This is a genomic window from Ligilactobacillus pabuli (genome assembly GCF_022836475.1).
Lineage (GTDB): Bacteria > Bacillota > Bacilli > Lactobacillales > Lactobacillaceae > Ligilactobacillus > Ligilactobacillus pabuli.
In genome coordinates, this window is sequence record NZ_BQXH01000007.1 from 1 (window position 1) to 57,671 (window position 57,671).

Consider the following 57,671-nt stretch of genomic DNA (forward strand, 5'->3'; position numbering starts at 1 on the left):
AGTTCGCCATTCTTTTAGCCACTCTCGGCGCAACTGGTTATAAGTTCGCCATTCTTTTAGCCACTCTCGGCGCAACTGGTTATAAGTCCGCCATTCTTTTAGCCAGTTACAAGTTTTCTGTTCCTTACCTGACCTTTGCTCCAGAGAGCGGTGCTCTGGCTCTTTCTTCGCCCGACTTTGCTCCAGAGGTCAGTGCTCTGGCTCATTCTTCGCCTGACTTTGCTCCAGAGGTCAGTGCTCTGGCTCATTCTTCGCCTGACTTTGCTCCAGAGGTCAGTGCTCTGGCTCATTCTTCGCCTGACTTTGCTCCAGAGGTCAGTGCTCTGGCTCATTCTTTGCCTGACTTTGCTCCAGAGTGGCTTGCTCTGGTTCATTCTTTACCCGACTTTGCTCCAGAGGTCAGTGCTCTGGCTCATTCTTCGCCCGACTTTGCTCCAGACTGTTTCTGTTTGACCCCTCTTTCCCCAGTTTTAGGGCCAGAATGTTTCTGTTTGGCCCCTCTCTCCCCAGTTTTAGGGCCAGAATGTTTCTGTTTGGCCCCTCTCTCCCCAGTTTTAGGGCCAGACTGTTTCTGTTTGGCCCCTCCTTTCCCAGTTTTAGGGCCAGAATGTTTCTGTTTGGCCCCTCTTTCCCCAGTTTTAGGGCCAGACCTTTTCTATCCGCTGACCGTTTTCTAGTGTTCCAATTCCTGTGCGATGGCCTTCGTCAACAACGCTGAAAAATTGATTTGTTTGTCCTGAGCTAGTTGGTTCGCCCACGCTGGGATCGCCAAATTCTTTTTGACCAGTGGACCATCTTGCAAATATTTGGCGACATCCATTTTCACCAAAATCACAAAGGCTACATCGGCATGCTCCACCTGATTAACAGCACTTGGAGCCCGTAGTTTGTCGCCATTTTCCAAATAGTCCGCACAGACCATTCCCCAAACTTCTTCTGCCATTTTACTAGATCATTCGTGTTAATCCCTGTGAACGCTCCCTGAATATCAGGAAACTCAATCAAATATCCACCATTGGTTTCTGGCGTAAAGACTGCTGGATAAGCTACTTCTAGTTGTTGCTTGTTTTTCATTTTTCTCTCACTCCTCAGATTGTGTACTCACACCCACTTCTTTACCAATTCCGCAACTTATATCGTGCCACTACTTTCTCCGTTTGATCATATTACGTATTACACGTATTGCAAACTTACAGCACAAAAAATCCCCAGCCACTAGACACATGGTCTAATCACTGGGAATATTAACATAATCACTTATTCTATGGTGCTTGCTTGATTTCAATTTTCGCTACCGCATCGTAGCCGCCATTTTGATTAATGTACCGCAAGACTTGTTCCCGACTAGCGTGGCCTAAGACATTAGTTTGCCCTTCTGCCAATAATCCGACTTTCAAAAATGTGTAGCTCGATGGGTCGCCGACATTAATTTCCACCCCAGAAGCAACTTCATTCGAGTGAACGCTGATCACATCATCGTTAGACTCAAAATATGAAACCAAATACTGGTCATTGTTCCAAGCACTGTCAATTTTCCACTTAAAGAATTTAAAATGTGCCATGCCATAAAAAACGACGGCCTTGGTTTTAAACTCCCTACTATCTTCAATGTCAGCTATTGTGACCTTGGAGCCGTGCGCTTTGTCGGTCTTGACAGCACTTGACTCACCGTTCGTCCGGTCAAAAATCTGGGTTTTCTGCGCTAATTGATTGACAGCTTGTGTCTGTTCAGGATTCAAACTAGTGACGATCTTAGTTAATGGCAAACTAGCAATTGGTGCCCCACGCAAAGCTTTGCCACTGTAATAATGAATTGTCTGGTCTTGGTCTACTGTGTAAGACGGCGCCGTATACCTAGTATCTGCATTTAAATCATCATCCGTCGAAATCGCATAGCGGACCCCTTGGCCAGGTTCATCCATGTTTTCAATGTCAAATTTGTTCAAATAAACAAACAGTCCGGCTCCTGCTTGTGCGCGATCCGCAACTTCCGTCCACGTCCGCTCATCACTTGCAGCAATCCGACTACCATAATAGGCGATAGCAGCTGCAATTTGTGGTTGACTCATGTGAGCGACTTTTTCTGCCGCAGTATCAACGTGTTTGGTTGCTGGCTGTGCTGCTGGCTTTGTCTGTTTGCGACTCGTTTGTTGTTCATCTTTTTTCGACGTTGACTTTGTTGTTGCTGCTTTTTGCGACGTAGCAGTTTTAGCCCTTGACTGTGCTTTCTGACTGCCATGAAGCGCCCAAAAGCCCCCCGCAACCACTAAAACAACCACAACTACTCCCACAACAATTCCACTAATTTTCCGACTCACGACTTGATCCCCCTATTTAACTCTCAATTAATCAACAAACACTTCTTTTTCAGTTACCTGAATCTGTGGATCAAGCGACTGCATCACTGGGCAATGACGGCTAATCAAGCGCAGGCAACTTGTTGCTTTCTTCTGGTCTTCGGCTGGAACCCGTAAATAAAAAGTAATTTCAATCGTTTTGATTGGATGGGCGGGATTTTCAACTTCATCGCGAGTATAGCTTACTTCAGCTTTTTGCATTTCAAATTGCACCCGCGAGTTAGTCAAGATTTCCTGATAGACATAACCGCCACATGCAGTCGTTGCGGCTGCCACCATTTGGACTGGTGAGTATCCCTGGTCGGCCTTTAAAATCCAGTTATCTTCTGGACGTGGTAGTTCAAAACTACCCTCCTGCGAGTTTAAAACAAGTTGTTTCACTTTAGCTGTGCTCATCTTAATTCCTCCATTGAAAAAGTTTTCATCTATATTATTTCTATTATAGCATTGACTAAGCATTTCTCAGGCAAAGAAGCCTTGCACACAGAAAATCATCTTATTTATGAGCATAGTTGCCCCGACTATGCTCACTTTGCCCACATTTCTGAGCATACTTTACTCGACTATGCTCACTTCACCCTCATTTCTGTGCATACTTCGCCTGACTATGCTCACTTCACCCTCATTTCTGTGCATGCTTCGCCTGACTATGCTCACTTTCACCACTATTAGGGACATACTTTCCCTGACTATGTCCACTTTTACCACTATTAGGGACATACTTTCCCTGACTATGTCCACTTTCACCATTCAGACCAGCGCAACTTCTGGCAAAAAACGAGTTACACCATCGCTTCAACTGTGAAGTAATGATGTAACTCGTTTTTCGTAGTCGAGCTACTCAAACCAGAACTTTCCGCCCATCCAAACTCAGGGCCAATGCCGAAACCACACCGACTCCAGAGTTCCGATAGTGCTCGAGCCTTAACCAGCTTGTTCCACTCTGTGATTGTAGTCGAGCTACTTGAGGCAAGAGATTCCGCTTAACCTACTTTCTGTCACGATGTCAAAAACGCATCATGCCAGAAAGCTTGTTAATGCTCGTCTCCTAACCGCCTCAATCTACTCTGTTTTTTACCAAATGTGCAGCACTTTTTGCATTAACAAACTGACTGACATAATGGCGATCCAGCAACAAAAGCCCAATGTCAAAGGTTTAGCACCTGACTTCACTAATTTAACAACGTTAGTGTTTAAGCCCACCGCAACCATCGCCATGGTGATCATAAACTTGCTCAAAGTCGTCAATGCCGCTACTAAATCACTGTTCAAATGGAAAATCGTGCTAAAGACCGCTGCCAAGAAAAAGTAGACCACAAACCATGGGAAAGTCTTCGCGAAGTTCACGTCAATATTCTTGTTTTTCTTGGAATTGTAAAATGCCAGTCCCAACGTAATCGGGATGATTGCCAAAGTCCGGGTCAACTTCACGATCGTCGCATAATTTAAGGCCACATCATTACCGTGCATCAACGACCAGGATTGGCCTGCCGCGACAACAGAAGACGTATCGTTGACCGCAGTTCCGGCCCACATGCCGAAGCCAATATCAGACATGCCTAACCAGGTTCCAAGCATTGGGAATGTTAGTGCCGCAATCATGTTAAAGAAGAAAATAACGGACATGGCCGTCGCAACTTCATCGTCTTTGGCATCAATAACAGGAGCAGTCGCCGCGATGGCAGAACCACCACAGATCGATGAGCCAGTTCCGACCATCGTGGCCACGTTAACTGGTACCTTAAACCACTTGCCCAAGAAATAAGCCACAACTAAAGCAGTCGTAATCGTGGACAAGATAATCAGCAATGACTCTTTCCCAACCTTAAAAATCTCAAATAAGTTCAAACTAAATCCCAGCAAGACGATGGCCGATTGTAAGACTTTCTTAGAAGTAAAGGTGATTCCTGCTTCAAATGATGACTTGCGCGGCACAAAAGCCACCAGCATTCCTAGCAAGATCCCGAAAACCGGTCCACCGACCACAGTAAATTTCGTCCCTAAATATGTAGCAACTAACCCCAAAACAAAAGCTAATAAAATTCCTTGACAATTCTTTTTGATAAAACTCATCTATTTCCCCCACTAACATTAACTTTCAAACTTACATTTTGCACAATCTATTAACGAGAATATTATACGCGTAATTTACCAGATAAATAAAGCCCTAATTTCTGCCATTAACGAAATTAGGGCTTTTGCTTACAAATTAATTTCCAAATAAATCGGCGTATGATCTTGCCGCACACCCGAGTCAATCATTTCAGAACGAACAATTTGGTCTTTGATCCGGTCGCTGACCAAATAATAATCGATCCTCCAGCCAGAATTATTGGTCTTGCTGGTTTTAACCCGTTGGGCCCACCAAGAATAAACGTCTTTCACATCACCATGTACCGCCCGGAAACTATCCGTAAAGCCTCCCGCTAATAATTCTGTAAAATCAGCGCGTTCTTCATCAGTAAAACCAGCAGAATGATGATTACGGTCAGGATGAGCCAAGTCAATTTCATGATGCGCACAGTTAAAGTCCCCAGAAGTGATCACTGGCTTTTGTTGGTCTAAGGATTGCAAGTAAGCCAAGTATTGTTGGTCCCAAACTTGACGATCAGCCAGTCGATCTAACTTATTGCCAGAGTTTGGCGTGTAGACCTGTGTCACAAAACAATCTTCAAATTCCAACGTCGTGATCCGTCCTTCTTGATCCATCGTTCCTGGCGCACCGATTTCCGGATAAGTCACTGTTGGCTGATAAGACTTCTTATATAAGAACATCGTCCCTGCATAAGATTTCCGCGCAGGTTCCACCGATGAACGCCAGGCCACTTCATAGTCTGGGAAAAACTCATTTAAGATCGTCAGATGCTTTTTAGTCGGTCCCTTCGCTGAAAGCTTAGTTTCTTGAATAGCAATCACATCGGCATCATAGTCGGTCAGTGTCTGCAACACAGCCCGCGACAACTGGGCACGACTTGAATCACTTGTTAAAGCTGCATTTAACGAATCAATATTCCACGAAATTAATTTCACGATTTATCTCCTTTAATCCATCATTATTGTTCCTTCTACTATAACACGAAAGCCGGAAAATGATGAACTAGGGTGCCTAATTGATAGCGCTACCATCAAAACCTATCCATCTACGGAAGAATGGCATATATGCAAACGTATAATCGTATGAGTTTATCTATTAAGAACAAACTAGTCGATGAAGATGGTCGTCCTTATTCCATTTATACAAATCAACAACTTGCTGACATTTTAAATTGTTCCTTGAGAAAGGTTGTTAATATCAAACAAGAACTAGTAAACTTGAAGCTTTTATATCAAGTTAAACGTGGATTTAACCGAAAAAAGTGGAAAAATGAACCCAACATTCTATACTTATGCGAATTAGAAGTTAATGGAAGTGATACTTATACACCTTCAAATGGAAGTGTACAGGAAATAGTTTCAAATCACTTCGGAAGTGCACGAAATGATAAATTAAGTACCCCTATTTCTGAAAAGGAAGCTAACAAGTCAAGCATTAAAAGCCCCTTAACTACGGGAAAGTCTGCTCAAAATGGTGATAACAACATTACTAAAGTCAGCGAAAATGCTGGATACGCACAAGATACTTTAAAGTTAAACTCAAACCTAACTATATTAAAAACATTAATACAGACTATTAATACAGACAACAATCACAGTGTCCAAAATGACCACGATAACTCAATCGTTTTAAATCAAGGACTACTCGACAACATTGCTGACACCTTAAACCACAGCCTTGAATCACAGACTATATTGTCCGACCATGCGTTATCAATGCTTGGTAAAGCATGTGACGATGTCCCGATGTTAAATAAATGTCTAAGTGCCATTACTAGTGCTAAACGTTATGCTGAAAGAAAAATAGCCCTTGACGAGCCAATTCAGACTGAAGACGCAATATTCCCCGATGGTTTTGGAAAAACGGCCAGTGAAAAAATTAGTCGAGATGTGCTAAGTGCCTTACTGCGCTTAAAAACTGGCAAAGTTCGTGGCGATTTTGCTAGTTACCTTTGGGGAACGGTGAAGTCTACCTTCATGCAATTTAGAGAATATCAACGAGGTCAAGAGAACCAACGCAAGAACCCTAATGGCGGTATAATCCCGATGTACCAGTGGTCAGAAGTTACTTGCTAAGGCTTTTAGACATTAAAAAACCATCGCTAGTACGATGGTTACAGGTCGTTACTTGTTTTTAGCTATTTGATAATCTTTAGTTATGTGGTGAGTTTTAGCGTATTTCATAGCTTCTTTATGCCATTTTTTATACTGCGTACTATCCTTGCGAATAAAGTATTTAGCGGTCGTATTTTTGGTATCTGAAAAAACATGAGTAAACGGTGAAGAATTAGGAGTTATTATCATTAAAGTATTTTTATCCGTAGATAGCTTATAAGTCATAGTCTGGTCAAATGGACTAATATACTGGTTGTCCTTTTCATTGACAAAAGTTGCTTCCTGTTCTTTACGATTAAGCTTGAATGTTCCTTTATGGTCAAATCCAACGTCAGAATAACGTATTTTACCGCCCCTACCATGACGATAATCAAATTGAGTTTTCACTTGGTATTTATGTCCTTTAATTGAAAGAACCTGTGGTGCAACCATTTCTGCCGTTGCAAGGTTAGAACCATCATCTTTATCATAAATGCTGACCCACTCACCATTTAGCTCATTTGCTTGTTTGTGATGGTGCCAGCCGAATCCGCCTAAAATAATAACTAGGACGACCACGACAGCGCCGATGATGGTGATATTGTTTTTGTTGCGCATTTGTATTTCCTTCTTCCTTCAAACTTTATTCTTTATAATTACTACTGCAGTACATTAGCAAACTTTGATAGACTATTCCAAGCACACCATTATTAGTGATAAACCAATAAGCATCCCTTGATCAACTTCAAGTAATATCCTAGTATTTCGTGTCTACATACGCTTGAATTTTGCAAACAAATTGTTTCGATTTTCTATTTAACTTTACTACCAATAATTGCCAAATTATTTAGTTTTTCTTGTAAAGTCATACTATCAAAGTCCATTAGATGTGGTGTATTGCTACCATCCACCTTAATTTGTTTTCCCTGGTACTCCAAACCATCAATGGCTACTGTCCAATTAGCAACTTCTGTATCTCCCGTTGGAATGTCTTTTCGAGAAGCATGATAAACAGCTACTACTGAAAACTTTTGATTATCCTCTTCTGGATCTTCATTAACTAAAACTTCTTTTTGACTACCCTGATACTGTTTCTCAGAATAATCATCATGAGTAGAGTACTCATCAATTGGTAAGACATAAATACCTTTTAATTCCATATCAATTTTCAGGTGACCATCATCATTATTCAAGAAATCGTATAATTCTTTATCAGTCAATTTTTGAACCGAGGCAACTGAAACAACCTGATCTAAATTAGTTAATCCAGAAACCTTAAATGTTTTTTCTCGACTGCCGTGAAAACTATAACCTCTTTTTTTAAAGATATCCTTGGAAAACTTAACAGTAACTTTGTCACCATTAGATAACTGACCATTTTTCTTAACCTTGACATCTCTGTCAGATAAATTATTGAGATCTGTCTTAATCTTGATTTGTCCCCTACCGTTAAACCCACTAAACGAGGCATTTATTTTAGATAAAATACCTTTAGTTGATGCAGTCTTGATTTTCTTTAAACCTTTAACTTTGAACGTCATTTTTTGTGGCTTAATTGGATTAGACTTTACATCATGATCTTCAGCACTATCTGAGCTATCTTTATCGCCATTAGGTTCAACAGTAACTTCCACCGTCACTTTGTCCCCATTGCTTAGCTCAGACGTCTTGGCATTATCGTATGCGTCAACATCAACGTCTTTTGCCCGCTGTCCTAGGCGTAATAAATGTTTTCTTTCTGACGGCTTTAATTTCTGTCCTAAGATAGTTTCCATTCCATCTAAGTTTTCAGGATCCTTCAGCTCTTCTAAATCACTTAAACTTTCAAGATTATTTTTGACTTTACTTTCCCAATAGTCGCTTAACTTAGTTTTATCGATTAGTGTCTGAACGATTTTCTTTTCAATGCCACTATTGTTATAATAATAGCTACCTTCGCTGTCATATCCGTCAAATGACATGTTGACATCTTCTTTATCTAAAACACTCACTTTTTTATGACTGGCAAAATACCAAATTCCTCCAAAAACAATAACTACCACCGCAATGATGAGCCATGTTTTTTTAGAAATCTTTTTCAAACTATCCACTAAGAATGCCCCCTATATTAATTTCTACTGTTTATTTTCCATCGCCTGTGTTGTAGCCACAGTATCTGCATTAGCTGTCACGGTTGTCGTTCCAACCGCAACTGCTCCCCCTAAAACCAAAGTACTATACAACAATCGTTTCTTTTGATCCATTTTCGATTTCCCCCTAAACAAATTGTTTTGACCATTACTGACTAACAAATATTTCTAATACCAATAAAAAATAACGAACTGACTTTTACAATTAAAGTCGACTTCGTTACTCCTATACCACTTTTTCATTGTACTACACCAAAAAATCATTTACCATAGTTTGTCAAGTTATTATAGTATTTGTTTTTAATGATTATTATAGTGTGTTATTTTTCTACTCAATTTTCTTTATATTCAAACTAATACGTCTTTCTTACTAAACAGGAGGCATCCAACGCTTGAATATTAACTTAATCATCGGCAACAACATTCGCGAACGTCGCAACCAACTTGGCTTAAGTCAAGAAAAACTAGCTGAGTTTAGTAATTTATCTGTCAACTTTATCTCTAAATTAGAACGAACCAATGGTCAAAATATCAGCATTCAAAACCTCTACCAGATTGCTTTTGCTTTACAAACTGACGTTAATTCTTTATTAGCTCAGACTGGCTCCGAGTATCAAGAGCCAGCATCAGAAGAAACAATCCCAACTCCCAATGTTCAATTACTGACAAGACAGCTTGAGCTCATGGAACCACAACAAGCAGAACGTCTTGCTAAAAACTTCTTACAAATTCTCGCTGAAATCAAATAATAAAAGCTCCGCACCTGTCAATTCAAGTGCGGAGCTTTATTAACGTGCCTCAGTATTTTGATTAGTAGGTTCTAAGGTACACACAAGAAAGCGTTGTAATCAGCCACGTATTAACGACGTTCAAATTTCACATCTGTTACCCTATCAAAAAAATAAATGACCCGATTAGCCTGGGACAAGCTGGTGTCAGCACTTCGTCGTGTTACCAAATAGGCTGAAAAATCAAAAACTTGTCCCGGTTTAAGTTTTTTCAATTCTGGGCTAAGGTTAGCTTCTAGCATCCGATTCAGCATACTTCGATAGTCATATGAATAAATGTGAGCCAAGCGGATTCGTTTTTCCCCATCATGTTTTCTGGGACGACCAAGGATAGCTGCTGAAAATTGGTGTGGTCGTCTATCGTTTAGTTCCTTTAACAATTGCACAGATTTACTGCGCGCCGTTTTTTGTGGCGTAGGTGCCTGGCTCGTTAAATTAGCATACCGTTCAGTCGCTTGACACTGTTGGATTTTCTGCGGATATTGAAGGCCGTAATCCGAAACAAAACCATGCTGTAATTTGTCGTACTTACGGTAGCAACTAACTTCCGCACTAAAACTAATTACACATCTAAATGGTAACTGAACTTCTCGTAGCGGAACTGGAACCTTCAACCAGACATGATCCGTTACAATCTCATCTTGCGAAATAGAATACACATTCTCTAACAGCCAAATTTTTCGATCACCAGAACTTTGTTGGTAAGTCGCCATGAATCCTTCTTGGTGATACAATTTTAAGTCACGTAATTTATTTCGCCGAATCACATCTTCCCCCGCCCGCATTGATTTTAACCTCCTATATGATTCTTTACTTCAAACCTACTCCGTTTTTTACACAAATCACCCTATCTTTTGTGTAAAAAGCGGAGCAACTTTCTTTTGCTTAGCCAAATTCCGAATTTTCGCCTTAAACTGCTGTCCATTTCTCAAACCTAATTTCATAGTAGTACCTCCATATAATTACTAATTTTTTCCTCAACCTTAAACAATCTAGCGTATTCCGTTAAACGCCTCAGATTTTTGGAATTCATGTGAGCGTACATTACCATGGCTTGACGAATTGTTTCTGAATCCGAACTATCTCGCTGCCGTAAAATGTCGCACAAGGTTCGCTCAATATTATAAACACGGACTTTGTGCTGTCCAGGAGTTAAGACTTCCTCGATTCCTAAAGACTGCCACTCTTCTTTTTGCCGATAAACTCGAACTGGATAGCGTTTGATAGTCGATGAATTGTAACCTAGCGGAAAATTTATTTGATAACGATCAGGTGTACGATCAAGCATATGATGCAAAAATAGCGCACTATCCTTGAAGAAAACGCCTTTTTTAAAGCGATATTGCAAAATATACAGATCATCTTCAAATATCGCCGAATCAATATAAACACCACGATCAACCCACTCTAATTGACCGCGATTGGCTAAATCGATTAGCAAGTGCGGTTTCATCCCCAGTTCTCGCATATCTGTAACCATAATTTATCCGTTATTTAGTTGCAAGAATTCTTGAATCAGATTATTCGCTCTGACCACTTCACGTAATATACACAATCATGACATTAAACTGTGTGTATTACGTGATTCTTATTTGTTCAGTACGTCGTCAAAAATCTTTATTAGCAATACAGTTTAAATTACTTAATTATCACATCTTCCCTGTACACATTAGTTTTAACCCCTATAAATAACCTTATTGAAAGGAGGTTATTATAAATTAGCTTGTTGAATCAAATCAAGAGCTGCATCACAGGTACTTACAAACTTAATATTCTTCGCGAAATCATTTTTAGTCTGATAAGCTTGCCACATTTTGTCTAAATTTGAATCAATTTTTAGTAACTTGATTTCACCGCTGTAATTTGAAATATTTTGCTCTGTTCCTCGATTTTTTGCAGTCTCATAAATAGCTTTTCTTAGCAATTTAAAATCAATACTATTGTCTCTTTGCTGATCAAATAAGTACAAGTCATAAAAATCTTTTAATCGCGTATTTAATAATCCTCGACTAACAATCGTTTCTATTTTTTCATCAATAATAGTTTCCACATTATATGCCATAATTTCTATGGTTCTATCTTCTAACAATAACTTATGCCCATATGAAATTGCATGTTCCGTAATCACATCGCCTGTAGAAATATCTACCTTAATATCTACCACAGATGAGTAAACCTTAGCTTTAATATGAATACGATAACCACTATATTCAGCATCTTTTCTAATATCGTCTACTTTAATAATCTTTAGTTCTATCATGTCTTCTGGTAATTTAATTGCACATATATCAGTAAAAATTTTACTAATCTCTTTTCTTGTCACTGGAAATCCTACAACTGATGTATCAAGATCACGTGTTGAACGAGTATCCGTGCCAAGAAGTGAAGCAATTAAGAAACCACCTTTTAATACCAAATTATTTTTATATTCTGAATGGGCGATTTTGTCTAACAATTCATCTAAAATAACCTCTTGCAAAAGAAGAAATGGACTCATTTTTCTTTCCTTTGCTAATTTTCTAATAACTGCTAAAAATTGTTTTTTATCTGAAAAATTTAACTTCATAAAAGAACCTCCATATACTTTTGAACTTCATCTCTCACATGAAATAAGTTTGCATATTCAACAAGCCTTGAAATATTTTTATCGTTCATTGCAATATAACTATTCATTGCTTGTTTAATGGTTTCTGAATCAGACCTATCGCGTTGCCTCAGGATATCACACAAGGTTCGCTCAATATCATAAACTCGTACCATGTTTCCTCCCGGAGTCTTAACTTCAGTAATTCCAATTTGATAAAGTTTCTCTGATTGACGATATATTTTCAGTGGTTCATTTTTCTTTAAACCGTACGAATAAGGTAACGGAAAATTCATTTCATATCTAGCTGGTGTCCGATCAATCATTCCCCATAAAAATAAGGCACTATCTTTAAAAAAGATTCCTTTTGATAGTCGATACTGCAATGAGGCAAAGTCATCCCCCAACTCAAACGGAGAAATATAAACCCCAGGTGCCAGCCTTTCAAGTTCATCATGCGCATACATATTACGTAACGTCCTAGGCGCAACACCGAGCTGTTCAGCCTGTTTCGCATTAATTTGTCCACCATTCCGACTTAAATACTCTAAAACTAAATCTTTTTGAGTCATGATTTTCCACCTCATAAATAATCCGCTTTTTACACAAAGTATACCATCTTTTGTGTAAAAAGCGGATTATTTTGATTTGTATTTTTAAAATTCAAAACCATAGTTTAAGAATGGATCTTAGTGATTTATTCCAACGTCAGTGTTCCGTGATATAGATCATAGTACATCCCATGTTTTTCAATTAATTCATCATGGTTGCCCATCTCAACTACTCGCCCATCATCGATAACCATAATCAAATCAGAGTCAAAAATCGTGGAGAGACGGTGTGCAATCGCAAATGACGTTCTACCCGCCATCAGGTTTTCTAATCCTTGCTGAATCAACTGTTCAGTCTGCGTATCAATATTTGAAGTCGCCTCATCCAAAATTAACACTGGTGCATCCGTTAACGCGGCCCGTGCAATTGCTAATAGTTGTTGCTGGCCCTGTGATAAATCCGAGCTATTGCCACTAATTCTCGTCTGAAATCCTTGTGGTAACTTCTCAATAAAAGCTGTTGCTTGAGCTAAATCGGCTGCCTGTTTGACTTCCTCGTCACTCGCATTTAACCGTCCATACCGAATATTATCCGCAATTGTCCCCGTAAAAAGATGAGTTTCCTGCAAGATCAATCCCAATGACGCACGTAAATCATCTTTTTTGATTTGCCGAATATTGATGCCATCATAGGTAATACTGCCCTGACTAATATCATAAAACCGGTTTAAAACGTTAATAATGGTCGTTTTCCCCGCCCCAGTCGGTCCAACTAGTGCAATTTTTTGTCCGGCTTGAGCCACAAACGAAACCTGATGCAAAACGTCTTCTTGCCCGTAAGCAAAGTCTACGTTATTAAACGTCACGTTACCTGCTAACAAAGTCAAATCGGTGCCAGTCTTCCATGCTAGTTTGCCTGTATATTCGGCAGTCTCGTTCAAACGCCCAGTTTCATCTGCTTCGACATTCACTAGCGTTACTGTCCCATGATCACTTTCTTCTTTCTGGTCTAATAACCTGAAAATTCGCCGCGTACCAGCCATCCCCTGAATAATAAAGTTCAACTGCTGAGAAGCCCCAGCAATTGGCTGACTAAATGACCGACTTAATTGCAAAAAAGCGGCAATTGTCCCTAAGGTTAAAGCTGTTTTTCCGTTGATCGCCAGTGTTCCACCAACGATTGCCACGAGTACATATAAGAAGTTTCCCACATTACCCATGATTGGAAAAACAGAAGTTGAGTAAATATTAGCTTGAGTCGCCGCAATTTGCCAGTCATCATTTTTCTGGTCAAATTCTTGTTGGACTTGTTTTTCGTGTGAAAAAACCTTAACCACTTTTAAACCGCTTAACATTTCTTCGACAAAACCGTCGATTTTTCCAATTTCTCGTTGTTGTTGCTGGTAGTACAACCGACTGCGCACGATCAAAAAGCGGACGATCAAGATTCCTAAAATAAAGACTCCCACTGAAATCATAGATAGCTGCCAGCTCAAAATAAACATCATGACTAATGAAAATGAAAAACTCAAAACGGAGTTCAGCAGCTGTGGAAAAGCCTGCATGATCATCTGCATTAACGTATCAATATCATTCGTATAGGTACTCATTAAAATTCCGGCATTAGTTTGGTCAAAATACCCCTGCGGTAAACCTTCCATGTGAGTGAACATCTCATCACGAAGCGTTTTTTGGACTCGTTGCCCAGTTGCTGCCATAATTTGTGAGTAGAGCAAAGAAGCAATGATTCCGCTGGCAAAAATGACGCCCATTACCCCAATGGCCTGCAATAGTGGGCCAAAATCAGGAGCCTTTTTTCCAATCAACGGTGTGACATAGCTATCAATTAAGAACTGAATAAAATAAGAACCTAACACTGTCGCCAAACAACTGACCACGATCCCGCCAATTGCCAGTACTAGCCGGCCACCGTAATTACTAAACATCATTTTTAGCAAACGTCCGAGTGTTTGCCAGTCTACCGCTTGATTTTGTTTTTTGTCAGTCATCTGCTCACTTCCTTGCGCTACGTTCTTGGGCGTCAGCGATTTGACGATAGTGTTGATTAGTCTGGAGAAGTTGGTCATGCGTACCAGTCCCCACTACCTTGCCGTCTTCCAAGACAACAATTAAATCAGCATCTGCCACCGCCGAGATCCGCTGTGAAATCACAATTTTAGTTGTTACTGGCATCTCTTGACGCAAAGCCTGTTGCAGGCGTTTTTCGGTATTCGTATCCACCGCACTAGTTGAATCGTCCATAATCAAGACTTTGGGCGTTTTCAATAATGAACGTGCGATACTCAAGCGTTGCCTCTGTCCGCCAGAAATACTCGTTCCAGTTTGCCCCAGCATCGTCTCATATTTGTCAGGCAGTTTTTCGATAAAGTCAGCGATTTGTGCTTGTTGGACTGCCCAGTGCAGTTGCTCATCAGTCGCACTGGGATTTCCCCATAGTAAATTTTCTCGGATCGTCCCAGAAAATAACAGACTGTCTTGCAAGACCAACGCTACGCTATCACGCAATGCTTTTAATTGGTATTCCTTCACATCATGTCCCGCCAACACGACCCGACCAGCAGTCACGTCATACAAACGGGGAATCATTTCCACCAACGTTGATTTACCAGCACCAGTATTCCCCAAAATCCCGACTAACTGTCCACTTTGAATGTGTAAATTGACCTGGTATAATTGTTCATTTTCACTTGAATCAGCATAGTTAAAACTGACATTTTCAAAATCAATTTGACCATTTTGAACTTCGGTTAAGGGGTGCTCTTTTTCCACGATCGTTGGCTCTTCAACCAATGTTTCTGACAAACGTTCAGCCGAAGTTTGCGCGATCGTCAACTGATTAAAAATTCCCGATAACATCATTAAACTCATTAAAATTGACATCCCATAGGCAGTCAAACTCACTAATTGTCCCGTTTCCATTGCACCATTGACAATCATTCTGCCGCCAAACCAAAACAATGCCAGTAACGTCAAATTACTGATCAGTTGCATCAATGGCTGGTTTAATGCCATTAGTCGCTGAGCCCACGAATAGTTATGGTAAATTTCTTGGGAAACAGCAGTGAACTTCTGAATTTCACGGGGCTGTCTAACATAGGATTTAACAACTTTGATTCCATGGATGTTTTCACTCAAAATTTCGTTTAAGTGATCATAGGCTCGGAAAACTTTCCGGAACAGCGGATGAACCTTTCTAATAATGAGCCAGAGCCCACTCCCTAAAATTGGCAAAGCAATCACAAAAATTACCGCCATCTGGGCATTGACAGTAAAAGCCAGAATGATAGAAAAAATAATCATCGAAGGTGCCCGGAAAGCCCCGCGAATTAACTGTTGGTAGGCGTTTTGCAAATTAGTAATGTCTGTCGTTAAGCGTGTCACTAAACTAGCGTCAGAAAAACGGTCGATATTCGTAAACGAAAAGCGCTGAATATGTGCATAAAGATCATGGCGGACATTATGAGCAACACCCACAGCTGCGATACTAGATAACCGACTCGCACCGGCACCACATGCCAATGAAATCACTGCGATCACTAGTAAAATCCCACCAATTTGATAAATCACCGCCAAATTTCGTGGCGTAAACCCTTGATCAATAATTTTCGCCATTAAAAACGGAATCATGGTTTCACAAGCTGTTTCGAGCACCACCATTAAAGACGCCAACACCGACGGCAATTTAAACTCTCTAATTGATTTCGCTAGTACTTTTAACATCACAGCACCTTCTTCATTCAATAAATTAAGCGTTTACATTTAATTTAACATAGATTTCTGAGAAAGCAGATAAATCAGCTCACCTGGAATTTCTAACGATAATTCTGATTATATTCAAAAAGGCACTACCAAGTAAGCCACTTAGCAATGCCGAAAAATAAAAAAAATAAATTGTATTACTACAATTGCGGTTGAAACCCGAGGGTGCTTTCTATCACTCAAGCCCTGACAGCTAAAGGACTAGCTCCAGCATGATCATCTTAAACATCATTGCTATCATAGATTCCTACTTTATACTGCGGTTTTTCAAAAATCACCAGGCTCATTGCCGCTAATTGTTTGACTAACTTGTGATTTCTGACCTCGATCACCGGATAAGAAACTTCCAAGCCATTAAAAATATAGTAGCCATCAGGTAGTTGAGAATAATCAAATTGTGCTAAAAATTTTTGATATTCTGCATTGGTAAGCTTTCCTTCTGTTGGTACACTTACTAAAATCAACCCGTTAGCTAACAATCATCCCTTATCTGACTTTCTTTTTTGCAAGTCGTTTTGCCTTACGGGATCCATACCACTATCTGTAATCTTGAATTTTTCCTTATATTGTTCCCCATACTTAGCAAAATAATAAAATATTAAGAACGAGTGTAACATGAATTTACATAAGAAAGCCATCCCAGCAAATACTATTAACAAACCAAACGCAATAGCATAAAGTAATCAACTTTTATCAGCACATTATACGTTGCAATCGATTTCATTCTTAGATAAATCTTTCCTATATCGCAACGTAAGCATAGGATATTTCTCTAACAACATGTTCTTTACAATCATCGAATTACTTTAGACCTCAATGTCATGGAATTTAGCATCCTTGTGAAAAATGGTTACGAGTCCTTTTCCCTCACGTTGCTGCTTTGTAAGTCTATTAGATTGTCCTTTGTTCATAATAAAATACTCCTTATTTGGGTAAAACATATTTGTTTGTTATACAAGTTTTATCAACCTTCATGGTAATTTGAAACGTTAACGCAAAAATCATCGAGTTTTGATAACAAATAGATATTTGGGGGAACTGCAAAGATTTATTTTCGATTTCTTAAATTAAATTTTATATTTTTCGTGTACTACTTTTCTTCCTGAAACGTCACACAATCTAATAGTCAAATGATGTATATCAAGATACAAAAGACTATTCATTAATAAAAATAAATACCCTGTCCGGAAAAGCACAAAATCCCCACCAGCTCAGCCTTCAGTCGGCCCAAACTTGGCAGGGATTTTGGCGGAGAATATACTACATTTCAACCAATCGTATCCTTTGTATCTACCGAAAACGATGTTAAATCAATATTCCGGATTAAATTTACATGTACCTTTTATTCCCACTCTATTGTTGACGGTGGCTTAGAAGTAATATCATACACTATGCGGTTGACATGATCCACTTCATTGACGATTCGCACAGAGATTTCTTGCAAGACATCCCATGGAATCTTTGCAAAGTCAGCTGTCATCCCATCAATCGAAGTTACGGCACGAATTCCGACTGTATAGTCATACGTCCGACCATCGCCCATTACACCAACGGAACGGATACCTGGCAAAACGGTAAAGTACTGCCAAATTTCCTTGTCCAAGCCATGTTGTGCGATAACTTCACGTAAAATAGCGTCACTTTCACGCACGATTTCCAACTTGTCTTCTGTGATCTCACCAATCACTCGAATTCCAAGACCTGGGCCTGGGAATGGCTGCCGCCAAACAAGTTCGTGTGGCATTTCAAGTTTTTCACCCAAGTCACGGACTTCATCCTTGAATAAGGTGTTTAATGGTTCGATCAACTTGAAGACCATGTCTTCTGGCAAACCACCAACGTTATGATGTGACTTGATCGTTTGGGCAGTATCTGTTCCTGATTCAATCACATCAGTATACAGTGTACCTTGAGCTAACCACTTCACACCCTTTAACTTAATTGCTTCGTCGTTAAAGACTTGAATAAATTCGTTACCAATGATTTTCCGCTTCTTTTCGGGATCACTGACACCTGCTAGTTTATCCAAGAAACGCTTTTGGGCATCAACTTTAATGATGTTTAAGCCAAATTTGCCGGCTAAACTGTCCATCACAAGTTGTGCTTCATTTTTCCGCAGCAAACCATGATCGACAAAAATACAGGTCAACTGGTCGCCAATTGCCTTGTGCAGCAAGACACCGACAACGGAAGAATCAACCCCACCGGATAAGCCAAGCAAGACCTGATCGTCGCCCACTTGTTCGCGGATTTTAGCAATTTGCAAATCAATAAAGTCGTTCATTGACCAGTTCGTCCGTGCTTCACAGACATCGATGGCAAAGTGACGTAAAATGTCATTCCCATATTCTGTGTTCCGCACTTCAGGATGGAATTGCAAACCATAGAACTTCTTAGAATTGTTAGCCATCGCTGAAATTGGACAGTTAGCACTTGTTGCAGTTGAAACAAAACCTTCTGGGACTTCAGTCACCAAATCGCCGTGACTCATCCAGACAGTTTGTTCTGCTGGCAAGTTTTTAAAGGTTGGCACTTGATCGTCTGTAACTTGGATCAATGCTTTACCGTATTCTTTGTTATTAGCATTTTCAACCTTACCACCCAGTTCATGGGCCATGATCTGCATTCCGTAACAGATCCCCAAAACTGGAATACCAAGATTGAAGATTTCAGGATCGACGTCAAATGAACCTTCGTCGTAGACACTGTTAGAACCACCAGAAAGAATGATTCCTTTAGGTGCCATCTCCTTGATTTCGGCCGCTGTCAGCTTATGTGACAGTAGTTCAGAATAAATACCAAACTCACGAATCCGTCGTGTGATCAGTTGGTTATACTGACTACCGAAATCAAGAACGATGATTTTGTCGAAATCCTGCATCTCAACTTTCGCCAAGTTATTCACCTCATCTTAATTTTTACACTTAATTACTTTACCAATTGTACCGGCGAAATGGCTGGCGGTCAATGGTTTACCCGCAAAAACCGTACAAAAAGACCAATTAAACAAACTTCCGCAACAAAAGTTCGTCAACTAGATGATTTTCACCTTTGTTCAAGATCAAATCTGCGCGATTCCGCGTGGGTAAAATATAATCATGCAGATTAGGATGATTGACGTCATACCATAAATCATGCGCCATCTTGTGGGCAACGTTCCAATCTCCTTGAGCGTAGGGATAGTAGTAGTTATCTGGTTCATTTTTGGCCCGAGCTAACAAGAGGTCAAACCGTTCAAAGTACCATTTTTTGATTAAATCTTCGTTGGCATCGACGTAAATTGAAAAATCAAAAAAGTCGCTGACAAAAATCGGCTGGTTGCTAGGGAGTTGTAAGACATTGATTCCTTCTAAAATTAACACGTCAGGCTGATAAACGACATCAAATTCGCCTTCCACCTGGTCATATGATTGATGCGAATAAACTGGTGCTTTCGCTGGCAAACCATTTTTGACATCATTAATGAAGCTCACTAAAGCAGGCATATCGTAACTTTCTGGGAAACCTTTCCGACTTAAAATATGTCTTTTCTTCAATTCTTTAGAAGGATACAAAAAACCATCAGTTGTAATTTGCTGAATTTTCTTATCCGGAAAAATTTCGGTCAACAAGTCCCGTAACAAGCGGGCAACGGTACTCTTCCCGACGGCAACCGAACCTGCGATACCTAAAATAAAGGGCGTTTTGCGGTGTTTGATGCCTAAAAAATCAGCGAGTTGATTTTGATTTTGATCATGCGATTTCATTCGCATGCCTAACAAATGAACCAGTGGCATATAAATATCTTCTACATCTTGAATTGAAATGACATCATTTAAAGACTTGATTTTCATTAATTCTTGGCTGGTTAAAGGAACATATTGATCACGGTAGAACCCGCGCCATTCTTCACGTGGGATCTGGTAATAATTTAATCTGTTTTCCATTAGTACTAGCGCCTTCCACATTCGTTTTTACTATTCGCAAGAATTATAGCACATTATTCGACTTGAATGTGGCTTTTGCCGGCAAAGAGTAAGCGTTTCCTAATCAGAAATCAATTCATTCGCTTAATTACTGCCAGTCACTTATGGTAAGATAGAAACTGCAAGCGAAAAGTTGTGTGCAATCAGTTAGTGAAGTGCTCAGAAAATTACTGGAATGATTGGTGACTAGCTGTCCAGAAGCTAACCAGTTTGCTTTGCTCTGTGATTGTAGTCGAGCTACTCAAACCAGGACTTTCCGTCTATCCAAACTTAGGACCAATGCCTAAGGCGCATTAGTCCTAGGTCCCGATAGTACTCGAGTCCTCTCGGGTTGCTGCGCTCTGTGATTGTAGTCGAGCTACGCGAGGCAAGAGATTCCGCTTAACTAACTTCCCCGCTACAATGCTGAAAAACGCATTATAGTGGAAAAGTCTGTTAATGCTCATCTATTAACCGCCTCGCTCCACTCTGTATTTAAAATAGAAAAGAGATTTTTATGCGTAAACTTATTTTATTCGGTGATAGTATCACCGCTGGGGCTACCCATGGCTACCCCACTCCTACTTTTTCCAACAAAGTTCGTCAAGCTTTAGGGGACCTGCCCGTTGACATCCTCAACCGCGGTGTTTTAGGTGACGATACGATTGGTGGTTTAGCCCGCATCCAAAGTGATGTTGTCCAAAATGACCCCGATGTCGTCGTCATTTTCTTTGGAACCAATGATGTTCAAGTCCCACAAATGACTGCCACTAAATTTCAAGCTAATTTGGAAAACATGCTCACCCAAATCGGCGCCGATAAATGTGTACTGATCACTCCCGGAATCGTTGGACCTACCCGAATCGAACACCGTCCTTTAGCCACTTTGAAACAATATGCCCAAGTCGTTTTAGATGTGGCTACTAAACATGACTTACCCGTCGTCAACTGGTTTGCCACCGCAAGCCAACATGATCCGGCTGAATTATTGCAAAGTGATGATTTGCACTATGCACCACGTGCTTATGATTTATTGCTAGAAAAATTGGCGCCACTTTTACGTCAAGCACTAAACACTACAGAAAAGTAACTCTATTCTATGATACCCCTCTGGCACAAGGGGCAAACTAACAATTTATCAAGTAGGACTGTCGCACCCTAACCTGAAAAAGCTGGGAGTTCGTGACAGTCCTATTTTTATCTCGCCATCAAATTGCTCCACTCCTTTTGATGAAACAGGGGGAAGCCTTCTCCATTGCTGGTCCTTTTTTGTCAAAGTACGACCATCTACCACAATTGCCGGTTCTAGTTTGCCAAAGTACGACCACCTATCACAATTGCCGGTTCTAGTTTGCCAAAGTACGACCACCTATCACAATTGCCGGTTCTAGTTTGCCAAAGTACGACTGGCCATCTCCATCGCAAGTATCAAATCATAAAAAACAGGCACCAGAAATCCGCGTGGACTCCTGGTGCCTATATGTGTCTTAGTAACTAGCGAGTAATTAAATGATACTTATCAGTTGGAACGTTGGCGATCAATGGCGTTAGTTTGCCAACCGCAAACAGGTCCAGCCGATGCATCGCCCGTGAACAAATCGTGTACACTAACTGACGTTCATCCTCACGGTGGTAGTTTTTCTCATTGGCGTTCCAGACAATAATCGCGTCAAACTCCAAACCTTTGGCAAGATATGCAGGAACTACGATCGTACCTGGGACTAAACGCTGATTTTCAGTTTTAATCGCCGTGACTTGTTGGCTCTGAGCCTGCAAATTAGCCGTGAGTTCTTCAGTTTCCTGCAAACTCTTCGTAATAATCGCTGTCGTTAAGTGCTCTGCCGTGTTTTTTTGTAATTGCGCGATTACGTCGGTTACCAAACGGTCAACATCTTGATCCACGATGATTTCCGGCAAATCACCGGCCCGGTTAAAGGCCTCGACTTCCTCACCATCGTGTAAGATATCCTTACTAAAGTCCGTGATTTGCTGGGTTGAACGGTACGATTTCGTCAACTGGACGACCTGAGTCTTTTCTGGATCAAACATCGTACTTAACTCATTCAACAGCGAATGACTGTTTTCTTGCGTAAAGATCGACTGGTTCAAGTCACCCAGCATCGTAAATTTAGCCCGCGGAAATTCTTCTTTCAACAAGGCTAATTGATAAGCTGAATAATCCTGGATCTCATCAATAAAGACTTGCCGCATCTCGAGGTCTCCACGTTTCCCGATGATTTTATCAAACAAGTACAGGTAGGCCGTGACATCTGTGAGGGAAATCTTGCCCTGCTTAATAGCTTGGACAGTCTGTTTAACATTTTCTTGCCACTCGTCGACCGTCAAACCAAAAGTGGTCACGTCCAATAAATCTGGCAAGTGCCGGAGAAAATGGACGTATTGCCCGTTGATATTGATGAAACGATTCCGAGTAATTGCTCGTTTGATAGCTTGGAATTCATGCGTAACATACGCCCGAGTCAAGAAAGTCATTTCCTGGTCGCCGTTTTCAAAATTACGTGGGTGGTCCCCATACAAAGCACTCAAATCTTCCCGACTTAAATCTTGGACTGCCTTTTGCACCCGCTCTGTTCGAGCTTCGCGGTTAACTCGTTGACTGAGTTTTTTCAACAAAGATTCGTGCGTCGCTGACAAACGATTGCGGAGATTATAGTTACTATTGAAGCTATAATAAATTTCCTTGATCTGGTCTTTGCTAAAGAAAGGCTTGCCCTGGAACATAATATTTTTAAAATGCATCCCATTTTGATTCAAGAAGTCAGCATAAGCGTTGGTTGCCTTAAAAAAGCTCAAGCTGTCTTTCAAACTTTTGGCAAGGCGTGCAACCTTCTGATTACTTTCTTCAAATCGTTCCCGCAAAGTTTCTACGGCCAAACGTGGGACCCGCCGCTGAGCATACTGGTAAAAGGTCATCTGGACCATATTTTGTTCACCCAGTTCTGGCAAAACTTCATTAATATAGTCGTTAAATAGCTGGTTCGGTGAAAATAAAATGACCTGGCTCGCAGTCAAGTTGCCCCGATAACGATACAAGAGGTAAGCGACCCGCTGTAAGACGGCTGAAGTTTTTCCTGAGCCCGCCGCCCCCTGAACAAATAATAAGTCCGATTTTGTATCTCGGATGATTTTATTTTGTTCCTTTTGAATGGTTGAAACGATGCTGCGCATCTTAGTGTCAGAAGCTTCATCCAAGACTTCCAACAACATCTGATCACCAACTGTTTCATCGGTATCAAAGACAGTGAGGATCTGCCCATCTTCCACCATGAACTGTCTTTTTAAGGATAACTCAGCTGTTTGTTTCCCATCAGGGGTCTCATAAGAAACTTCTCCCAGGCCGCCTTCGTAATAAATACTAGAAATTGGTGCCCGCCAGTCATAGATCAAAAAGTGGTCCGGCGTATCCGTAAAAGAACTCAGGCCAATATAAACACTCTCCGGCTTACTTTCACCATTTTCTTGAAAGTCGATGCGCGCAAAATACGGGGTCTTTTCCAGTTTCTGTAAGACATCCAGTTGCTGAGTCGCCCGGCGCCAATTATTTTCGCGTTCTTGTAACATTGTTTGTTGTTGTCGCACGGTCAAAGCCGTTTCCATCATTCCGGAATATGAACCGGTTTTGATTCGAACATTATTTTTAAAGTCCTGCATAATTACTTGTTGGTCGTGGCTGGCACTATCGATATTGGCCTGGCTTTTTGCCTCAGCGTGTCGAATCTTAGTCACAACGGCATCCATCCGCTGTTGTTCTTTTTCTTTAATCGTTAAACTCATGCCTAATGCCTCCGTTTTAGTTAAAATCTAAGTAAATATTTTACCATTATTTTACAAGCACCACAATCAAAGCCCCTTACTTTAACCAAAGTTCAGAGTTGCCACCCACCACGTCATGCTTGTATACTGAACACAAGATTAATTGCAAAATATTAAGGAGTTTTTGCCTATGAACTTTTCACTTGTAGTCGTCGCGTTGGCGGCTTATGTCACACCCATGCTATTAGCACGTTTCAAAGTTTCCTTTCTCCCCAGCTCCATCGCTGAGATCCTAGTCGGGATCATCTTAGGAAAAAGTTTCTTGAACGTGATCCACACCACTGATGTCCTAACGACGATGTCAACTTTAGGAGTTGTCTTGCTGCTGTTTTTAAGTGGGATGGAAATCGACTTTACCCTCTTTAAAAAAACTGATACTTCCACTGCCCTTGCGGCTAAAAAAGCAACTAAGCAGCAGGAGCAAAGTTCGCCTGTGTCTGCTGCAAGTCTAGCCTATGGTCTGACCGTGATCTGTGCGGTTGTCTTAGCTCTACTCTTACGTGTAACCGGCTTGTTTGCTGACTTTTATCTCGCAGCCATTTTGTTAGGGACGGTCGCTTTAGGGATCGTGATCGGGATTTTAAAAGAGAATGACTTACTTGGCAAAAAGTATGGTCAAACGATTTTACTTTTTGCGGTTCTCGGAGAAGTGATCCCGTTACTAGCATTAACAATTTACAGTTCACTCAAGAGCGGGAATGGCGGAGCACTCTGGCTAATTTCACTCGTCTTCCTAGCAGCTTTATGGCTGTTGTATCATTTCCGCAACTTTTTCGCTAATTTTCAGGAGTATACCAAATCCACGACCCAACTAGATATGCGGCTCGCATTTTTGGTGATTATCGTCTTAGTAGTTCTGGCAGAAACAGTCGGGGCAGAAAATATTCTGGGCGCTTTTTTGGCCGGTATCGTGATCAAATTGTTGGAACCGGCAGAAAGTACCCAGCAAAAACTCGACGCTTTAGGCTACGGTTTTTTGATTCCATTTTACTTTATCTTAACGGGTGCCAATCTAGATTTGCCAGCCTTGTTGAGTTCCAAAACAACCTTACTGTTGATTCCACTCTTGTTAGTGGCTTTTCTACTGGCAAAACTCCCCGCTTACTTTGGCTTCAGAAAATTATTTGGCAAAAGTAATGCTTGGGCAGCAACAATGTTGTCGGAAACTACGATTACCCTAATTTTAGCGGCAACGACCGTCGCACAAAATATTGGGGCAATGACTGCCTCACAAAGTGGTGCCTTTATCATCGCCGGGATCTTAACTTGTTTGTTAAATCCAATCTTATTTAAACACTGGTACCACCCAGAATATGAACCAACAGCAAAAACTGACGTCCATGTGATCGGCGCTAGTTTGGTCGCAGTCAACGCCTTGAAGGGACTCCCACAAGACTGGTACGACATCAAAATTTACACGGACAACATCGGTCGCTACCATGCCTATAAGGGAGTGACGGACATCTCGTTATTGACAACGATGGATGCCGACAAACTGATTGCTGATGGGGTGTTTGACACCAATATCCTAGTTTTGGCTCACCGGCTGGCCTCAGATAACTACGAACTAGCTTTGGCTGCCAAGGAATATGGCGTTCCGCGCGTCGTCTTGCGTTTGGATGAAGCAGACCCTGACCAGGCTGCCGCGATGAAAGCCGAGCTAGACCAGAAACAGATCGAATCTTTCTCGACCTTTACCACTGGTGTCGGAGTTTTACGGGCAGCGATCCAATCGCCTGAAGTCTTACGTTTATTAACATCCACAGACGCAGAAATTTTCGAATTACAATTAACCAACGCCCGCTTTGACGGCATCGACTTGGCTGACTTGCCAGAAATTCAAAATGTGGTGATCAGCCGCATCGTCCGGCACGGCAAATTCCTGCCACCGCATGGCCATACTAGCCTCCAGTTAGGAGACCACCTATTATTATCTGGTAACCGAGAAGTTGTGGCCAAGTTACGAGAAATTTTAAATAACAGAAACCAAATCGAATAACTTTCATTTGATGGGGGCTGTTGTATACTTAGAGTAGCGACACTGTAGAAGGAGGAAAACTTATTATGTCTTTTTCAGTATATTTAGTACGTCATGGTCAAACCTATTTAAACTTGTACAACCGGATGCAGGGGTGGTGTGATTCACCGCTGACTGACAAAGGTAAAAACGACGCACGGTTAGCGGGCAAACGTTTGGCAAACAAGCACTTTGACTACGTCTTCCACAGCGACACAATGCGGACCAAACGAACTTGCGAAGCCATTTTGGCAGCTAATAACGCAACGCCCGCAGATCTTAAGCCCAAAGAACTGCGGAACTTCCGTGAACAAAGCTTTGGCTACTTTGAAGGTGCTGATGGTAACCAAGCTTGGCGTGTGATTGGTGCCAAACACAATTGCCATTCGTTTAAGGAAGTTGTCGATAACTATTCTCTAGTGGAAACGCGTGACTTTATCCATGAAGCAGATCCATTTGGCGATGCAGAAAGTGATGCTGAGTTCTGGAGCAGAGTCAAAATTGGCTTCGACTATCTTAGAGAAAAAATTCCGGATGGCAAAGACGTCTTAGTAGTCAGCCACGCAATGACAATCAGAAGCATTGCCAAGTTGTTTGATGATACACTGCCAAACTTTCCTGACCCAGCGAATGGTTCAGTCACTAAGCTGACCGTCGACGGCCACAATTTTACGGTCGATTACTACAACAAAACAGACGAAGCCTTTGATTACTAAGAAATTGACAAGTAAGGAGTAGAGATTATGTCATTTAATATTTATCTCGTCAGACACGGACAAACAATTCTGAACCGCTACAATCGGATGCAAGGCTGGTGCGACTCGCCACTCACACCACAAGGAATGTTGGATGGTCATATGGCGGGCCAGCACTTAAGTCACATTAACTTCGCCCATGCTTATCACAGTGACACGACTAGAGCGGAAAAAACGTGCCATTTCCTTTTACAAGAAAACGTCTCCTCACCAGAACTACCGGAACCGACCGAACTACCAGCCTTTCGTGAGCAAAGTTACGGCTACTTCGAAGGGAGTGACTCTGACCAAGCTTGGTTAATGGTCGGTGCTGCCCATGGTTGCCGGTCATTTCACGAAATGGTTGCGAAGTATTCAATGGACGACACAAAAGACTTTACGAAACAGGCGGACCCCTTCCACCAGGCCGAAGATGCGGCTGAGTACTGGAAACGAGTTGATAGTGGCTTTGACTATTTGAAGAAAGTTGCTGCCGACAACGACAACATTTTAGTCGTGAGCCACGGGACCACGATTCGCAGCATTGCCAGCCGTTTTGACGACCAACTTGATGCTACAGTCGGGCCAAAAAACGGCTCAATCACGAAACTCGTGGTGGATGGTGATCAGATTCAAGTTGCCTACTTCAACCAGGTCGACGATAACTTCAAATATTAACTTAATCAGATTAAAACAAGGTACTGGTCCGTTGAATGGGCGGTACCTTGTTTTTTTGTGAGGAGATGGGAGGTGGAGAATTTTAGACAGCTATACGTCAATTGTTGACAATACTTTGACTAAGTTTGGGCAGCTATCTTCATTCATGGTCCTACTTTCTCAAAACAGGACCGGCTATCCTCATTCATGGTCCTACTTTCCCAAAACAGGACCGGCTATCTCCTTTCATGGTCCTACTTTCCCAAAACAGGACCGGCTATCTTCATTCATGGTCCTACTTTTTCCAATTGATTCGTCGTTTTAAATGATTGAAATGCTGCTGCTCGCTAGCAAACCAATATTCGAATTTTTCGCCACGATTTTGATAGGAGTATTGCAACGATTTTAAATCCATTGGGACAAAATACTTCGCCAGTCTTTTTCTTAAATATTGCTTGCTATACCCTTCCCCAAAAAACTCCATCAACTGGCTCACCTGCAAATTATGTCGGAAATACAAAACCCCATAGTCACAAATCGTGCGGATATAAGCCGTCTCCTTCGCCTCACGGTAATCACAAGTTTTGCACTGCAGCGCATAATGCTCCTGCTGCCACCAAAAGTTGTTGCACCGCGGGCAGATGATACCCTGCCACAGTTGCCGCGAATCCAGTGCAAAATCTGTTTCTGGTCGATACGGCGCAACGAAATACTTTTGAAGAACTTTTTGCCACGGGATCCGAGTCTGGCGCAGACTAGTTCCTTGCACTGCAGGGCAAAGCTTTTGCAGCCATTCGCAGTACTCCCACAAATATTTGACGATAATTCCCGACTGATCCTCAATTTCGATCACGGCGCTTGGATCCGTGAAGACGATGACTTTAACGATTGCGATGGTCAGATGATGTTCGGCAAAAATTCGCGCCAAAATGTCATGCGCCCGTTCAATTTGACTAAAAATACTGTGCGTCAGCGGTTTGCCATTGTGATACCAAGTGCGGCCACGAAACGAATATTGCCCGTGGTAGTCTTTCATATCAATGAGATAAAGCTTATTGCCAATTTGAATTAATTTGTCAAGTTGGACCCTCTGACCATCAGCTAGTAAATTCAAATCATCTAACATTAGTGTCCGCTCAGGCACAATTTCCCTAGTCAAACGATCAATGGTCAGCTCGCCACTAAATCCCTTTCGGTCTGATTCTAGCTGTTGTTTCTCCTGATATGACAATTCCGTTCTAGTCTGCAAAGTTTCCAAATACTGCAACTCTGGTGATTTCTTACGCATTGTCAGCTTCCTTTCCTGGTTCTCTAATTAATAGATACGCAATTTTTCGGATTTTTGACTTTAAAAACGTAAAAAAAAGCAACTACCTGCAATAGATAGTTGCTTTTAAGCACTCAACTAAACGTTGGGTACTTCAGGTGCTTTCTTTTCATAACTAGCTGCACGTTCCTGATAGAAGGAAACTTCTTCTTCAGAACAACGAACAAAATGACCTGGAGTAATTTCACGTAATTTACGTGGTTGACCTTCCTTATCCTGTTCGATTGATGCATCGTATGGTACACGTTTGCGAGTTCTTTCAAACTCTGGATCTGGTTCCGGCACAGCCGAGATCAAACTCTTCGTGTAGTCATGAAGCGGTTTTAAGTAAACATCATCCGCAGGACCTACTTCTAGCAAACGGCCAAAATGCAAAACACCGATCCGGTCTGAAATATATTTGACCATCGACAAATCATGCGCAATGAACAAGTATGTCAAACCTTTTTGTTCTTGCAATTCCTTCATCAAGTTAACGACCTGCGCCTGGATCGAAACGTCCAGCGCGGAGATTGGTTCGTCAGCAATAATAAAAGATGGTTCCACTGCTAAAGCACGGGCAATCCCAATCCGTTGACGCTGTCCACCTGAAAATTCATGCGGATAACGACTGGCGTGGTCACGGTTCAGACCAACTGTTTCTAGCAAATCTTCGACCTTTTGGCGACGATCAGCCTTGTCTTTTGCCAAATGATGGACATCGATTCCTTCAGCAATGATATCTTCAACAGTCATCCGGGGATTCAATGAAGCCTGCGGATCCTGGAAAATCATTTGCATATTCCGGGTAAATTCAAGCTTATCCTTTTTACTCTTAAAAGAACTGACATCCTTCCCATTAAAGATGATCTGACCATCTGTTGGATTGTACAAGTGAATGATACTCCGTCCGGCGGTTGTTTTTCCTGATCCAGACTCACCAACAAGTCCAAACACTTCTCCTTCATAAATGTCAAAAGAAATGTCATCGACTGCCTTGACCATCCCAGGTTTGCCCACGCCGAAGTATTGCTTTAAATGCTTAACTTCGAGAACTTTTTTTCGATTTTCTGGCATGTGGTTTCTTCCTTCCTTGGTCTAATTAATTGGCATTGGCTTGCATCTTTGCAAAAATTGCCTGGCGCCGGACGATTTCGTCTGGTGGGGTAATTTTTGGTGCGTCTGGATGAAGCAGCCAGGTTGATGCAAAATGTGTATCGGAAACCTTGAAAAATGGTGGCTTCTCTTCTGCATCGATTTTCATTGCATAGGGATTTCTAGCAGCAAATGGATCACCCTTCGGTGGGTCCAATAAATCTGGTGGTGTCCCAGGAATTGCTTCCAAGTCAGTACTGCTCAAAGTAGGCATTGAGTTTAACAAGCCCCATGTATATGGATGTTGTGGATTATAGAAAATTTCATCCACAGAACCATATTCAATAATTTGTCCAGCATACATGACGGCAACCCGGTCAGCCATTCCGGCAACCACACCCAAATCATGAGTGATGAAGATGATTGAAGTTTCAATCTTTTGTTGCAATTCCTTCATCAAATCTAAAATCTGAGCCTGAATCGTCACATCCAAAGCTGTAGTTGGTTCGTCAGCAATCAAGATTTCTGGGTAGCAAACCAGAGCAATCGCAATTACGATCCGTTGGCGTTGTCCACCAGAAAATTGATGAGGATATTCATTGATTCGTTTTTCAGCATGGTCGATTCCAACTAATTTGAGAATTTCCAATGCTTGTGCTAATGCTTTTTTCTTTTCAACATTTTTATGTTTCATTAATGGTTCAGCGATTTGTCGGCCGATTTTCATGGTTGGATCAAGCGAAGTCATCGGATCCTGGAAGATCATCGCGATATCTTTACCACGAATATTCTGCATCTGTTTTTCAGACTTCTTTAAAATATCTTCACCATGGTACATGATCGATCCGCCAACAATTTTAGCGTTGTTGGCCAAAAGTCCCATTAAACTTTTAGTCGTAACTGATTTACCAGAACCAGATTCACCCACGATAGCAAGTGTTTCACCTTTATCCAAATGAAAACTAACATTCCGGATAGCTTTGACTTCACCTGCGTAGGTATGGAAATCGATCTGGAGATTTTTTACATCTAAGATTCTTTCACCCATAAATACGACCTACCTTCTTGTTCTTGGATCAAATGCATCACGTAAACCATCACCGAGTAAGTTAAAGGCGATCATCAAGATAACCAAGATAATTGCTGGATACCACATCTGGTATGGCAAAAATTGGAAGTTCTTTTGACCATCGTTTAACAGCACACCTAATGATGTCTGTGGTGCTGAGATCCCAATACCGATAAAACTCAAGAATGCTTCGAAGAAGATGGCACTAGGAATCGTGTACATTGTCTGAATAATAATGATACTTGAAACGTTTGGTACCAAATGTTTCCAAGCAATTTTACCAGTTGATTGCCCGAGCGTCCTGGAAGCCAAGACATATTCTTCGGTTTTCAATGAGAGAGTCTCCGCTCGAATCATCCGGGCCATCGTGGTCCATTCAGAAATCGCTAAGGCCAAAATGATCGAAGTCATCCCTGGTCTAAAGACGATCAGCATCAAAACCACAATAATCAAGTTAGGGATGGACGAAATGATTTCGATGATCCGTTGCATCACGTTATCAGTTCGCCCTCCCTTCCAACCGGAAACGATCCCGTAGGTGACCCCAATCAGTAAATCAAACAGGGTCGCCACGATCGCAACAGTCAGAGAGATTTTTGTTCCGTAAATGATTCGTTGTGCCAAAGAGTGACCCAAGTAGTCAGTCCCCAACACGAAATGCACGTTATCTTTAATCCCATTTTGTTTGTAAACATCAGTCCATTCGCCACCGACTTTCATTTTACCGTTGAAGCCGTTGATATCAATTCCAGGGATCTTCGCTGGCAAGTTAGCATATTCTGGGTTAGATTTAACCAACTCAGAATGAGTAATGAATGGTGTTGAACCAAATGAAACGATCACCATGATCAAGATAATGAACAATGAGATCACGGCACCCTTATTCTTCTTCAGACGCCGCCAAGCATCCTGCGAGAAGGTTAATGAAGGGGCAGCAATTTTTTCGCTGTCAAGCTCTTGCTCGTTAGTTTGAGCTAATGGCTCGAAGCTATCTGGTTGTAAATTAATTTTTTCTTCTGCCATTGATTAGTCCTCATTTCCATTAAGTCTGATCCGTGGATCGATAATACCGTAGATAATATCCGTGAACAAGATGATCAACACTAAACCAAAACAGAATAGCATTGTGACACCCATGATCGTTGGATAGTCGTTTGTTTGAATTGACTTAACATACTGTTCACCAATACCAGGGATCGAAAAGATATTTTCGATAACCATGGAACCAGTCATCAATGCAACGGTGTATGGTCCAATCAAAGTAACCAATGGAATCAAACTATTCCGTAAAGCATGATGGTAGATAATGCCAAATTTGTTCAAACCTTTTGCGCGTGCCAATTCGATATAATCGGAATTCAAAACATCGACCATCCCGGTCCGAATGAAACGCGCCGTTTCCGCTAGTGGTCCGACCCCTAAAGCAATTGTTGGCAGGATCGTATATTCAAATCCACCCCAATCGGCTATTGGGAACCAGCCGAGTTTTAACGAAATGTAGTACTGCAATAAGACAGCCAACACGAAGTTCGGCACTGACTTACCAATGATCGACACAATTGTCGCTGTGGTATCGACCCAAGTGTTACGATAAACCGCAGCCACTGACCCGACAATAATTCCGAAGAAGACCCCGAAGATCATTGCTTGCACACCCAACTGAGCAGAAGCGCCGATCCGGCTTGAAATCAAGTAAGAAACTGGTTGGTTACTGAACTGGAATGAAGTTCCCATGTCCCCGTGTAACATCCCGCCAATATAAAAAATATATTGTAACCAGACTGGTTTGTCCAACCCATATTGCTGATTCATGATCTTGATCTGCTGTGGCGTCATTTTTTCCTGGTTCGAATATGGCGTCCCCGGCATTAACTTCATTAGAAAGAAGGTAATGGTGGCGACCAAAAATAGCGTCAAAGCCATATATAAAATCCTTTTTAGCAGGTATTTTTTCATAATTCACCCTCACATTCTAGTTTTACTTCTATGTACAACAACCAGACTAGGCGGGATCCTAGTCCGATGGCTGCAGCTATTTTTAAACATCAATTTATTTTAACTTGTAGAACGATGTTTATCAAATAATTACCCTTGAAAGTTCGGCTTTTGCTAAACTTCCAGTGATATGGCAAAGGGAACTGACAACATAGAGCGTGTCAATTCCCTCTGGCTTCACTCGGTTTTTCAATTAAAGAACCGGATTATTCTTTGATATAAGTGTTCTTGAAGTTGTAGTTAACACCAGCTGAGTTGTAGATGATGCCCTTAACTTTACTCTTAACCATCCATGCAGTTGATTGTTGGTAAAGTGGTGAGATACCTTGTTCTGTAGCTAAGATCTTTTCAGCCTTAACTAAATCATCCCAACGTTTGTCAGTGTTACCAGCATCAGTTGTCTTAGAAGCTTGAATCAGCTTGTCATATTCAGCATTCTTCCATTCCCCATCGTTTTGGGAGTTGTTGGATGTGAACAAGTCCAAGAAACTAATTGGATCAGCGAAGTCAGCACCCCAAGCAGAGATAACCATATCAAAGTTACCTTGTTCGGAACGTGTCAAACGAGTCTTAAATGGCACGTTTTGTGCGTGAACTGTCACACTCTTACCAAGAGTTGATTCGATTGAGCTTTGGATAAATTCTGTTGTATCTTTAGCTTTATCTGAATCATCACTCAATAGGTTAATATCTAAGTGAGTTTGGCCAATTTCTTTCATACCTTCAGCCCATAACTTCTTGGCTTCAGCCTTGTTGTATTCAACACCGGACTTAACGTATGCTTCATCAGCAAAGTCTTTACCGTGATTCTTAGCTAAGCCTTTAGAAACTAAGCCTTTAGAAACAGATGAGCCATCGCCCAAGACTTTGTTAACTAATTGTTCACGGTTGATTGCCATTGATAGGGCTTGACGGATCTTCTTGTTTTGGAATTCTTTTTTCGTTTGGTTGTATTGGAAGTAGAAAGTACTTGCATTCTTACGAGTTAAGAATTCTTTATCATTCTTCAACTGTTTAGCTTGTTCTGAACTCAATGAGGCAGCATCAAGCTTGTTAGTCTTGTACAAGTTGTAAGAAGTTGAGTTGGATTTGTTAACCTTGAAGCTGATCGAATCAAGCTTAACGTTCTTCTTGTCCCAGTAATTGTTGTTCTTTTGTGCGACCCAGCTCAAGTTAGAGCCAGTCCACTTCGTTAACTTAAATGGTCCGTTATAAACCATGTCCTTAGAAGTTGTTCCATACTTGTTGCCACTCTTTTCAACCACTTTTTGATTTTGTGGGAAGAATGAAGGGAAGCCCATCAATAACTTGAAGTATGGGAGTTTCTTGTCCAAAGTTACGACCAGTTTGTAGTCGCCATCGGCCTTGACTCCCAAAGCACTAGGTTTCATCTTACCGTTCATAACGGCTTCAGCATTCTTCACACCGTCAAAGAGGTAAGCATACTGTGAACTAGTTGCTGGATCAACAGTTCTTTGCCATGAGTAAACGAAATCCTTCGCAGTTACATCATCACCGTTGGACCATTTTGATTTACGTAAATCGAAAGTATATGTCAAACCATCGTCAGAAACATGAGTCTCTTTCGCCAAACCTGGTTCGATCTTAGCGTCCTTACCTAAACGGTAGAGACCTTCCATTGTGTTATTCAAAGTATCAAAACTAACCACGTCAGTTGCTTTTGACAAATCCATTGAAGGTAGTTCTGATGATTCAGTCCAGTGCAAAACCTGTTTTGATTGAGCATCTGAGGATGATTTAGAACCACAAGCAGCTAAAGTTAAAGCAGAAACAGCCATGACAGCGCCGGCTGTAGCAAATTTTTTAAGCTTCATTCTAGTAACAACTCCTTTTTTCTATGTACGACAGATATCGCAAATATCTCTTAACGTTGTTTAAATTCTATATGAAATTGATATTAAAATCAAGGGTATCCTCTAATTTTTTTAATATTTATTTTACGGTTTTCGCTCAATGCTCGGTTTTCCGCGGTTTTAAAGCGCTTATTTTTCTCATTTTTATCCCTAAAAAAGCGATGTAACCGATTTGCTAAAATTCCTTTTGACCATTTACTCCCCGAAATTCAGCAATTTTACATGAATATCTCTTACAATCCTATCATCATTTCTCGACCTTTATAAGAAAATTAGCTGAAAAACTTATTTTTGCTCATTTTGATGACAGACTTCAGCTAAAATTTCCGCTAAATGTTATAATGTTCCATAAAGATGAAACTGGAGGAAATCATATGGACCGAGCAATACTTGCGGGAATCAACAGCGGGCAAGAAAATTTTGAATATACGATGAGTGAACTAGGTGCCCTAACCGAAGCCTCTGAAATTGAACCAGAACTCTCGATCATTCAAAAACTTGATAAACCCGTTGCAGCTAGCTACTTTGGCAAAGGAAAACTAGTTGAACTCAAAGAAGCCGCCTTAGCAAAAGATGCTGAAATGCTGATCGTCAACGATGAACTGACTCCAACCCAACTAAGAAATATCGAAGATCAAACTGGACTGATCGTCATTGACCGGACAGCCCTGATCTTACAAATTTTTGCACGCCGGGCTCGGAGTCGGGTCGCCAAGCTGCAAGTTGAAATTGCAGCTTTACAATACCGTTTGCCCCGTTTACGGACTTCTAGTCTAAATCGTTTTGACCAGCAGACCGCTGGTGGCGGCGGAGGAGGATTTACCAGTCGCGGTTCTGGTGAAACTCAAATGGAATTAAATCGCCGGACGATTCAAAATCAAATCAACCATTTGCGCCATCAATTAAAAGAAGTTGAACAAGAAGAACTGACCAAACGCCATGCACGTGACCGTTCTGGCTTGAAGACTGTTGCTTTAGTTGGTTATACCAATGCCGGCAAATCAACTACAATGAACGGTTTACTGCGTTTGACCGGACAAAATGAAGACAAGCAGGTCTTTGAAAAAAACATGCTGTTTGCTACGCTAGATACCTCAGTGCGTAAGATTCAATTTGCAGACAACAAAGAGGTCCTGCTCAGTGATACAGTTGGTTTTGTTTCGCAGCTGCCCCACCAATTAGTTGAGGCTTTCAAAACCACCTTGGCAGAAGCAGCTCAGGCTGACCTCTTAGTCCAAGTCGTCGATGTCTCTGACCCGCATGCCAAAGAAATGGTCGCAACGACTGAAAAAACACTGCACGAAATTGGTGTTAAGGGGATCCCGATGATTTATGCCTTTAATAAGGCTGACCTTGAACCAGGATTGCGTTATCCGGAAATTGCGGGCGATCAGTTGACTTTTAGCGCTCGTGACGATGCTTCACTAGAGATGTTGATCAAATTGATCAAGGACACCTTATTTGCGGACTTTCAAACACAAACCTATCTGATACCATTCAGCCAAGGCAAGTACTTGGAACAGTTAAACAGTAAGGCAACAGTTCTAAAAACGGACTATACAGCAGAAGGCACACTGATCACAGCTGAAGTCTCACCACAGTTGGCTGGAATTTTAAGCAGATTCGTTCAGGACTAAAACAGAGCGGAGTGAAACGGGAGAATGCGAGCACCATCGGAACCTAGGCACTAATGCGGTTTCGGCATTGATGCTTGGGTTTGGAAGGGCGGAACTTTCTGTTTCACGGAGCTCGACTACTAAGACAGAGCGGACTTCTCTTAGAAAAAACTAAAAATCTATTTTCAAATAAGCTCGCTGGCACAGAAATTAGTTTTCTCTGCGCCAGCGAGCTTATTTTGATGATAGGTTCGTGCATAGCTAGTCGAACTATGCACATTTCCGTGAGTTTTCGTGCATACTTTGACCGACTATGCCAGTTTCTGCGAATTTCCGTGCATACTTCGTCCGACTATGCTTGTTTCCACAAATTTTCGTGCATACTTTAGCTAACTATGCCAGTTTCCTTCGCCACTAAATCATTTCAAAATAAAAAAGAGCTACAAAAATTGAGTAGCTTCTAGGCCAAATCAATTTCTGTAGCTTATTCCAATTTTCCTACCGTACGCGCCGATCCATCACATATGCTGATAAATGTCGATCACAGCCTTCTTGGAAACCTAAATAGTGGAAAAACTTACGGGCATCGTTATTAGGTTTTGCCGCAATAATAATTTGACCCACAGCCGCAAAATAATTCAGTAAATGTAGCATCAGCGTTTTGCCGATTCGTTTTCCCTGAAACTCGGGACAAACTAGCAGGTCTTGTACGTAAACGACTGTCGAGAAATCACTCAAAGCCCGGACTAACCCAACCAATTTTTTGTCCTCGTAAGCTGCGATCACAAATGATTTGCGCAGTCCTTTTTTCAAATTATCGATATTCTCCACGTCTTTTTGCCAATCAACTGAGCTGTAAAGCTTGATCAGTTCATTTTTCGTTAACCTGGGATTTACGATTAGATCCATAGATTTCGTCCCCCTAACATATGTATTCCGCTAAACATTAAAACTATATGATAAATTTATGCTTTTTATTATAGAAAAAAGACGCTGCATTTTCAAGTAAAAAATTCTGTATCTTTGATTTTTCGGCATTTATTTGATTTTTTATATTTATCACGTCTTTTTTTAAATGAGACATTCTTGGTAAACTAACGAAAATCGCTCATAAAGAAGCACTTTCAGCCCAGTATTCTTAATAAGCAAAAAGCCAGCTCTCACAAACCTCTTTGTTTGCAAAAACTGGCTGATTTAGTTGAAATAATGTATCTTGTAGATTTAGTCGAGGTCCTCCCGACTAGCTTCGATCTGTGTTCTTAGTCGAGCTCCTCAAAGCAACTCCTTCCGCTCATCCAAACTCAGGGTCAATGCCTAAAACGCATTAACTCCTGCGTTCCGATGATGCTCGGGAGCTGACCGCTTTGTTTCGCTCTGTGTTCTTAGTCGAGCTTCGTGAGGCAAGAGATTCCGCTTAACCTATTTTCTGCCATGATGCCTAAACCGCATCATATCCGAAAACCTGTTAATGCTCGTCTTCTAAACGAGTTTTTCCGCTCTGTGATTGTTAGTCGAGCTCCGTGAAACAGAAAATTCCGCCCATCCAAACCCAAGCACCAATGCCTAAACCGCATTAGTGCTCAGGTTCCGATGGTGCTCGCTTTCTCCCGTTTCACTTCGCTCTGTGTTTGTTATCCGAACTTCTTTTCCATTCTCTTCGCTACTAGCGACAAGGCAAAACAAACAATGAAATACATGACCGCAATCATAAAATACATCGGTAACATATAACGTGTGTCCTGTCCGTAAATGATTTGTGCCCGGTATAATAATTCTGGCAACACAATAATTGTTGCCAAAGAAGTATCTTTGATCAACGAAATAAACTGAGAAACCAACGGCGGAATCATTTTTAACAATGCCTGTGGCAAAATAATATACCACATTGCTTGCCAGTAAGTCATGCCGTTTGCACGCGCCCCTTCCATTTGGCCAGGGTCAACCGCAATGATCCCACTGCGGACAATTTCTGCTAACATCGCTGACTCAAACACAACTAATGCTGCGATCGAAGCCGACAGCGGTGACATCCTTAAGCCTGTTTTCGGCAAAGCGAAGTAGGTGAAAAAGATGATCAACAGCAATGGCAGGTTTCGAATAATATCGATGATAAAACCGACAATTGCAGAAAAGTATTTAATTCCCACATACCGAATCACTCCGAGTAACAAACCAATCACAAAACTCAACACGATAGAAATCAGCGAAACTTCCAGTGTCACTCCAAGTCCTTCTAGTAAGAACTTCAAGTTGATCCAAGTATATGCTTGACTTAAAATCGACATCTATTTCACCTCCTAAACTAATTTCTTTTCGAGATGCCGCATGTAATAACTTAACGGCAAGGTCAATACCAGGTAAAAGACACCAACAACCAAGTAGGTATTAAAGGTATCGAATGTGGCGGATGCCAAAGCATCACCTTGGTACATCAAATCAAAACCAGCCACAAAGGCTAGGACTGATGAGTTCTTGATCAAGTTAATAAACTGGTTTCCCAACGGTGGAATTACCAAGCGGAAAGCCTGGGGCAAGATAATATAGCGCATTGCTTGCCAGTAGGTCATCCCGTTTGACCGCGCACCTTCCATTTGACCAATATCAACTGCTTGGATTCCCGCCCGGACAGTTTCAGCAATGAAAGATGAAGTATACAAAGTCAACCCCACTGTTCCGGCGGCAAAGCCAGTCATTGGTGCCACATACTGTGGAATCACGACATAAAAGAACATCGTAATTACCAGCAACGGAATATTCCGGAAAATTTCGATATAAGTGTGGGCGATCACACGAGCGACTTTGCTAGGAACAGTTTCCATGATGGCAAAGGCAGACCCGATCACCAAAGAAAAAACTAAGGCGATCACACTCGACAACAAAGTGTTGCCAAAACCGGTCAATAAAGTCGACCAGTTATTTGTTAAGACACTGATCATGGCTGTTCCACCTCCTTCACATCAAAGCCAGGAATCCCACCAAACCACTTTTCAACTAAGCGGCTGTAAGTCCCATTGGCTTGTAGCTGGTCTAAGGCCTTGTCAATGTGGGCGCGCATTTCGGTTTGACCCTTATCGACCGCTAAACCGTATGGTTCATTGGTAAAGGTGCCGCCAACCACTTCATAATCTGGGTTTTCTTTTGCGATCCCGTATAAGATCCCGTTATCAGTGGTCATCGCCACCCCCTGACCAGACTTCAATGCGGTAAAGGACTGGGCATAGTCATCTAATTCCAAGACTTTGGCTTTAGGCGCAAATTTATGGATATTATCGACTGCGGTGGTCCCTTTCACGGCCATCACTTTCGTTCCAGCCTTGTTTAAATCACGAACAGCTTTGATTGGACTGCCCTTTTTAACTAACAACGACTGCCCCGCGCCAAAGTATGGTTGAGTGTAGTCAATAATTTTCTTTCGTTTATCAGTGATCGTCATTGCTGCTGCAACTGCATCAATGTTGCCGTTCTTTAGCAATGGGACCTTTGTTTTAGCGGTCGTTTGGATAAATTCTGCTTGGGCATCCTTGCCGTACATTTGCTTGGTGATCGCCTTCGCCAAGTCAACATCAAAGCCTTCAATGTCACCGTTTTTGACGTTCATTAAGCCAAACAAACGAGTATCTGCTTTCACACCCCAGACAATTTTCTTAGCACTCTTAGTGCGTTGATAAACATTATCTGTTTGCTTTTGACCACAGGCCGCAAGCACAGTCAGCAAGAAAAGTGGAACGACTGCAATCAGAACTTTTTTGAACCATTTCGACATGCTTGCTCCCCCCTATTTGTGGACAATAATTTTGCTCAAGAATTGACGAGCCCGTTCTTCTTTTGGATGGTGGTAAAATTCTTCTGCTGGATCATCTTCCACGATCGTGCCATCATCCACAAAAATTACGCGGTCAGCAACTTCACGGGCAAAGCCCATTTCATGCGTGACAACGACCATCGTCATCTCAGTCGTTTCCACGATTTTTTTGATAACGTTCAACACATCATCAATCATTTCAGGATCAAGGGCACTAGTTGGTTCGTCAAACAACATCACCTTCGGCCGCATTGCCAGTGAGCGCGCAATCGCGACCCGTTGCTTTTGTCCACCTGATAATTGCCGTGGTTTAGAATCAACTTTTTCAGTCAAACCAACCAATTCCAAATACTTCATGGCAATCTTTTTATTTTCTTCTTCGTCACGTTTCAACACCAGGCGTGGTGCTAACATCACGTTTTCTAGGACAGTCTTATTTTCGTACAAATTAAAATGCTGGAAAACCATCCCAACATCGCGTCGTAAAGTGTTCAAATCTGCTTTTTTATCAGAAAGGTCCATGCCATTCACAATCAATTGTCCATCAGAAAACGATTCAAGACCATTAATTGTCCGGATCAAAGTACTTTTCCCAGATCCAGATGGGCCGATTACAACAACGACCTCTCCTTGGTTAACCTTCAAATCGATATTCTTTAAAGCATGAAAGTCGCCATAGTATTTATTCACTTTCTTAAATTCGATCATTGCCATATATATCGCCTGCTTTCGTTTCAATTTTACAATTTGCTTTTAGTATCACTATTAATTTTATAGAAAAAAACGCAGAAAAGCAAGAAAATGTTCAGGTAGCTTAATAAATTAGTTTTGATGTTACCGGTGACGAACCTTATCAATCAAGGGTTTTTTCTAGAATTTCGTTTTTTCAATCACAGACATTTAGCCTCAAAGCAGCGCTAACTTTTGGGTTTTCATCAGTGTTAGGTAAGCTCACATCTTTTATTGTGAATGTTTTATCAAACAAAAAAGACCATTAATTTTTAAGACTAATGGTCTCCTGCTTGAATTGTTGCCAAATTTGGCTTGATTTTTTTAGTTAATTCCCTAATGACGGCGATGGAGATGTTCAGTCTGCGTTTCCGTCTCCTGAGTTTGTTTAGCTATCTTTTTCGTTTGCTTGGTTGAGCCTGTTTTTTCTCGGTCAGCCGCTAACTCTGCTGGAGTTGGCTGATGTAAGCCGGGGACGGGTTCGCCCTTCTTTTTATAAGCGATCCGCACGTCAATTTGATAAGGTCGGTCTAATTCAACTAAGCTCTGGCGGGCTGCTTTTTTACAAGGCCCAGCCGTTAAGACGGTCGTTGCCAAAAAGACGTCAAAGTTCTTGACTGCTTCTTTGGCTGGTAAAAGTCCAATCGTTTTGATTGTGGCTAGTTCCAAGGCACGCATCTGGTTTAAACCGCCATAGACTGCCAGTTTGTCACCTTTCTGACGCATTTCAAAATATGGTAAAGCGACTGGTTCGACGAGCTTTGGTGCTTCCGTTTGACTGCCGTTTTGCAGCTGTTTAAACAATTGTTTGTCAGATAAGCCGCCGTAGTTAGCGTGGAAATAATCGATTTTTTCTAAAGCCTTAGCGACCGCCTGAATACTGCCGCTTTGAACGGCAGAAATTTCTAAGGTTGCTGGCAAAAACTCTTCGTCTGAAAAGATTCCGTTTGTTTGAACAAAGCCAGGGCCGGCGTTCACTTGGTCTTGGGTATCACTTAACGGATCTTTAACTTGAATGTGCAATGCTTCGGCAATTTTAGCCGACAAATCATATTTGGCAGTTTTGTTAGTGAAGTAGTAGAAAATATTCAAATAACAAAAGTAGGCGATTCCTAGAAATGCCAGAATAAATAGCGCCCCACGCAAGGGAAAACCATTCCGGAAGAACCGGTATGAAACATAAAGTAGGTAAAAATTACCAACTGTTGCCAAAATTGTGTAAATCCGATTTTTGATCGTCGCACTCAGGCTCACATACCCCAGAGAAGCGGCAATCGTCTGAAATAACGTAAACATTAACTACCGCCCTCCTTATTCGTCAGTACTTTGTGATGCGCGTCCTTGTTGCGGCGCAGGTGTTTGTGTCTCGTTTTGCTCATTATTCTCATTAGTTGAGTCTTGCTGGGCGTCCTCAGTTTGCTCAGCCGAACTTTGTTGTTCTTGGTCATTTTCGTCCGGTTGTTCACTGGTCTGATCAGCACTGCTGGTTTCAGCGGATGAACTTTGCGCACTATCCACCGCAGATGACTCCTGTTTCTCACTACTTTGATCGTCTGAACTTTCAGATTGACTAGCAGAACTAGACGAACTAGTCTCTGACTGTGTCACACTTGAACTGCTGGAAACCGAAGACGAACTGGAAACCACAGCCGTTCTTGGTTTCCCTTCAGCAGAATGCGTGGCAGTATTGACGACCACGTTGGTGGCACCTAAGGCCAAAACTGCTGAGAAAATGGCGAACGGTGTGATCAAAGGTGCCGTTCGATTAGCCATTAAATTTCTCCTCCTTTTATTTCAAACGCCAACTAATTTGTTATCGTTAGTCGTTGATGACAAGCTTGCTCCCGTTACTTTCAACGGGGTCTTTCCTATTATAGGACAAAATTTACGGAGTACCACACGGAATTACGAATACTTAAGTAAATTTAAATCCTATTCAATTCCAGCGGCGCGACATTTGGCACAGATCCCATAAATTTCAAAACGGTGCCCCTCAATTTTACAGCCAGGCAGTTGTTCTTGGAAATAATCCAGCGGACATTCAGCGAGCTCAAGCACTGAACCACAATTCCGGCAAATAAAATGATGATGGTGCATCTTACTAAAATCACACTGGTATTTCACGACTGTCCCGCCAGCTTGGCTTTTAGTTTCAATAATACCAATTTGTTCAAATTCCTTTAAATTCCGGTAAACGGTATTGTAGCTCATTGTGGGATAAATTTCACGCATGTGCTTATCGACTTGCGTCACTTCTGTGTATTCATGTTGGTGCTCAGACAGAAATTCTAACAAACTGCGACGCTGTTTCGTCAATTTATACTGATTATTTTTCAAAATTCGCACTGCATCAGCAATCACATTCATTCACGTCCTTTAAAAAGTAATTATTACTACTTAACATCCTAGCACGAAACAGAACCAAATCACAGAGCGAAGGTAGATCCACGATTTCTGTTGGTCCATTTTTGCTGAAAAAATAAGCCTACCCAATTCAATGAATAGACTTAAAGCTTTAATTTAACGTGAAAGTAAACTTTTTCTTAAAGATATTTTTTATCTTTTCTGGAATTAACCATGGCTTCTGCTAAATCAAGTTTAATATCTTCAACATGTGATATCCTTGCAAATTCTGGATCTTTCATGGACTCTTTCATAATATCATCAATTTTAACGTTATTATTCTTCATAACTTTCCGTCCATCATTTTATTCGCCCACAGATTCCTCGGTCGTCTCTGGCTGCCAGCCCACCTGAGTGAGCCAGGCCGCTAAGAAATGTTTCGTTTGTTCCCAGTCATCATTTACCATGCTATGTGCCTGTTGTTCTAAAGCTTGTGGCAATTTTAAATCACGTTGCGCTTCTTGACTCGCTAACCGCTTTTTGATCAAAGCCGCACTATCCCCACGGCTTTCCAACCGTTGCAGTTGTTTTTGCTGGTCAGCCGTTTTTAAGTATAAGACTAACGTTTCCGCCGGCATTTGCTCCAAATATGAACAGGCTCCTTGCGAATCCAACACGATCACAGCCCAATCATTTTGTTCCCAGGCGCGGTGCAAGCCCTCAACGGATGAACCATATTTTTTATCATCATAATCCACGAATTCTAAATAGTGGTTTTGCGCAAATGATTCTTCACTTTCAAAGTAATAATCCCGACCGTCTTCTTCCCCCAAACGTTTGGGGCGGGTCGTATGCGTCAAAATTTTGGCCATTTTGTACTGATCTGTTAAGTAGTTGCGGACAGTTGTCTTGCCTGTTCCCGGTGCTCCACTGATCACTACCACATGCTTCATCCCATCTTCCTCCTCATGCTTTTAGTCGTGTTCCTTCAATCTGTTATTTTTATCAATTCTACCATTGTCGCTCCAAACTGCCTACCATTATCCCCCAAAAAGCAGGACTTTCCGGTCAAATTTGCCAGCGGACGGTTCTTATTCAGCCAGTTCGCCACCAAAGTTTCCAAAAATCTCTAATTTTTCTTTAATATTGCAAAAGTTTATGTTATAACCTTAGATATAGTAAATTTCAAATTTTCAGCGGCGAACTAATGTTATTCTAATTTTGTTGCGTCCAGACGAAAAATTTGATGGGAGGCAGAGTTTTATGAGTTTAAGAGAACGCGTGACCCGCAAAGAGGATCTCGCTCGCTACTTGGATCAAGACCAGAAATTTGACAAAACTCTCGGTTCTTCCGACCTGATCGCCATGGGCGTTGGGGCGGTTATCGGAACCGGGATTTTCATCTTACCTGGGACAGTAGCAGCGGTACATAGTGGGCCCGCCATCGTTTTATCATTTGTCATTGCAGCCTTGGTCTGTTCGACCGCTGCGATGTGTTACGCCGAATTTTCATCGGCATTGCCAATTGCCGGGAGTGCCTATTCTTTTGGAAATGTCATTTTCGGTGAAGGTGTTGGCTGGTTTTTAGGCTGGTCCTTAATTTTGGAATACATGCTGGCCGTGGCAGCTGTTTCCACCGGTTTTGCTTCATATTTTAATTCGTTTATTGCGGGCTTTGGGCTCCAGATCCCCCATTTTTTGAATGGTCCATTTGACCCCAGTCACGGCACCTACTTTAACATCGTTGCCTTTTTGATCGTCTGGGTGATTTATCTCCTATTATCACGCGGTGTGTCAACTTCGATGAAAATTAATAACCTGATGGTCGTCATTAAAATTGCCATTATTATTTTATTCTTACTGGTTGGTATCTTCTATATTAAACCAACTAACTGGACACCATTTGCCCCATTTGGCACGAAAGGTGTCTTCACCGGTGCTTCACTGGTCTTCTTTGCCTACTTAGGTTTTGACTCTGTTTCGGCTGCCGCCGCGGAAGTGAAACAACCAGAAAAGAACATGCCTCGTGGGATCATCGGAACTTTAGTAGTTTGTACCCTCTTGTACATCTTGGTTTCAGTCGTTCTAACTGGGATGGTTAAATATACTAAATTGAATGTCGGTAATCCTGTCGCTTTTGCCCTGCAGTTAGCTCACCAAAATTGGTTCGCAGGTGTCATCTCGATTGGCGCGATGCTTGGCATGTTCACGATGATGGTTTCGATGATTTACAGTTCCTCACGTTTGATCTACTCAATTGGTCGTGACGGACTATTCCCCGCCTTTTTGGGTAAAATCAACGAAAAAACTCACATGCCCAGTCACAGTATGCTAGGGGTCACGATCATCATTAGTTTGACCGGAAGTATGTTATCGCTAGACCAGCTGACTAACTTGGTTAACATCGGAACATTGATGGCCTTTACTTTTGTTTCGGCCGGGATCATCCCCTTGCGTAGACGAAAAGACATCCCGAATGAGGGTGGCTTCAAGGTACCTTTCTACCCGGTCTTGCCAATCATTTCCGTCCTGCTGTGCATCTTCATGTTGACGCAGCTCTCGGGCGAAACTTGGTTAATGTTCCTAGTTTGGCTAGCCATTGGAATCGTAATTTACTTCAGTTACGGTATCAAACACAGCCAGTTAAATCATCAAAAATAATCGTTATCAAAAAGATGCCAGCGCAAAACGTCGCTGACATCTTTTTTGTCTAAATTAAGTTGGTGGTGTGATTGCTGACACTAGTTTACCAAACTTGGGGTGGCTTTCGTGATTGCTAACCCTGTTTCGGCATACTTGGGGCGGCTTTCCCGATTGCTAACCCTGTTTCGTCAAACTTGGAGCGGCTTTCGTGATTGCTAACCTTGTTTTGGCATAACAGCGACCGCATTTCTTCTTGCGAACGTTGTTTCCGCATAACAGCGACCGCATTCTCATTTGCGAACTCTGTTTCGGCATAACAACGACCGCATTCCGACACAGTCAGCGCTAACTCACACCCCTACACCGTGAGTTCCAATTGATTTCCTTCTGGATCACAAACGACGCTTTCGTAATAACCATCGCCCGTTGTCCGCGGGCCGCTCAGATGCTCATAACCAGCAGCTGCTAATTTGGTAGTCAGTTCGTCGACCGCTTGCTTTGAACCTAGCGCAAAAGCGAGGTGCATGTAGCCGACTGGATAACCTGCCGGCCGCTCCAGATTCAAGTCTTCCCTGGTCCCAACTTCTAAGCGCGCGCCATCCGGAAAACTTAAGAAATAAGAAGAAAAAGTGGTCTGCTCATTATGATACTTGGCGGAGCGCTGAGCCCCAAAAAATTGCTCGTAAAACTCAACAGTTGCTTCCAAATCAGTCACAAACAAGCCGACATGTTCAATTTTCATCTGTGGCTCCTCCCACTATTTCTTCTTCCGTAATGTCATTTTTGGCTGGTGGTCATTTGAACCAAACAATCCAGTAAGAATGTCTAACATCTTTTTGTCATTGCTGTCTAGCACATCCATCGCGTCAAGTTCCTTTAAACTAGCGTACTGCTCTTTCATCATCGTAACTTCTTCTGGAGGAGCCTGTTGCAACATTTTTTGTCCCGCCTCACCTTTCAAAGCTGCCACTGTTTCGTCAGGAATTTCATCCACAAAGTCTGGAACATCATAGTCATCATCATCGAGCATCATGGTCCCGTCAATGACTCCTTTGACCAGGGCTGAACTGTTGTTAAGATAATGTAGTTCTTTGTCCAAGAAAATCATGTAATTTACAAAAACGGGACCAACTATCCCGGCACCATCGGCTCCCATTTGAAAACTACTTCTAAAGTCAAAGCCAATAATTTCACTCGTCACCTGTCTGGTCCAACGCTTCGGTGTCCGACCATGAACGCCATAAGCGATGCCCGTAAAGCCTTGAATCAGTTCTAAGATATTTTCTTCTTCGATAAAGTCACACAATGGTTTGCCATATGTAGACTTGGCAAACTGGCTGACATTTTGTTTGGCCTCTTCTTGCAAACGATTATAAACTTGGTCATTAACTTCTTTCACTACCGTTCATCCTTTCGTACTGCTCTTAGTCTAAGGATACCAAATTTTAGCTTGCATGCGAACCCTTAGCGGATTTTTTGCCCAAAGAAAAAACGCATCTGAAATTTTAGATACGTTTTTTAATAGTGATCACGGACCGATAAAATATACATCGTATCGTTTTCAATCTGATATATTAGGCGATGTTCTTGGGTGATTCTTCTTGAACAAGTGTTTGTCAGCTCGTACTTTAACGGTTCTGGCTTACCAATCCCCTCAAATGGGTGCCGATCAATATCCTCAACTAATTTATTAATTCGCTTGATTGTCCGTTTATCATTTTGCTGATGCCAGTACATATAGTCGTCCCATGCATCATCAGTCCACGCTTTAATCATTAGGTTTTATCAACTCATGCTGTTTAGTTTTTCCTGCGGTTATTTGCTCTTTCCCGCGTCGGATTTTATCCATCAATGTCGGATTACTCATAATTCTTAGTGTTTCAATCATGCTATCGTAATCTCTTTTTGACATTAGCACAGCCGCATCATCAGCATTATCACGGTTGGTCACTAACAAAGTAGTGGCGTCGTCATTAACCTGTTGTAAATAGCTCCTTAAATTTTTACGTAGTACAGAATAAGATACAGCCTCCATGAACTCAGCCCCTTCCTTTTACAGGCTAATTGTACAACATACTGTACAATTAAACAAGCGGAGAAATCACAATAATTAAAAAAAGTTACAAAAAATCCCCGGCACACTTTCCGAGGAGTTGCTTGTTATTTATGATAAGTGAGCAGCTCTTAAATTCGCTGCTTTATTAGCTAACCAGCCGTGCATCTTGCTGTAAGCCACTGCGAAGACGGCAATCACTGAAACGCCCTTGATCAAGTTGAATGGTACCACGCCGTACAAGACCATCTTGCTAATTGGCATTGAAAGCTTCATTCCTAAAGAAGAAATGTAAGCTGGCATGATAAAGGCAACATTTCCAATCGCTAAAGCAACTGTTAAAGTCACCGTTCCGACTAGTCCGGCTAATAAGTAGTCTTGGACTCGTGGATTATCCTTGCCCTTCAAAATCAGATAGACCGGCAAGCAAATTGCCAAGGTCGACACGAATTCGGTCGAAGCGTCAATGAAGTTCGGCAATGAGACACCGGAAATTACAAAGAACAACAACGTCCGAATCAAGCTGATCCCTAACCCGCCCCAAATACCTAAGGCAAAAAAGCCTAGCAAGACGGGAACATCAGCAAATTCAATTTTAAGATATGGGACCAGCGGAATAATTGGAAAGGCAATAAACCGTAAGAGATATGAAACTCCTGCTAAAGCCGCTGCGATGACCCACTTCTTGATTGAACTATTTTTCATGATGAAACCCTCCTAAAATTTTAGAGGTCTATCTTCAATGACAATTTAGCAAATAAAAAGCCCTGCTACCACTTTTCAGGGTAACAGAGCGCATTTGTATTTACCAAATCACTCTATCTTCTTTCATCCAGACTTTACTGTCGGTCTCGGATTTTCACCAAGTCAACCTCATCCGAAGATAAGGGTCGCGGACTATCACCGCCGGTCGGGAATTTCACCCTGCCCTGAAGATAAACCATATTTTCTTCACTTCTTATTTTAGCACCAGCCTCGCGGGCATGCAAGCGATTAATTGACTTAAAAAATTCACGGCTTATTGCCTGAAGAAATCGGCAACATGGGTTATAATTGCTGGTAACGATAATTTTAACCAAGAAGGGATCTTACTATGAAATTTAACCAGTATTCACGTGCACACGCTACTGACCGGACCAAAGTTGCTGAACTCCAAGGTCTCGGCTTTTTAAATCAACTTGTCACCGACCAGGCTGACTTAAACGAGCTCTGGTTATCATTTTTATATAAGGCATTTCCGCAAGCTCAAAGTAAGAGCAGTTTGAACGGCTACTTACACAATCTTCTCGCCAGTCCAACGCAAGATGTGCTCGCTTATCTGGAAAAAAATACGGTGAACGCCACTGCCTTTTATACGGTTGGCTTGCAGCTCTTAGGTTTTACCTGTGGTGATGATTTTGACGTGGCCGAGCCCTTAACTGCCATGAAAAACTTTAACCTGCTTTACCACCAAGAGATCACGACTGTCACCGACTTGGTTGGCGCCTGGTACGACCTCTTAAATACGCGCGGCAAAATGGGCCAAATTTTGCTGGACCTCTTAGCGACTGAGGGCTATTTCTTACCGCTCTACGATTTGCCGATCAGCCAAAAGCCATTGTTATTTAACGGCAAGTCTCAACCAGTATTTGACACCGACGCACTGATCCGCGAAGTCGTGTACATCGAATCCAGCTTAGACACCGACCAAGACGGCCAACGCGACCTGTTGAAAGCTGAAATTTTGCGGCCTAAAGATACCAACGACGGCTTAAAAGTTCCTGCAGTTTATACGGCCAGCCCTTACAACCAGGGGACCAACGATGAAGCCGGCGACAAAATGATGCACCATGTCGACCAGCCGCTGACACATAAAAAGCCCAATGACCTCGAATACGCTGACATTGAGTACCATCAGCCAGCAACCGATTTGCCTGAGCCGCGCCCAGTTAACGGGACGACCCAACAAGCAGAAGAGACCTTCGGGCGGGAAGCTGCTTACACCTTAAACGACTACCTGGCCGCGCGCGGATTTGCCATCGTCTACGCGGCTGGGATCGGGACCCGTGGCTCACAGGGTGTCAGAACAACCGGCAGTCCAGCAGAAACTGCTTCAACCATCGCGATCATCGAATGGCTGGCAGGCAACCGACGGGCTTTCACTAACCAGACCGATAATATCGAGATCAAGGCTTGGTGGTGTAATGGTTCAGTCGCAATGACCGGGCGTTCCTATCTTGGGACCCTGGCCACTGCCGCTGCCACAACTGGGGTCGCCGGACTCAAGACGATCATCTCTGAGGCCGCGATTTCCAGCTGGTATGACTACTACCGCGATAACGGCTTGGTCGTCGCACCCGGCGGTTTCCCTGGTGAAGATGCAGATGTCTTAGCCGAAGAATGCTTTAGCCGCCAACTAGACGGCGGAGATTATTACCGCATTAAGCCTTTCTTTGACCGTTATCTGGCCCAAATCACCGCCGGACAAGACCGCACGACTGGCGATTACAACACTTTCTGGGATGCCCGCAACTATTTGAAAGATGTCGCCAATGTCAAATGTGACGTCTTAATGGTTCACGGGGTCAACGACTGGAACGTCAAGCCGCGCAACGTCTATCAGCTTTATCGCGCACTGGCAGATGTGCCGGTCACGAAAAAGCTGATCTTGCACCAGGGACAACATATTTATATCAATGCCTTTCGTTCACTGGACTTTAGCGAGATGGTCAACTTATGGTTAACAAACAAATTGTACGGTGTGCAAAATGAGGCGGACGAAATCTTGCCGGCCGTTTTAGTCCAAGATAACGTCGCGCCTGAAAGCTGGCGCAGCTATCCAGACTGGGATCAAACTGCAACTCGGCTGACTCAACTCTACTTGAGTCCAGACCGCCTCCAGCCAGAAGCAGTCACGACCGCAGCCCCAGTCACCTTTAGCGACCATTTGCCAGCTGACACCTTTGCCGAGGCCCGCCAAGACTATGATGCCTGGCGCAATCATTTGTTAGCGGACGAAGAGACAGCTTACCGTGACACTCGGCTGATTTTTAAAACAGCAACGGCTGACACGGACTACTTGCTTCGGGGAGCCGCACACCTGCAGGTCAAGGTGGCCAGCAGTTTAGACCACGGCATGTTGTCGGTCATGTTAGTCGACTATGGCACTGCCAAACGACTGGGTGCAACCCCCCAGATTTTAGGACGAAAAGCCATTAGTTCCGGTTACCACTGGCGTGAAGATGACCTCAATGAATTTCAGTTAACTAAGGCAACACCGTTTAAAATGATCACTAAAGGTCATATCAACTTGCAAAATCGGACTGCCAACTACAAGACCGACGAGCTCGTTGCCGGGCAATTTTATGACGTTGACTTTGATTTACAACCGACCTTCTATCATGTACCAGCTGGTCACCAGTTAGGCTTAGTCATTTATGCCACCGATATGGAAATGACGGTCCGCGGCAACGAAGATCTGACGTACTCGCTAGACTTGAACGATTGCCAACTAACTTTAACAACCAGTGCTTACTAATTAATCTCAGACGTTGCGTTACTGTATGCTAACAGTGCGCAACGTTTTTTTGTTTCCGGACGCTGTTTTGTGGAAACAACGGCCACATTCTCGTTTACGTACGCTGTTTCGGTAAAACAACGGTCGCATTCCCGTTTGCGTACGCTGTTTGGACAAAACAACGACCGCATTCCCGTTTGCGTACGCTATTTTGCGGAAACAACGACCGCATTCTCGTTTGCGTACGCTATTTGGACGAAACAACGGCCGCATTAAAGGCCGGGTTGCGATAATGCTCGGGAGCTAACCGCTTTGCTCCACCCTGTTGATAAAAATCATTCCCACGCACGCCAATTAAATGTTAGAATATCCTTATAGCATTATGTCAGTAACTGGCTTGTTTGCCAGTTTTCTACATAAAATTTTAAGAAACTAGGTGAAAGCAATGCGTGAAGGAAACACGATCATTACTTTAGATAACGGTTATCATTTATGGACCCGCACAGATAACGTTGGCGGAGACATCAAACTTTTATGTCTCCACGGCGGCCCTGGCGGTAACCATGAATACTACGAGAATTTCGCAGAAAAACTCCAGGACTTAAACGTTCAAGTCACCATGTACGACCAATTGGGTTCATGGTACTCTGACCAACCTGATTTTACTCAACAAGAAAACATCGACAAGTTTATGCACATGGAATACTTCGTGGACGAAGTTGAAGAAGTGCGTCAAAAACTCGGCCTTGATGATTTTTACTTGATTGGCCAATCATGGGGTGGAGCATTAGTCCAAGAATATGCCCTCAAGTACCCGGACCATTTGAAGGGAATCATTATTTCATCCATGACTGATAATATCGATGAATACATGGACAACATCACTAAGATTCGCGAATCCGAATTTACTGCCGAAGAATTAGCCTTCTTAAAGGACTGCGAAGCTAAAAATGACTTCAATGAACGTTACGAAGAACTAATTGAAAAGCTTAACCAAGATTACATTGACCGCAAACAACCAGCTGCAATCAGTCATTTGACTGCCACGATGGGTGTTCAGGTTTATAACTACTTCCAAGGGGATAATGAATTTGTTGTGACTGGCAAACTTGCCGGCTGGGATCGTAGTCAAGATATCCACAACATTCAATTACCAACCTTGATCACTTACGGTGAACATGAATCAATGCCGCTTGCCACTGGGAAACGCATGGCAGAAACAATTCCACATGCCCGCTTTGTCACCACTCCAAATGGTGGTCATCACCACATGGTCGACAATGCCCCAGTTTACTTTGACCACTTGATGACTTTCCTCAAGGATGTCGAAACTGGCAACTTTAACGATTAATGATTAATTACAAAAACGCACTAACAACCGGTCGGACTCCAGTTGTTAGTGCGTTTTTTGAGTTTTTCGCCACGGATCAAGCACTGAAATTTTGGACTAAATGTTTTCCGCCATTTAGATTTAGGAGATAGGAAGTTTTGCAAAAAGAGCTTTTTCAACCAATACTTTTCACAGGCAAGCGAATTGTCTTTGTTGATTTTGCTTTGTTTTGACGTGCGTTTCCCGTGACGAACTTGCGCACTCATTAAGAAGATACGCAAAAAAAGCTAATTTTGGTTTTTTATTTGCGATTTTTTTCATTTTTTTGTGCTAAGATAAATTTGAGAAATTAATCACGAAAGGACCCACTAGAAATGACAATTAAACTTGCAGCCATCGACATCGATAATACCCTGCTAACTTCCGCTCCAGCCCGGGCTTTAACAACACAAAATCTTCAAGCAATTCAACAAGTGACCCAGCTGGGAGCCAAAATCGTCCTGTGTTCCGCCCGCCCACTTGCCGGCGTGAAACGTTACCTCAGTCAAGCCAGTCTGAGTGGTGACGACCAATATGTGATCGTGGATAATGGTGCCCTGGTCCAAACGGTGACCGGCCACACGATTGGCACGCAGACTTTGCCTGCAGCAACTGTCGTCAAGCTTGTCGAACTTTGCCAGCAAAATCACTGGCACTATAACGCGATCGACGATTCTTCAACCATGTGTACTACTGATACGCGACTAGGTTTTTACACCGTCCAGTTAGCGGCCAAATATCAGGCGCCACTCGAAGTTCTGCCCAACTCCGCTGCTTTTTTGGAGCGAGTCTTTGCCAAATTTGACATTACTGAAGCACCCGAATTGCTAGATCACATCGAGCCAAAAATTCAGGAACTGTGCGGGACAGATTACTATGTCGTGCGCTCCCGTCCGTTTTTGTTAGAGGTACTGAATCGCGACGCCAATAAGGGACGCGCGCTGACAAATCTGGCCGCCCAACTCGGCCTGAAGAAAAATGAAATCATGGCGATTGGCGATGAGGTCAACGATTTACCGATGTTCGCGGCTGCGGGAATCGGAGTTGCGATGGGCAATGCCGTTCCTGCCGTCAAAGAAGCCGCCGACTTTATTACCACTGACAATGATCATAGTGGTGTCGGTTATGCAATCCACAAATTTATGCTCGACCTGTGAATAATCTAGTGGGAATGTCACCTTTGCTGGTGATGTTCCCACTTTTTTTGCCTAAAATCTGTGATTTCTGACTATAAGTCACAGCGTTGCGCACTTTATCCACTATTTTGGGGATAAATTCCTGCTGGTTGTGCTAGTTATCCACCTGTGGATAAGTTTGGTGTCGTTGCTGGTCTAACTTTGCCAAACTTGCACCGGCTAATCCATTTGATGGTTGAACTTTCCCAAACTTGCACCAGCAAGCTCATTTGATGGTCGTACTTTCCCAAACTTGCACCGGCTAATCCGTTTGATGGTTGAACTTTGCTAAACTTGAACCGGCAAATTCATTTGGTGGTCGTACTTTTCCAAACTTGCACCGGCTAATCCGTTTGATGGTTGAACTTTGCCAAACTTGCACCGGCTATCTCGATTGCTACACCCATTTTCCTAAAACAGGGTGAACTTTTCCATTTGCCACACCTGTTTTCCCTAAAAATTGGGGTCGACTACCGCCGCCTGCTTCATTTGCCAACAACAGACATTCAGGCCCGAATTCGGCCTCAAATTTACATTTTCCAAGACTTACTTCAATAAGTATATTGCCCGTAAGATAGTTTTTCTAGCTTTAATTTATATTTTTTACAATTAACTAAATTTTAAAGACTAAATCCTTGCTTTCTTCATCATTTGTCCTATAATGAAAGTGAATCAAAGGTAATGCCGTTGTTTCAAAGTGCTGTTAGCACATTTACTATTTAAGGAGGAACCAATTTTATGAATCAAAAGTATGATTATCCTAAGACACGTGCGCAATTAAACCAGCTGGTCGCTGATTTGGAACAAGTCCAAACTAATGTCCACCAAGTTCACTGGTATATGCGCGGCAAACAATTCTTCAACTTACATCCACAAATGGACGAATTCAACGAAACCTTTGCGGACGAATTAGACGAAGTCGCTGAACGCCTGATTTCCTTAAATGGTGCTCCATTTGCAACAACTCATGAGTTTATTGAACATACTGGCCTGCCCGACGAAAAAATTGACTTTGGTCAGTATACCTTGCCAGAATTAATGCAGCGCTTGGTCGAAAACTTCAGATATCTGCGTGACCAATTCCAAAAGGCCATCGAAATTACCGATGAAGAAAATGACCAGCCAACCCAAGATATTATCAATGGCTTCAAGAGCGACATCGATAAGAAGATCTGGATGTTAACTGCTTACCTCGACGAAAGTCCATTTAGCGGCGAATAACAATTAATCATCAACCAACTGCCGTCCTGGCTCCAACTGCTGGGCGGCAGTTTTTTTGAGTTCCACCAAGCAACTCCTACCAATTTGTTCCGCTCTGTGATTTTTAGTCGAGCTACTTCACCCAGAAGGTTGTGCTTAACCTGCTTTCTGTCACGATGCCAAAACCGCATCATACCCGAAAGACTGCTAATGCTCACCTTCTAATCGGGCGACTCCGCTCTGTGATTTTGGTCTACCTATGTTAATCGACCGAATGGCTTGCTATAATAGAAGTGGTTTTCATTTGGAAGAGAAATAGGAGTGTCATAAATTATGAAAGTTAGTCGTTTAGACCATATTATTTTACCCGTCAAAAACTTGCAGCAAGCCTTCCGCTTTTACCATGAAGTCTTTGACATGCAAGAGTTACCCGAACAAAGTACTGCTGCCACTAAAACACTACGGTGCGGTCATCAACTGATCCGCTTACATCAAGTGGAAGAACCGGCCGAACTACAAGCAGCACATCCCACAGTGGGTGGCGCAGATTTCTGCATCGTGGTTAAAGATGAAATGGCAGACGTGGTCAACCATCTCAAAAGTTACTTCGTCGAGATTGTCGCAGGTCCCCAGGAACAAGTTGGTTCTGAAGGCCAAATGACCTCAATTTTCATCCACGATTTCGACCAAAATTTAATTGAAATTGCAACCTACGCCCATCACAAATAATGCTAGGTGCTTGGTACAACAACTCTGAGACTTCGATCATCATGGTCGGAGCCTTTTTTTGCACAAAAATAGTGCTGCTAAAGTAACTCAGCAACACTATTTGACAACGTATGTGATTTTTTCCGGCGTCTCGATCGCAAAAATATGTTTGTCTGGTTCCCCTTCAAGCGGTCCCAGATCAAAAATTGTTTCATCGCCTTGTCGCTCGATATTGTGAAAACTGGAAAAAACGAGGTGGTGGATCGAACGTCCCAGGTCTTTAGTCTCCTGAGTTTTTTTAACAGCACCATTTAAAGTATAACCCTCATCTAGAAAAGTCTTGATCATTCGAATAATCACAATTTGATCATATGGGAGTTTAATTGCTCCATTATCAGCTTTAACCGTTTTCAAATAACCACTTTTGACCCAGTAACGAACTTGGGTGTCAGTCACATTACTTGCCCTCGCAGCATCCCTGATACTCATCAAAATATTATCTGGTTGCATGATTTGTTGCAACCAAGCTGCGTAACCTTTTGGTGTATCCATACCGATTCTCCTTTTATCAATAGTACTACATTTCACCTAATATTTCCGAAACTTGTCTCCTATATTCATACCACAAAAATGTAAGCGTATCAACTTTTAAATCATCTTTATCAAATAGTTGACAAAGTAAGCAAATTAATTTATATTTTACATTATCCAATTTAATAGTCAAATTTTTATTTTTTGACTTAACTCTGATAATCCACATTTTGAAAGAAGGAATACTTGTGTCAAAAACTACTAAATTAAGTGGTTTTAGCAAAACAATGATGATCGTTGTTTTGTTAATTGGTACGTTTTGTACAGTCCTAAATCAGACTTTACTTGCAACGGCCTTACCAAAATTGATGTCAACTTTTGACGTTTCCACTGCGACAGTGCAGTGGTTGACTACCGGTTTCTTGATGGTCAACGGGATCATGATCCCATTATCTGCCTACTTAGCAACAACTGTGAACACTAAATGGCTCTATATCGGATCAATGACGATCTTCTTAGGCGGGACAATTTTAGCCTACACCGCACCAACTTTTGGTGCCCTGCTTGCTGGTCGTTTAGTCCAAGCTCTGGGAGTCGGGATCGCCATGCCTTTACTCCAGACGATCATGCTGACAATTTTCCCAGCTGAATCTCGGGGGGCTGCCTTAGGTCTAACGGGAATCGTCATTGGTGTCGCCCCCGCGCTCGGTCCTACCTTATCTGGCTGGATCATTGATAAATACCAATGGCGTGACCTTTTTGGAATGATTATTCCAATCATGGTCGTCGTGATCATCTTGGCACTCTTTTTCATGCAGCCTATTATTAAAACAAAAAAGCAAAAAATTGATTGGCTGTCACTAGTCTTATCAACTTTCGGTTTCGGTGGTTTATTATTTGGTTTCTCCTCTGCTGGGAACGATGGTTGGACCTCAACCAAGGTTCTTGTTTCTCTGATAGTTGGTGCCATTATCACTGGCCTCTTCATTTGGCGGCAATTAGTGATTCCAAAGCCATTCCTAGAATTACGTGTCTTCAAAATTGGTGAATTTACCCTATCTGCGGTCTTATCATCAATTGTCATGATCGCAATGTTGGGTGTGG

At 42.1% G+C, this 57,671-nt stretch carries 55 protein-coding genes, 1 pseudogene and 1 riboswitch (1 of these 57 running past the window's edge); of the genes and pseudogenes, 15 read left to right on the plus strand and 41 right to left on the minus strand.

The annotated features are described in order from the left end of the window. A partial coding sequence (locus tag LPAF129_RS04585; protein ID WP_244054986.1) for a hypothetical protein occupies positions 1-677 on the plus strand: 677 nt, incomplete at its 5' end. Here LPAF129_RS04585 and LPAF129_RS04590 read toward each other — a convergent pair. The 5 genes from LPAF129_RS04590 to LPAF129_RS04610 form a co-directional block, all read right to left on the minus strand. Continuing rightward, positions 674-943 carry a hypothetical protein gene (locus tag LPAF129_RS04590; protein WP_244054987.1) on the minus strand — a complete coding sequence of 90 codons (270 nt, stop codon included), beginning with the start codon at positions 941-943 and terminating at the stop codon, positions 674-676. The genes LPAF129_RS04585 and LPAF129_RS04590 overlap by 4 nt on opposite strands. A gap of 319 nt (positions 944-1,262) precedes the next feature. Further along, complete coding sequence (locus LPAF129_RS04595; protein WP_244054988.1) at positions 1,263-2,318, minus strand: hypothetical protein; 1,056 nt, start codon at positions 2,316-2,318, stop codon at positions 1,263-1,265. A gap of 27 nt (positions 2,319-2,345) precedes the next feature. Continuing rightward, entirely contained in the window at positions 2,346-2,753 is a 408-nt protein-coding gene (locus LPAF129_RS04600) for an OsmC family protein (protein WP_244054989.1), read from the minus strand. Between the two features lie 678 nt (positions 2,754-3,431). Continuing rightward, the gene (locus tag LPAF129_RS04605; protein ID WP_244054990.1) at positions 3,432-4,430 is read right to left on the minus strand and encodes a YeiH family protein; all 999 of its coding nucleotides are present in this window, start codon (positions 4,428-4,430) and stop codon (positions 3,432-3,434) included. 129 nt (positions 4,431-4,559) lie between these two features. Next, positions 4,560-5,387 carry an exodeoxyribonuclease III gene (locus LPAF129_RS04610; protein WP_244054991.1) on the minus strand — a complete coding sequence of 276 codons (828 nt, stop codon included), beginning with the start codon at positions 5,385-5,387 and terminating at the stop codon, positions 4,560-4,562. Positions 5,388-5,492: 105 nt separating this feature from the next. On the opposite strand from LPAF129_RS04610, the pseudogene LPAF129_RS04615 reads away from it, so the two are divergent. Beyond that, a pseudogene (locus LPAF129_RS04615) lies at positions 5,493-6,527 on the plus strand (replication initiator protein A); the annotation flags it as partial. 48 nt (positions 6,528-6,575) lie between these two features. Here the strand turns inward: LPAF129_RS04615 and LPAF129_RS04620 are convergent. The 3 genes from LPAF129_RS04620 to LPAF129_RS11205 form a co-directional block, all read right to left on the minus strand. Further along, entirely contained in the window at positions 6,576-7,163 is a 588-nt protein-coding gene (locus LPAF129_RS04620; protein ID WP_244054993.1) for a hypothetical protein, read from the minus strand. Positions 7,164-7,357: 194 nt separating this feature from the next. Further along, positions 7,358-8,635, minus strand: a complete 1,278-nt coding sequence (locus LPAF129_RS04625; protein WP_244054994.1) for a hypothetical protein — start codon at positions 8,633-8,635, stop codon at positions 7,358-7,360. Positions 8,636-8,659: 24 nt separating this feature from the next. After that, on the minus strand, positions 8,660-8,788 hold the full coding sequence (locus LPAF129_RS11205; protein WP_265747199.1) for a hypothetical protein: 129 nt from the start codon (positions 8,786-8,788) through the stop codon (positions 8,660-8,662). 278 nt (positions 8,789-9,066) lie between these two features. Between LPAF129_RS11205 and LPAF129_RS04630 the strand changes: the two genes are divergently transcribed. Next, on the plus strand, positions 9,067-9,423 hold the full coding sequence (locus LPAF129_RS04630) for a helix-turn-helix domain-containing protein (protein ID WP_244054995.1): 357 nt from the start codon (positions 9,067-9,069) through the stop codon (positions 9,421-9,423). Between the two features lie 110 nt (positions 9,424-9,533). On the opposite strand, the gene LPAF129_RS04635 is transcribed toward LPAF129_RS04630, so the two are convergent. The 9 genes from LPAF129_RS04635 to coaA all read right to left on the minus strand — a co-directional run bounded on the left by LPAF129_RS04635 (position 9,534) and on the right by coaA (position 20,303). After that, a complete protein-coding gene (locus tag LPAF129_RS04635; RefSeq protein ID WP_244054996.1) occupies positions 9,534-10,247 on the minus strand; it encodes a hypothetical protein in 714 nt (237 codons plus the stop codon). A gap of 155 nt (positions 10,248-10,402) precedes the next feature. Beyond that, a complete protein-coding gene (locus LPAF129_RS04640; RefSeq protein ID WP_244054997.1) occupies positions 10,403-10,942 on the minus strand; it encodes a type IV toxin-antitoxin system AbiEi family antitoxin domain-containing protein in 540 nt (179 codons plus the stop codon). 231 nt (positions 10,943-11,173) lie between these two features. After that, positions 11,174-12,028, minus strand: a complete 855-nt coding sequence (locus LPAF129_RS04645) for a nucleotidyl transferase AbiEii/AbiGii toxin family protein (RefSeq protein ID WP_244054998.1) — start codon at positions 12,026-12,028, stop codon at positions 11,174-11,176. Then, positions 12,025-12,618 (minus strand): type IV toxin-antitoxin system AbiEi family antitoxin domain-containing protein, encoded by a 594-nt coding sequence (locus LPAF129_RS04650; RefSeq protein ID WP_244054999.1) that lies wholly within the window; start codon positions 12,616-12,618, stop codon positions 12,025-12,027. The genes LPAF129_RS04645 and LPAF129_RS04650 overlap by 4 nt, the downstream gene beginning before the upstream one ends. A gap of 125 nt (positions 12,619-12,743) precedes the next feature. Continuing rightward, positions 12,744-14,606, minus strand: coding sequence for an ABC transporter ATP-binding protein (locus LPAF129_RS04655; RefSeq protein ID WP_244055000.1), 1,863 nt, complete (start codon positions 14,604-14,606; stop codon positions 12,744-12,746). Positions 14,607-14,610: 4 nt separating this feature from the next. Then, the gene (locus tag LPAF129_RS04660) at positions 14,611-16,338 is read right to left on the minus strand and encodes an ABC transporter ATP-binding protein (protein ID WP_244055001.1); all 1,728 of its coding nucleotides are present in this window, start codon (positions 16,336-16,338) and stop codon (positions 14,611-14,613) included. 260 nt (positions 16,339-16,598) lie between these two features. After that, positions 16,599-16,841 carry a hypothetical protein gene (locus tag LPAF129_RS04665; RefSeq protein ID WP_244055002.1) on the minus strand — a complete coding sequence of 81 codons (243 nt, stop codon included), beginning with the start codon at positions 16,839-16,841 and terminating at the stop codon, positions 16,599-16,601. A gap of 878 nt (positions 16,842-17,719) precedes the next feature. Beyond that, entirely contained in the window at positions 17,720-19,273 is a 1,554-nt protein-coding gene (gene guaA / locus LPAF129_RS04670) for a glutamine-hydrolyzing GMP synthase (RefSeq protein WP_309296498.1), read from the minus strand. A gap of 106 nt (positions 19,274-19,379) precedes the next feature. Next, a complete protein-coding gene (gene coaA / locus LPAF129_RS04675; RefSeq protein ID WP_244055003.1) occupies positions 19,380-20,303 on the minus strand; it encodes a type I pantothenate kinase in 924 nt (307 codons plus the stop codon). Positions 20,304-20,838: 535 nt separating this feature from the next. Here coaA and LPAF129_RS04680 point away from each other — a divergent pair. Further along, positions 20,839-21,411 carry a GDSL-type esterase/lipase family protein gene (locus LPAF129_RS04680; protein WP_244055004.1) on the plus strand — a complete coding sequence of 191 codons (573 nt, stop codon included), beginning with the start codon at positions 20,839-20,841 and terminating at the stop codon, positions 21,409-21,411. Between the two features lie 404 nt (positions 21,412-21,815). Here the strand turns inward: LPAF129_RS04680 and helD are convergent, their stop codons facing one another. Then, positions 21,816-24,116: an RNA polymerase recycling motor HelD gene (gene helD / locus LPAF129_RS04685; protein ID WP_244055005.1), complete on the minus strand. Its 2,301-nt coding sequence runs from the start codon at positions 24,114-24,116 to the stop codon at positions 21,816-21,818. Between the two features lie 169 nt (positions 24,117-24,285). On the opposite strand from helD, the gene LPAF129_RS04690 reads away from it, so the two are divergent. The 3 genes from LPAF129_RS04690 (at position 24,286) to LPAF129_RS04700 (ending at position 27,584) form a co-directional block, all read left to right on the plus strand. Continuing rightward, the gene (locus LPAF129_RS04690; RefSeq protein ID WP_244055006.1) at positions 24,286-26,154 is read left to right on the plus strand and encodes a cation:proton antiporter family protein; all 1,869 of its coding nucleotides are present in this window, start codon (positions 24,286-24,288) and stop codon (positions 26,152-26,154) included. Between the two features lie 65 nt (positions 26,155-26,219). After that, positions 26,220-26,888, plus strand: a complete 669-nt coding sequence (locus LPAF129_RS04695; protein ID WP_244055007.1) for a histidine phosphatase family protein — start codon at positions 26,220-26,222, stop codon at positions 26,886-26,888. A 27-nt stretch (positions 26,889-26,915) separates the two neighbouring features. After that, positions 26,916-27,584, plus strand: coding sequence for a histidine phosphatase family protein (locus LPAF129_RS04700; protein WP_244055008.1), 669 nt, complete (start codon positions 26,916-26,918; stop codon positions 27,582-27,584). A 274-nt stretch (positions 27,585-27,858) separates the two neighbouring features. On the opposite strand, the gene LPAF129_RS04705 is transcribed toward LPAF129_RS04700, so the two are convergent. The 6 genes from LPAF129_RS04705 to LPAF129_RS04730 form a co-directional block, all read right to left on the minus strand. Continuing rightward, the gene (locus LPAF129_RS04705) at positions 27,859-28,851 is read right to left on the minus strand and encodes a nuclease-related domain-containing protein (protein WP_244055009.1); all 993 of its coding nucleotides are present in this window, start codon (positions 28,849-28,851) and stop codon (positions 27,859-27,861) included. Between the two features lie 117 nt (positions 28,852-28,968). Continuing rightward, positions 28,969-29,946 carry an ABC transporter ATP-binding protein gene (locus tag LPAF129_RS04710; RefSeq protein ID WP_244055010.1) on the minus strand — a complete coding sequence of 326 codons (978 nt, stop codon included), beginning with the start codon at positions 29,944-29,946 and terminating at the stop codon, positions 28,969-28,971. 25 nt (positions 29,947-29,971) lie between these two features. Further along, the gene (locus LPAF129_RS04715; protein ID WP_244055011.1) at positions 29,972-31,012 is read right to left on the minus strand and encodes an ABC transporter ATP-binding protein; all 1,041 of its coding nucleotides are present in this window, start codon (positions 31,010-31,012) and stop codon (positions 29,972-29,974) included. Between the two features lie 9 nt (positions 31,013-31,021). Then, complete coding sequence (locus tag LPAF129_RS04720; protein ID WP_244055012.1) at positions 31,022-32,056, minus strand: ABC transporter permease; 1,035 nt, start codon at positions 32,054-32,056, stop codon at positions 31,022-31,024. A 3-nt stretch (positions 32,057-32,059) separates the two neighbouring features. Then, positions 32,060-32,989, minus strand: coding sequence for an oligopeptide ABC transporter permease (gene opp3b / locus LPAF129_RS04725; protein WP_244055013.1), 930 nt, complete (start codon positions 32,987-32,989; stop codon positions 32,060-32,062). Between the two features lie 245 nt (positions 32,990-33,234). Continuing rightward, complete coding sequence (locus LPAF129_RS04730) at positions 33,235-34,863, minus strand: peptide ABC transporter substrate-binding protein (RefSeq protein ID WP_244055014.1); 1,629 nt, start codon at positions 34,861-34,863, stop codon at positions 33,235-33,237. Between the two features lie 413 nt (positions 34,864-35,276). Between LPAF129_RS04730 and hflX the strand changes: the two genes are divergently transcribed. Continuing rightward, the gene (gene hflX / locus LPAF129_RS04735; RefSeq protein WP_244055015.1) at positions 35,277-36,539 is read left to right on the plus strand and encodes a GTPase HflX; all 1,263 of its coding nucleotides are present in this window, start codon (positions 35,277-35,279) and stop codon (positions 36,537-36,539) included. 477 nt (positions 36,540-37,016) lie between these two features. Here hflX and LPAF129_RS04740 read toward each other — a convergent pair whose 3' ends face one another. The 10 genes from LPAF129_RS04740 to LPAF129_RS04785 all read right to left on the minus strand — a co-directional run bounded on the left by LPAF129_RS04740 (position 37,017) and on the right by LPAF129_RS04785 (position 44,345). Continuing rightward, positions 37,017-37,427: a GNAT family N-acetyltransferase gene (locus LPAF129_RS04740; protein WP_244055016.1), complete on the minus strand. Its 411-nt coding sequence runs from the start codon at positions 37,425-37,427 to the stop codon at positions 37,017-37,019. Positions 37,428-38,149: 722 nt separating this feature from the next. Next, positions 38,150-38,803, minus strand: coding sequence for an amino acid ABC transporter permease (locus LPAF129_RS04745; RefSeq protein ID WP_244055017.1), 654 nt, complete (start codon positions 38,801-38,803; stop codon positions 38,150-38,152). A 12-nt stretch (positions 38,804-38,815) separates the two neighbouring features. Continuing rightward, the gene (locus LPAF129_RS04750) at positions 38,816-39,454 is read right to left on the minus strand and encodes an amino acid ABC transporter permease (RefSeq protein WP_244055018.1); all 639 of its coding nucleotides are present in this window, start codon (positions 39,452-39,454) and stop codon (positions 38,816-38,818) included. Next, entirely contained in the window at positions 39,451-40,281 is an 831-nt protein-coding gene (locus LPAF129_RS04755; RefSeq protein WP_244055019.1) for a transporter substrate-binding domain-containing protein, read from the minus strand. Before LPAF129_RS04755 ends, LPAF129_RS04750 begins: the two co-directional genes overlap by 4 nt. Positions 40,282-40,293: 12 nt before the next feature. Then, on the minus strand, positions 40,294-41,034 hold the full coding sequence (locus tag LPAF129_RS04760; protein ID WP_309296499.1) for an amino acid ABC transporter ATP-binding protein: 741 nt from the start codon (positions 41,032-41,034) through the stop codon (positions 40,294-40,296). A gap of 351 nt (positions 41,035-41,385) precedes the next feature. Beyond that, on the minus strand, positions 41,386-42,345 hold the full coding sequence (locus LPAF129_RS04765) for a DUF6681 family protein (protein ID WP_244055020.1): 960 nt from the start codon (positions 42,343-42,345) through the stop codon (positions 41,386-41,388). Positions 42,346-42,360: 15 nt separating this feature from the next. Continuing rightward, positions 42,361-42,822, minus strand: coding sequence for a hypothetical protein (locus tag LPAF129_RS04770; RefSeq protein WP_244055021.1), 462 nt, complete (start codon positions 42,820-42,822; stop codon positions 42,361-42,363). Positions 42,823-42,981: 159 nt separating this feature from the next. After that, the gene (locus LPAF129_RS04775; protein WP_244055022.1) at positions 42,982-43,410 is read right to left on the minus strand and encodes a Fur family transcriptional regulator; all 429 of its coding nucleotides are present in this window, start codon (positions 43,408-43,410) and stop codon (positions 42,982-42,984) included. Positions 43,411-43,592: 182 nt separating this feature from the next. Next, positions 43,593-43,739, minus strand: a complete 147-nt coding sequence (locus tag LPAF129_RS04780) for a hypothetical protein (RefSeq protein ID WP_244055023.1) — start codon at positions 43,737-43,739, stop codon at positions 43,593-43,595. A gap of 18 nt (positions 43,740-43,757) precedes the next feature. After that, on the minus strand, positions 43,758-44,345 hold the full coding sequence (locus LPAF129_RS04785; protein ID WP_244055024.1) for a guanylate kinase: 588 nt from the start codon (positions 44,343-44,345) through the stop codon (positions 43,758-43,760). A gap of 310 nt (positions 44,346-44,655) precedes the next feature. On the opposite strand from LPAF129_RS04785, the gene LPAF129_RS04790 reads away from it, so the two are divergent. Continuing rightward, positions 44,656-46,053: an APC family permease gene (locus LPAF129_RS04790; RefSeq protein WP_244055025.1), complete on the plus strand. Its 1,398-nt coding sequence runs from the start codon at positions 44,656-44,658 to the stop codon at positions 46,051-46,053. A 115-nt stretch (positions 46,054-46,168) separates the two neighbouring features. Here LPAF129_RS04790 and LPAF129_RS04795 read toward each other — a convergent pair whose 3' ends face one another. The 6 genes from LPAF129_RS04795 to LPAF129_RS04820 all read right to left on the minus strand — a co-directional run bounded on the left by LPAF129_RS04795 (position 46,169) and on the right by LPAF129_RS04820 (position 48,793). Then, positions 46,169-46,309: a hypothetical protein gene (locus LPAF129_RS04795; RefSeq protein ID WP_244055026.1), complete on the minus strand. Its 141-nt coding sequence runs from the start codon at positions 46,307-46,309 to the stop codon at positions 46,169-46,171. Between the two features lie 84 nt (positions 46,310-46,393). Further along, positions 46,394-46,777 carry a VOC family protein gene (locus LPAF129_RS04800; RefSeq protein WP_244055027.1) on the minus strand — a complete coding sequence of 128 codons (384 nt, stop codon included), beginning with the start codon at positions 46,775-46,777 and terminating at the stop codon, positions 46,394-46,396. Positions 46,778-46,792: 15 nt separating this feature from the next. Continuing rightward, complete coding sequence (locus LPAF129_RS04805) at positions 46,793-47,434, minus strand: hypothetical protein (protein ID WP_244055028.1); 642 nt, start codon at positions 47,432-47,434, stop codon at positions 46,793-46,795. 119 nt (positions 47,435-47,553) lie between these two features. Next, positions 47,554-47,811 carry a Txe/YoeB family addiction module toxin gene (locus LPAF129_RS04810; protein WP_244055029.1) on the minus strand — a complete coding sequence of 86 codons (258 nt, stop codon included), beginning with the start codon at positions 47,809-47,811 and terminating at the stop codon, positions 47,554-47,556. Next, the gene (locus LPAF129_RS04815) at positions 47,804-48,070 is read right to left on the minus strand and encodes a type II toxin-antitoxin system Phd/YefM family antitoxin (protein ID WP_244055030.1); all 267 of its coding nucleotides are present in this window, start codon (positions 48,068-48,070) and stop codon (positions 47,804-47,806) included. Before LPAF129_RS04815 ends, LPAF129_RS04810 begins: the two co-directional genes overlap by 8 nt. 129 nt (positions 48,071-48,199) lie before the next feature. Beyond that, positions 48,200-48,793, minus strand: a complete 594-nt coding sequence (locus LPAF129_RS04820) for an ECF transporter S component (RefSeq protein WP_244055031.1) — start codon at positions 48,791-48,793, stop codon at positions 48,200-48,202. Positions 48,794-48,904: 111 nt separating this feature from the next. Further along, positions 48,905-49,029: riboswitch (FMN riboswitch) on the minus strand. 152 nt (positions 49,030-49,181) lie between these two features. Between LPAF129_RS04820 and LPAF129_RS04825 the strand changes: the two genes are divergently transcribed. The 5 genes from LPAF129_RS04825 to LPAF129_RS04845 all read left to right on the plus strand — a co-directional run bounded on the left by LPAF129_RS04825 (position 49,182) and on the right by LPAF129_RS04845 (position 56,057). Beyond that, on the plus strand, positions 49,182-51,605 hold the full coding sequence (locus LPAF129_RS04825) for a Xaa-Pro dipeptidyl-peptidase (RefSeq protein WP_244055032.1): 2,424 nt from the start codon (positions 49,182-49,184) through the stop codon (positions 51,603-51,605). 424 nt (positions 51,606-52,029) lie between these two features. Beyond that, a complete protein-coding gene (locus LPAF129_RS04830) occupies positions 52,030-52,935 on the plus strand; it encodes a proline iminopeptidase-family hydrolase (RefSeq protein WP_244055084.1) in 906 nt (301 codons plus the stop codon). A 353-nt stretch (positions 52,936-53,288) separates the two neighbouring features. Beyond that, on the plus strand, positions 53,289-54,110 hold the full coding sequence (locus LPAF129_RS04835) for a Cof-type HAD-IIB family hydrolase (RefSeq protein ID WP_244055033.1): 822 nt from the start codon (positions 53,289-53,291) through the stop codon (positions 54,108-54,110). A 756-nt stretch (positions 54,111-54,866) separates the two neighbouring features. Then, on the plus strand, positions 54,867-55,349 hold the full coding sequence (locus tag LPAF129_RS04840) for a Dps family protein (RefSeq protein ID WP_244055034.1): 483 nt from the start codon (positions 54,867-54,869) through the stop codon (positions 55,347-55,349). 312 nt (positions 55,350-55,661) lie between these two features. Next, the gene (locus LPAF129_RS04845) at positions 55,662-56,057 is read left to right on the plus strand and encodes a VOC family protein (protein ID WP_244055035.1); all 396 of its coding nucleotides are present in this window, start codon (positions 55,662-55,664) and stop codon (positions 56,055-56,057) included. A gap of 96 nt (positions 56,058-56,153) precedes the next feature. On the opposite strand, the gene LPAF129_RS04850 is transcribed toward LPAF129_RS04845, so the two are convergent. Next, positions 56,154-56,588 (minus strand): MerR family transcriptional regulator, encoded by a 435-nt coding sequence (locus tag LPAF129_RS04850; RefSeq protein ID WP_244055036.1) that lies wholly within the window; start codon positions 56,586-56,588, stop codon positions 56,154-56,156. A 266-nt stretch (positions 56,589-56,854) separates the two neighbouring features. On the opposite strand from LPAF129_RS04850, the gene LPAF129_RS04855 reads away from it, so the two are divergent. Further along, a protein-coding gene (locus LPAF129_RS04855) for an MDR family MFS transporter (protein ID WP_244055085.1) crosses the window boundary here: on the plus strand, positions 56,855-57,671 show its 5' portion. 632 nt of this gene lie beyond the right edge of the window; 817 of the gene's 1,449 nt are visible here — the first part of the coding sequence; its start codon is at positions 56,855-56,857; its stop codon lies off the right edge, out of view.

What these genes read in the sequence shown, in the direction of transcription:
- LPAF129_RS04640 (WP_244054997.1), bottom strand. Translation starts at nt 10,942, where the DNA reads ATGGTTACAGATATGCGAGAACTGGGGATGAAACCGCACTTGCTAATC.
- LPAF129_RS04780 (WP_244055023.1), bottom strand. Translation starts at nt 43,739, where the DNA reads ATGAAGAATAATAACGTTAAAATTGATGATATTATGAAAGAGTCCATG.
- LPAF129_RS04815 (WP_244055030.1), bottom strand. Translation starts at nt 48,070, where the DNA reads ATGGAGGCTGTATCTTATTCTGTACTACGTAAAAATTTAAGGAGCTAT.
- LPAF129_RS04800 (WP_244055027.1), bottom strand. Translation starts at nt 46,777, where the DNA reads ATGAAAATTGAACATGTCGGCTTGTTTGTGACTGATTTGGAAGCAACT.
- LPAF129_RS04650 (WP_244054999.1), bottom strand. Translation starts at nt 12,618, where the DNA reads ATGACTCAAAAAGATTTAGTTTTAGAGTATTTAAGTCGGAATGGTGGA.
- LPAF129_RS04680 (WP_244055004.1), top strand. Translation starts at nt 20,839, where the DNA reads ATGCGTAAACTTATTTTATTCGGTGATAGTATCACCGCTGGGGCTACC.
- LPAF129_RS04645 (WP_244054998.1), bottom strand. Translation starts at nt 12,028, where the DNA reads ATGAAGTTAAATTTTTCAGATAAAAAACAATTTTTAGCAGTTATTAGA.
- LPAF129_RS04605 (WP_244054990.1), bottom strand. Translation starts at nt 4,430, where the DNA reads ATGAGTTTTATCAAAAAGAATTGTCAAGGAATTTTATTAGCTTTTGTT.
- LPAF129_RS11205 (WP_265747199.1), bottom strand. Translation starts at nt 8,788, where the DNA reads ATGGATCAAAAGAAACGATTGTTGTATAGTACTTTGGTTTTAGGGGGA.
- LPAF129_RS04705 (WP_244055009.1), bottom strand. Translation starts at nt 28,851, where the DNA reads ATGCGTAAGAAATCACCAGAGTTGCAGTATTTGGAAACTTTGCAGACT.
- LPAF129_RS04700 (WP_244055008.1), top strand. Translation starts at nt 26,916, where the DNA reads ATGTCATTTAATATTTATCTCGTCAGACACGGACAAACAATTCTGAAC.
- LPAF129_RS04710 (WP_244055010.1), bottom strand. Translation starts at nt 29,946, where the DNA reads ATGCCAGAAAATCGAAAAAAAGTTCTCGAAGTTAAGCATTTAAAGCAA.
- LPAF129_RS04785 (WP_244055024.1), bottom strand. Translation starts at nt 44,345, where the DNA reads ATGAAGCATGTGGTAGTGATCAGTGGAGCACCGGGAACAGGCAAGACA.
- LPAF129_RS04620 (WP_244054993.1), bottom strand. Translation starts at nt 7,163, where the DNA reads ATGCGCAACAAAAACAATATCACCATCATCGGCGCTGTCGTGGTCGTC.
- LPAF129_RS04750 (WP_244055018.1), bottom strand. Translation starts at nt 39,454, where the DNA reads ATGATCAGTGTCTTAACAAATAACTGGTCGACTTTATTGACCGGTTTT.
- helD (WP_244055005.1), bottom strand. Translation starts at nt 24,116, where the DNA reads ATGAGTTTAACGATTAAAGAAAAAGAACAACAGCGGATGGATGCCGTT.
- LPAF129_RS04755 (WP_244055019.1), bottom strand. Translation starts at nt 40,281, where the DNA reads ATGTCGAAATGGTTCAAAAAAGTTCTGATTGCAGTCGTTCCACTTTTC.
- LPAF129_RS04830 (WP_244055084.1), top strand. Translation starts at nt 52,030, where the DNA reads ATGCGTGAAGGAAACACGATCATTACTTTAGATAACGGTTATCATTTA.
- LPAF129_RS04765 (WP_244055020.1), bottom strand. Translation starts at nt 42,345, where the DNA reads ATGTTTACGTTATTTCAGACGATTGCCGCTTCTCTGGGGTATGTGAGC.
- LPAF129_RS04810 (WP_244055029.1), bottom strand. Translation starts at nt 47,811, where the DNA reads ATGATTAAAGCGTGGACTGATGATGCATGGGACGACTATATGTACTGG.
- LPAF129_RS04820 (WP_244055031.1), bottom strand. Translation starts at nt 48,793, where the DNA reads ATGAAAAATAGTTCAATCAAGAAGTGGGTCATCGCAGCGGCTTTAGCA.
- LPAF129_RS04850 (WP_244055036.1), bottom strand. Translation starts at nt 56,588, where the DNA reads ATGGATACACCAAAAGGTTACGCAGCTTGGTTGCAACAAATCATGCAA.
- LPAF129_RS04740 (WP_244055016.1), bottom strand. Translation starts at nt 37,427, where the DNA reads ATGGATCTAATCGTAAATCCCAGGTTAACGAAAAATGAACTGATCAAG.
- LPAF129_RS04770 (WP_244055021.1), bottom strand. Translation starts at nt 42,822, where the DNA reads ATGGCTAATCGAACGGCACCTTTGATCACACCGTTCGCCATTTTCTCA.
- LPAF129_RS04660 (WP_244055001.1), bottom strand. Translation starts at nt 16,338, where the DNA reads ATGTTAAAAGTACTAGCGAAATCAATTAGAGAGTTTAAATTGCCGTCG.
- LPAF129_RS04695 (WP_244055007.1), top strand. Translation starts at nt 26,220, where the DNA reads ATGTCTTTTTCAGTATATTTAGTACGTCATGGTCAAACCTATTTAAAC.
- LPAF129_RS04845 (WP_244055035.1), top strand. Translation starts at nt 55,662, where the DNA reads ATGAAAGTTAGTCGTTTAGACCATATTATTTTACCCGTCAAAAACTTG.
- hflX (WP_244055015.1), top strand. Translation starts at nt 35,277, where the DNA reads ATGGACCGAGCAATACTTGCGGGAATCAACAGCGGGCAAGAAAATTTT.
- LPAF129_RS04655 (WP_244055000.1), bottom strand. Translation starts at nt 14,606, where the DNA reads ATGACTGACAAAAAACAAAATCAAGCGGTAGACTGGCAAACACTCGGA.
- opp3b (WP_244055013.1), bottom strand. Translation starts at nt 32,989, where the DNA reads ATGAAAAAATACCTGCTAAAAAGGATTTTATATATGGCTTTGACGCTA.
- LPAF129_RS04635 (WP_244054996.1), bottom strand. Translation starts at nt 10,247, where the DNA reads ATGCGGGCGGGGGAAGATGTGATTCGGCGAAATAAATTACGTGACTTA.
- LPAF129_RS04825 (WP_244055032.1), top strand. Translation starts at nt 49,182, where the DNA reads ATGAAATTTAACCAGTATTCACGTGCACACGCTACTGACCGGACCAAA.
- LPAF129_RS04730 (WP_244055014.1), bottom strand. Translation starts at nt 34,863, where the DNA reads ATGAAGCTTAAAAAATTTGCTACAGCCGGCGCTGTCATGGCTGTTTCT.
- LPAF129_RS04720 (WP_244055012.1), bottom strand. Translation starts at nt 32,056, where the DNA reads ATGGCAGAAGAAAAAATTAATTTACAACCAGATAGCTTCGAGCCATTA.
- LPAF129_RS04760 (WP_309296499.1), bottom strand. Translation starts at nt 41,034, where the DNA reads ATGGCAATGATCGAATTTAAGAAAGTGAATAAATACTATGGCGACTTT.
- LPAF129_RS04715 (WP_244055011.1), bottom strand. Translation starts at nt 31,012, where the DNA reads ATGGGTGAAAGAATCTTAGATGTAAAAAATCTCCAGATCGATTTCCAT.
- LPAF129_RS04745 (WP_244055017.1), bottom strand. Translation starts at nt 38,803, where the DNA reads ATGTCGATTTTAAGTCAAGCATATACTTGGATCAACTTGAAGTTCTTA.
- LPAF129_RS04790 (WP_244055025.1), top strand. Translation starts at nt 44,656, where the DNA reads ATGAGTTTAAGAGAACGCGTGACCCGCAAAGAGGATCTCGCTCGCTAC.
- coaA (WP_244055003.1), bottom strand. Translation starts at nt 20,303, where the DNA reads ATGGAAAACAGATTAAATTATTACCAGATCCCACGTGAAGAATGGCGC.
- LPAF129_RS04590 (WP_244054987.1), bottom strand. Translation starts at nt 943, where the DNA reads ATGGCAGAAGAAGTTTGGGGAATGGTCTGTGCGGACTATTTGGAAAAT.
- LPAF129_RS04835 (WP_244055033.1), top strand. Translation starts at nt 53,289, where the DNA reads ATGACAATTAAACTTGCAGCCATCGACATCGATAATACCCTGCTAACT.
- LPAF129_RS04690 (WP_244055006.1), top strand. Translation starts at nt 24,286, where the DNA reads ATGAACTTTTCACTTGTAGTCGTCGCGTTGGCGGCTTATGTCACACCC.
- LPAF129_RS04840 (WP_244055034.1), top strand. Translation starts at nt 54,867, where the DNA reads ATGAATCAAAAGTATGATTATCCTAAGACACGTGCGCAATTAAACCAG.
- LPAF129_RS04795 (WP_244055026.1), bottom strand. Translation starts at nt 46,309, where the DNA reads ATGCGGAAACAACGTTCGCAAGAAGAAATGCGGTCGCTGTTATGCCAA.
- LPAF129_RS04600 (WP_244054989.1), bottom strand. Translation starts at nt 2,753, where the DNA reads ATGAGCACAGCTAAAGTGAAACAACTTGTTTTAAACTCGCAGGAGGGT.